Raw genomic sequence first — 57,671 nt, 5'->3', positions numbered from 1 at the left:
TGTCGCTTGCCAAGCTGCAAGGTGAGCTGGCATGGTGTCAATTAAGGTACCATCCATATCAAAGATGAATCCCGCATATGGCCTGAAATCAATCGTACGCATGTCTTTTCTTCTATTCTTGCATCTGTAATGTTAATTTATCATTTCTTTCAATCGTCCCTATCGGCATTCTCTTATCATGCTCAAAATTTCGAACTCCGTCACACTTCAAGAATGGGAAATTCAGTTATCCCCAATAAGAGCTCAAGGAAATGGCGGGCAGAACGTTAATAAAGTCGCGACTGCAATTCACTTGCGCTTCGACATACACCACTCAACGCTACCGGAGTTTTATAAAGAGCGATTGCTCGCGCTCTCGGACAGCCGCATCTCAAAAGATGGTGTGATTATTATCAAAGCACAACAATTTCGCACCCAGGAACAAAACAAAGAAGACGCATTAAACCGACTACAAGAGCTAATTACTTCTGCGGCTATACAGAAGAAGAAGCGAATAAAAACAAAACCGACCCGCGCCTCACAACGTCGTCGCCTTGATAGTAAAAACAAGCAAGGCACTAAAAAGCAACAACGTAAAAAAGTACAACAGTATTAAGCAAAATCAGATACCAAAGTAAAAATTTCATCTTCGTCTTACTGACGGCTCAATACGCCCGAGCAATTATTCAGGAAAAAACAATATGACTATTCGGCAAAAACTCTACTTCCTCGGAGCTATCGCCATTTTAGGCATTGTGACCCTTTTGGGTACCTCATCTCATTTCGCCAGCCAAAGTAATGAACTCAATCACGCCATTAAACATGTGGGTGATTTGGAGATTCGCCTATTAAATTTACGTCGCAATGAGAAAGACTTTTTGCTTCGTAGCGATTATAAGTATTTAGAAAAATTTAACGACAATGTCGACCTATTTCTCCAACTTGAAGAGGAACTTGCTGAAATACTGACTCATTATGACCTCCCATCGAGTCATCAATTAAAAACAGATTTGCTAGCTTATCAAAAAGGATTTCAGACTTTAGTCTCCGCCTTTCAGGAGTACGGTCTTAACAGCGAAAGCGGGCTTTTAGCTCGATATGAACCGCTATTGCTTAATGCAAAGAAAGTTGCCGACCAAAAGCAAATGCTTGCACTTATCCATTTTGATAACGCGATAAAATCAGGGCAATTTGATCGTAACGCACTTAACGGTATCGACGCGCCTGAATTAATGCAGGTGGCCGAGCAAGTCGCCAGGCAAAAACAAATCGTTGGTACAGCCTATAACAAGGGCTTGCTTGGTAAGACTCGCTCGCTGTCTCATGCGGTGGAGGAGCAGTTCGATACGTTTTCTTCCATGATAAATAGCGAGGCAACTCAGCGTGAAGAGAGCATGACAACCATTAAACAAGTCATTACGGCGCTAGTACTGATCGTTCTATGTGTACTAATCTGGCAAATCTCTCGTTCAATCAACGTTCGCGTAAATAGCCTGTTAACGACGATCAAAAACATCAGTGAAAGCAATAATATATCACTACGTTCCGATCTGGCGGGTAACGATGAACTGTTTGATATCAGCCATCACCTGAATGACCTGTTGGAAAAACTTGAGCGTTTAATTCAAAACACGCAAGAGAAGTCGATGCAATTGAGCGCAAGCACCGACAATATGCACCGTGAGCTAGAAGGTGTCATGGAGCAATTTCACTCTCAAACCGATCATACCACCTCTATGGCGACGGCCGTTCAGCAGATGGTAGCGACCATCGGTGAGATATCTGAGAGTACCTCTGTTGCTGTAGAAGGGGTTCATCAAGCCGCCAACAATGCAGAACAGGGACGTACAGTTGTCGAAGCTACTGTGACTAATATTGGCCAACTGAGTGGTATTCTATCTAACAGCCAGCAATCTATCAGCTCTTTGAATCAGCATGTCGATAAAATTGGGGGCGCAGTGAATATCATTCAGGAAATCGCTGACCAAACCAACTTACTCGCACTCAACGCGGCAATTGAAGCGGCGCGCGCTGGCGAGCAAGGTCGCGGTTTCGCCGTGGTTGCAGATGAAGTTCGAGCGCTGGCCAGTCGTACTCATCAATCTACTGAAGAAATTACTCGTGTTGTCACCGATATTCAGGCGCAAATGTCGGCCGTTGTGTCCGATATCGACCAGTGTAACGATCAAGGACAACAAACGCTGAGTGCCTCTGAACAACTGGACGCCAGCCTTCAACAAATTATTACTGACATGCATACGATTCAGGGTAACTCAGAGCGTATTGCCTCTGCGATTGAAGAGCAAGGTATTGTGATGAACCAGGTTAGCGACTCAATCAATGAACTGAATGTGATCTCGGAAAATAATATGCAATCAGCAAAAGAGTGCTTGCTGGAAGTGGATTCCGTTTCAGCTCAGGCACATGATATGGATGATGCGGTGGCTGAGTTTAAAACTCGCCTCGCCTAACCCGTTAAGCCGACTCCAAATAAAAAGCCCGAAGTTGTTGATACTTAGGGCTTTTTCTTTTAAATCGAGATAACTAACACTTGAACATCGCTACTCATCATCGAGAGGGATAGGCTTGGTATTACCACCGTGAACCTTCTCACGCTGTTTCTGTACCAGAGCATAGAAACCCGGGATCAGGAATGTACCCGCAAGAAGCACACATAGCAGACCACCAATCAGGGAAGTGCCCAAAGAGTTCTGACTCACATGCCCGGCGCCTGCTGCGAAAATCAGTGGGAAAATACCCAAGATAAACGACCAGGACGTCATGTTTACTGCCCTGAAACGCAGCGTACCGCCCTTCACTGCCGCGCTGTCAATATCTGCGTCTTTCTCTTCGCGTTCTTGCTTAGCGAACTCCACAATCAAGATGGCGTTCTTCGCGGCTAAGGCGATAAGTAGAACCAGACCAATCTGCGCATACAAGTTCAATGGTGTTCCGGTTAAGTTCAGGGCGAGAAAAGAACCGAGTGTCGCAACTGGCACGACGAGAATAATCGCCAGCGGGATACTCCAGCTCTCATACTGTGCCACCATGAACAGGTAAATGAAGATCAGTGCCAATGCAAACGCGTAAATCGCCTGATTGCCAGCAAGCACTTCTTGATAAGCCATGCCCGTCCACTCATAGGTGTAACCTTGAGGCAGAACCTCTGCCGCCACACGTTCCATGGCCGCAATCGCGTCACCACTTGAATATCCCGGCGCTGGTTGGCCTTGAATAATCGCGCTGCGGTACATGTTGTATCGCCATGCAACATCTGGCTCAAACACTTGCTCGTAACTAACCAGTGTACTCAGAGGAACCATATCTCCACCCGTTGTGCGCACGTGGAAACGTTCTAAATCCTGCATGCTACTGCGATGCTGGCTGTCCGCTTGCATGGTCACTCGGAAGTTCTTACCAAACATGGTGAAGTCATTCACATACAAACTGCCTAAGTTACCTTGCAGTGTCTGGAAGATAGAGGACAATGAAATACCCAGTTGCTGAGCTTTTTCACGGTCAATATCCACATAGTAATGCGGTACGTTGGCACGGAATGTACTGAAGGTATAAGCAATTTCCGGCGCTTGGTTTGCGGCCTGAATCATCTCCCCCATGACCATGGACAAATCGGTACGGCTGCGTCCCAAGGTATCTTCCAGGACGAACTCAAAACCTGAAGCAGCGCCCATGCCAGGAACGGCAGGCGGTCCCATTGCAAATACTACCGCCTGAGGTAACTTCGCTGCGGCAAGGCTATTGATACGGTTCGCAATGCTATTCGCAGAGTGATCCCCTTCTAAGGCGTTTCGCGTCTCCCAGCCGTGCAATTTAATGAACATCGAAGCGCCATTTGAAGCCGCAGCGCCAGTCATGAATGAATACCCGTTTGCGACAGTCACCCCATCAACACCAGGTTCCTGCTCTACCATTTGCATCAGTTCACGCGTTACCTCTTCAGTACGAGACAATGACGCAGAATCTGGTAATTGTACATTCACCAGTAAGATGCCTTTATCTTCCTGAGGCACAAATGCTGTGGATGTCGTCTTGGCAAAGAAAGAGACTGCAGCAACCGCAACAATGAAGAAAGTCACAAGTAACAGTGATTTCTTAACCAAAAAGCCCGCAACTCGACCATAGCCTTTAGTCACGCGCTCCAAGCCACTGTTAAATGCCTGGAACCAGTTCGCGGTATTGCCTCCGCCTTGCTTTAGCACCAATGAACATAACGCCGGAGAGAGCGTTAATGCATTGATTGATGAAATGACTACCGAGATACAAATGGTCAGCGCAAACTGACGATACATGATGCCAGTAATACCAGGAAGCATCGCAACTGGTAAGAACACGGCAAGAAGGACCAAGGTTGAGGTAATAATTGGCCCAGTTACCTCTTGCATCGCCAGCAGCGTGGCTTTGCGTGCTGAAATAGTCGGATCCTTCGCCATGGTTGTATCCACGTTTTCGATAACCAAGATGGCGTCATCCACCACGATACCAATCGCAAGAATCAAACCAAACAGAGTAACAGTATTAATGGTAAAGCCGGTTACTTGCATGATGGCGAACGTACCAATCAGCGAGACAGGAATCGCAACCACAGGTATCAACGTGGCGCGCGCACTGCCTAAGAACAAATACGTAACCGCAATAACCAATAAAATCGCTTCTATCAGTGTTTTGACGATCCCTTTAATTGACTCAGAAACGAACACCGTTGTGTCATAACTGGTTTCGTAAGCCATGCCCTCTGGGAAGTCTTGACTTAAACGCTCAAGAAGTTCCATTACCGCTTGGCCACTTTCCAACGCATTGGCATCTGACTGGAGGGACAAGGCAACAATAGAGGCATCTTGACCACGGAACTGACCATTACCGTCGTAGAACTTTTTACCCAGTTCTACACGTGCGACATCTTTTAAGTAAACGGTTGAACCATCGGAATTGGCACGCAGTACGACATTTTCAAACTCGCTCACGCTCTCCAAGCGACCTTTAGTCACCAGATTAAACTGAACTTCTTGCGGGTTATTGTATGGCGCAGCGCCTACTCGACCCGCTGCGACCTGAACGTTTTGCGCAGCCAACGCAGAATACACGTCCGATGTAGTTAGCTTGAGATTGGCCATTTTTTCAGGGTCCAACCAAACACGCATCGCGTATTCACCGCCACCAATTACATTAACTTCACTGATCCCTTTCGCTCGCGCGAGCTGATCTTTTACATTCAAGTTGATGTAGTTGATCAAGAACTGGTCGTCATACTTGCCATCTGGAGAATAGAAGTTCAGCACCATTAACAAGTCAGGAGAGCGCTTTTTAACTGTCACGCCTACCATACGTACTTCTTGTGGCAACTTGGATTCAATCTGCGACACCCGGTTCTGAACGTTAACTTGTGCCATGTCGGGATCGGTTCCGACATCGAAAGTGACGTTCAAGCTGTAAGAACCATCGTTGGCACTTTTAGAAGACATATAAATCATATCTTCTACCCCGTTCACGGATGTTTCTATCGGGTCGGCAATCGCTTGTTCGACAACTTCAGCACTTGCTCCGGTGTAATACGCCGACACGCTAACCGAAGGTGGACTGATTTGTGGGTATTCTGCAACTGGCAGGATCGCTAATGAGATAGCCCCCGCTAAGGTCAAAATGATCGAAATGACCAGAGCAAATTTAGGTCTTTGTATAAAGAAACGACTTAACATTCTGCCCCCCTACCGCTTATCTTCAGTTGGAGTTTGAATATTGACTTCGATGCCATTGCGTACTCGCTGCAATCCCTGGGTAATAACAGAATCATTCTGCTCTAAACCTTTGCGAATTATGATCCCTTGCTCTACTTGTGCCCCCAACTCGACGTTACGACGTTCCGCAATATTGCCTTCAGTGGTCACCATCACAAAGTTACCCTCCAAATCGGTCTGCACCGCTCGGCGCGGGACAACAATAGCGTCTCTTGCATTCTTATCACGCAAATTCACTTTGATGTGCTGGCCCGGTAGCAGCTTCTGGTCAGGGTTGGTGACGATAGCTCGCATTGCGATGGTGCCCGTCTTGGTATCTATACGGTTACCCAAGAAGTCGAGTTGTCCTAAGTGTTCAAAAAACTCGCCGTTCTCAAGCTCTAGCTGTACTTCGACACTGCGAGATTCCGCGGAACCATCCCCTTTCACTTTGTCCATACCCATCGCCAGACGTTCGCGCTCACTGACGCTGAACGAGGTATGCACGGGGTCTAGGCTAACCAACGTGGTCAAAACCCCTGATGAGGGAGAAACCAAATCACCGGTACTGACTTTAGTATCACTGATGCGACCGCTGAATGGCGCACGAATTTGCGTATAAGAAAGATTAACCTCGGCGAGCTTAAGCTGCGCATTAGCCGCTTCAAGCTCCGCCCTTGCACCTAGGAGTGCAGCGGTAAGCGCGTCAAACTCTGATTGAGAAATACTGCCGCGAGGAAGCAAGTTTGTCCCGCGTTGGTGGTCAAGCTCCGCTTTCTTGAGTGAAGCTTTCGCCTGCGCCAATGCTGCTTTCGCACTGGCTACCTGAGCCTCGAAAGAAGAAGGTTCAATAGAGTAAAGTAGCTGGCCTTTTTCTACCATTTGTCCTTCTTCAAAATGACGCGCTTTCAGGTAGCCTGAGACTTGAGCGGTAATATTGGTATCTTCTACCGCTTCAATTCGGCCGATATACGACTTGCTTGGTTGATAGTCGATAACAATGACATCCTGTGTCACAACGAGAGGAGCCTGATTCCCTCCCTGGCTATTATTCACTTCTCCGCATCCTGCAAGGATAGTTGTGGCCGCTATTAGTGCGACAAGTGTTTTCTTTTGCATGTATTTACCATTTTTATGGAACAGGATATTATTAAAAACACTTCAACCTTACCGTCTGTAGGGTGCGAATTCTCCTACATAAACTATGCAAATCGTTTCTAATTGTAATCAAATGAAACCAAGTAAAATTAACGTGATGCAATGGAAATATTTTTATGATCTTTATTAATCTCGAAGCATAAAAAGACACCAATTATCAGCGCGGTGTATACCTGCTCACCTTGTCCCTGTCGAGACGACCTACTCGCATTTTCGAACCGCTGTTAAGCGAAAAAGCGACAATTCTCCACCACCAGACTACTGAAAGTGAGTATTTAAGCGTTAACCATGGTTTTTTGACTATTTTTTAAAACAAAATGAGTTATCATTTCGGTATTTCAAAGCCTTCGATCAAGAGGATGTACATGATTTCTAAATGGGCGAAACGTTTTTACCAAATGGCGGAGTTGGTGGCATCTTGGAGTAAAGATCCGTCGACGCAAGTTGGTGCAGTAATTACTAAGCAAAACCGTATCGTTTCTGTTGGCTTTAACGGCTACCCACACGGGGTTTCTGACAGTGTAGACACCGATGAGCGAGAGCTGAAATACTTAAAGACGCTGCATGCAGAAGAAAACGCCATTCTGTTTTCTAAACGTGACTTAGATGGCTGTGATATCTGGGTAACCCATTTTCCGTGCCCTAACTGTGCGGCAAAGATTATTCAGACTGGGATCTCACGGGTACATTGCCCAGAGCAATCAGAAGATTTTCTGTCTCGCTGGGGAGATAAAATTCAGGTGAGTCAGGATATGTTCGATCAAGCTGGCGTAGAAGTGGACTGGCTGCCGTTGGAAGACATCGAAATTGAAGGTAAAGACGTTCGTTAATCTTCACTTAAAACAAAACTATAAACTAAACAGCCCAGATATCGTCTGGGCTGTTTCTATTTGTTTTGTTTGCGTTATTCGCGGCAATTTCTATTACTTTTGGTATTTCCTCGCCGTCAGCTCTGCAATTTTGGCGATCACCAACACCGATTTTTCCATCATTTCTACTGACACGAATTCATGAATGCCATGAAAGTTAAATCCGCCAGTAAAGATATTTGGGCAGGGTAGCCCCATAAACGACAAACGAGCCCCATCGGTTCCGCCTCGTATTGGTTTAATCAACGGCTCCACATAGCACGCTTCCATCGCTTGCTTGGCAAGTTCGATAATATGAGGATAGGGCTCTACCATCTCACGCATGTTGCAGTAGCTATCCGTGATCTGGATTTCAACAGCACCATGCTTGAGTCCGGCGTTCATCTCATCCACTAACTTACGCATAAAAGCTTTACGACTTTCTAAACCTTCTCGCTCGAAATCACGAATAATATAGCTCAGCTCACTATGTGCAATGCCAAGGCTGCCTGATTTAAGATGGTAGAAACCTTCATAACCTTCTGTGGTTTCGGGCGTTTGATCTTCTGGCATCTGAACCTGAAATTTAGCCGCCAAGTTCATCGCGTTGACCATTTTGCCTTTTGCTGTTCCCGGGTGAACACTAACACCATGGAAAATCACCTCAGCGCTTGCGGCATTAAAGTTTTCATACTCTAGTTCGCCTTGAGGTCCGCCATCAACAGTATATGCCCACTGCGCACCAAACTTTTCAACCTCGAATTTATCGGCACCTCGGCCGATTTCTTCATCGGGTGTGAATCCAATGCAGATATCGCCGTGCGGAATATCAGGGTTTGCATTCAGCAACGCAACTGCAGATAAGATCTCTGCTATGCCGGCTTTATTATCTGCACCTAACAGGGTCTTACCATTCGTGGTGATCAAGTTGTGACCATGAAGCTGGTGCAGATCAGGGTACTGCACTGGCGACAACACTTCGTCACCAAGCCCCAAGGCAATGTCGCCCCCTTGGTAGTCTTCTACAAATTGAGGCGAAACATTCTTACCGGAAGCGTCCGGAGCCGTATCCATATGCGCGATAAAACCAATAGCGGGTACGTCGTAATTCACATTGGAAGGTAACCTCGCCATCAGGTAGCCATGTTCCGTCAAGACGACATCACTTAAGCCAAGGTCAATCATTTCTTGTCTTAATTGTTGTGCAAAAACGAGCTGGCCCGCGCTGCTAGGACAGGTCGCCACTTTTGGGTTTGACTTGGTATTGAACGTGACGTAGCGAAGAAATCTTTCAACTAAATGCTTCATAATTATTCTCATTACTCTAGGCTTTTTTGCATGTTACGCCCACAGTAGAATAAGAACTTGCTTTGAATCAGTTTCTACTTAAAAACAGCGCGAATAACACCTATCAATTGAGAAGCTCCTGCGCTAAAACACGCCAGTCCGTGACTTTGCCGTGAAAATGATCCCACTGCTTTTGGGTCATTGACTGAGAGAGGGAGAGCGTCAGTTGCTCCGCCAGCGCGATGTTGTGATCCACATTTTGAGATAATTGGTCACTATAAAAACTTTCTGGCTCAAACAGTAATTGCATGAACACTTTCTGATATATAGAACTGTCAGATTGGTTGTCGAACAAGTATTCGAGTTCTTGATATATTGACGCTCGATAATTACGCCATAAAGGACTATTGAGAATAACTTGATCAGAAAATTGCGTTACATACCTTTGTTGGTCATCATTGAGTTCCCCTATCCACTCTGTCACCCACTCTTTCGTATTGTCAAAAACAATCTTTCGGACTTCCTTTTCTGTCTTATCCGTATATTTAGCATTTCTCTTTTTATAGTCCTTTTGAACGTTAGCTAAAAATTCACGTTGCTGTTGTGGCGTTAATAACAAGCTCAAAGAGAATAACTCCGGCGCGACCTTGTTGATAATACGGTTATAATGTGCGCGGAATCTATCCCGGTTTTGCTTTAAGTAATTTAATGTAACATCTTCCTCTGTCACGCTTTCCATTTCCTTTAAATGATCAACATATCGCGGTAACTCTTCTGTCTTATGCCACTCAGCTAACAAAAATAACCGCTCTTCGACCAAGCTTTCTTGCTCTTGGTTGAGCGTGACATAATCGTCTAAATATTCGAGGACGAACCAATCCAAATTGTTATATAAAAACTTCTTAGTACAACCAGCCAAAACAAGAATGGAAACCAATATAAGGCTGTAACCAAGCACTTTAGTAGATACACTATGTAATTTAATCACTTACCGGATTCCCTTTTCTTTCGTTTACCCTCTATAATCAGTGGTATCACTTAATATTGCGGCAAACTTACCTTGATGTGACAAATATTTGTTGTCACCCTAATAGAATATAGAGTTTGAAAATAACTTTTAGATCACTACTATCCGCAAAAAAGTGAATTTGAGCGTCGTATTGGTTGGCTTTAAAACAAACCGAACAACGCTCCCTAAAACGGCATAGAATTTGCTTGAATAATTCTAGGATAGTTTATGGAGGCTAAGTATGGCTGCCGTTGAGCAACTTGATAACTGTGTAGAATATGAAATTCTATATTTTGAACAGGGAAAAATGTTCCGCATGATGGTTGACGCCGAGAGCAAAGACTCGGCTTATGAGTTTTATTTGGGGTGTGGGAAGCATATTAGCGACTTGTACTCTATTCGCCCAGATCGTTGAAAACCCACCTCTATGTTAAATAGAGGTGGCTTGTTAGTACTACTTGTTATCGCCAAAACGTTCTAAGTAAAGGACGGTAGCTGCTGTGCGAGACGGTACTCTCAGTTTTTTTAGCAAACTCTTCATATGCACTTTGACAGTCGACTCTGATATGAAGAGACGATCGGCAATTTGTTTATTTCGAAACCCTTTCGCCACTTCTTTGAGTATTTGGCTTTCACGTTCGGTCAACGCATCAAAGACATCTTCTTGCTCACCACGTTCACTGAGATACTTGGCCACTTCTTGACTGTATGTTTTATCACCACTATGGACCTGTTTTAACAACTCTACTAGCTCATCTGGCTCGGTATCTTTAAGCAAGTACCCATCGGCACCAGTGCGAACAATCGCATCAATATCCGCCGGGCTATCCGATACCGTTAATATAACAATGCGCGCTTCACACCCATCGGCTCGCAAGGCTTTTAGCGTATCCAAACCAGACATTCCCTTCATATTAAGATCGAGAAGCACCAAATCCAGTTCTAACTCATGCGCTTTAGCAACAGCATCCGCGCCGTTACTCGCTTCTGCAACCACTTCAAATTCCGGCTCGAAACTTAAAAGTTGTTGAATACCACGTCGCATTAGTGGATGGTCATCCACCAGCATTACTTTATACGCTGTCAATGTTTACTTCCTTACTATGTTGGAATTCAAGTGTTACGGTACAGCCGTTATTTTTCGATGCTTCGACGTGAAGATCTGCATGCAGCCTTGTGGCTCGCTCTTGCATGATACTCATACCGTAATGATTAAGTTTTTCGTCTTGATGCTCAAAGCCTACTCCGTCATCTTCTATTGTTACCGTGATCTTTCCTTCATAATCAAGGCACTGAATAACAATATTGTTCGCTTGCGCATGCTTCATCGCATTAAGGGTGGCTTCTCTGATCAACTGTAGTAAATGAACCTGTTGATGCGCCTCTAATTCTGTTGAAGAAAGACGGTTATTTAGAGATATCTTAGTCGTTGTTTGTTCATTCAACGTCGCGACCATTTCTTGCAACGCCTGACCGAAACTGCCCTCTTTGATCGTTAAGCGGAATGTCGTCAGTAGTTCTCTGAGCTGTGTATATGCAGCAGATAAGCCAGTATCCAGCTCGGCAATGACCTGATTTGCTTGTAATATTGCTTTTTCATCTGGCAAATTTTTCACGCTTCTCTTTAGCAAAGCGACCTGTATCTTCAGGTAAGAAAGCGCCTGAGCCAACGAGTCGTGCAATTCTCGTGCGATGGTGGCTCGCTCTTCCATTAACAATATTTGCTCAGCTTGGCGCTGGGCTCGATTGTAATACACAGCACGGGAAAGGATCTGGACAAAGTTATCGATTAACGAATCATTTGGACAAGGCAGTCCTGCTTTCCAATACAGATACCCCAAGTGCTCACCGTCGAGTATAAGGGGCTCAGCATGACAGGCTTCATCACAGTCATGACAACACTCTTCTCCTTCAGTAAGGACCCAATTAGGCTCGCCAAGCTGTTCGATTTCCAGTTTGACCGCTTTAATCCCTTCCAGACTAGCCAGGTGCTGTAAAATAGCCTGAAAATTCTCCTGACTAATTCGTGACGCTGTCAGCTCTTTTGACGAATCATACAGCACTTCAAGCGATTGATTAGCTTGCTGTAATTTGCGCGTCTTTTCGTCCACGGCTTTTTCTAAACCACGGTATAGCTTACCCAGATCGGTCGCCATACGATTAAAGGTACGCGTCAATATGCCCATTTCATTGTTGCTTGGTGCTTCAAGCGCAATATTGAAAGAGCGATGTTGTATCTGCTGACTCGCCACAACCAAAGAACGTAGCGGCTTCACTACTTCGCGACGAACAAAGAGAACAACGAAGATACTGATACAGAGAATCCCGCCTAACCCCAGGCCACCGATCCAAGCCAAGTTGATCAACTTCTGCTCTGAATAGCTTTGCAGCTTAAAAACAAACTCATCAATCTGCTGAACAAATCCGGCAACTAGCATTTGATAGTCGCTCGGGTCATCCCTCTTTAATACGATTTTGAGTTCATGCCAGCGAGAAATTAAACCGTAATAGTCTTGAGTAATGTCTTCAGGCACCGACCAACTTTGCAACGCTTTCATGGAGGGCGAATAAATGGAACGCTCGAAAGCGTCTATATGAGCAGCGTAATCAACGGACTTAATCTGAATGTCATTGGCCAAGCGATAACTTTGCATACGCATAGACCCTGAAACGTTAACCGCTTCGGCATCATTGAGGCTGGATGCAAGAGTAAATATTGCAAAACCGGTCGTCGCTACAGATAGCAACAAAATACTCAGCATGGCCGTTGCAATCGTCCCTGTTACCGACTTTTTCACATTTTTAAACAACCTGGGTTCCTCACTTTGTTGTCCAATTGGCTTGTGCAGTGAGCCCATGACGTTTCAGCGTCATCAATATGTGATCACTCGCGACAGAATTTATTGATCTAAAACAATAATACCCCCTGATTAACCCCTTGGAGGTATTTATACGAATATGTCAAAAACTACAATCTCGTGAGCGTTAATGACAGTTTATTAATAAAAATTGTGGTCTAAGCTTATCTAAGTACCAAATTTTAAGCTGAGCATCCGCATCGAGGTGGCTAAGTGGTAGACCTTTCAAGAAGAAGACTCTTTGCAAGAAAAACGCACGCCAATGATGCGGTGCGACTACCTTGGTTAGCGCAACCTGAGCACTTTACTGACGGTTGTACTCGCTGTGGTAAATGCATTGATGTCTGCGAGACCAAAATTATAACCAAAAGTGACGGCGGATTCCCATCGGTCGATTTTACTATCGATGAATGTACATTTTGTTATCAATGCGCAGACGCCTGTCCAGAACCACTATTTTTAGCAGAAACAGAACAGCCTTGGCAGGCAAAAGCGCAAATCAATGACCGCTGTCTAGCGAAGAGTAATGTTGAATGCCGAAGCTGTGGGGACATGTGCGACCCAATGGCTATTCAGTTCAAATTAGAACTGGGCAAAGTAGCACAACCAATTTTGAACCTTGATGAATGTAACGGATGTGGCGCGTGCGTTTCAGTGTGCCCAACTTCATCCATCAATGTGAGCAATATAAATATAACTGCCTAGCCGTATCTAGAAAGGCAACAACTGAGAGACCTATATGTCACTAAATGAAGTGCATATTTCAAGTTTGGTAGTACACGTACTGCCTGAGCATCTGGCTGAGATTAAAGCCCAGATCGAAGCGTATGAAAATGCAGAGATCTACGGCGATAGCCCAGAAGGCAAAATCGTGGTGGTGCTTGAGACCGAAAATCAAGGTTTCATCACCGATACTATCGATGCGATTAACAATTTACCGAATGTCTTAAGTACAGTCCTGGTTTACCACCAAATTGAGACTGAGCTTGAACAAGCTGATGAACAAGACACTGGAACACAACATTCCCAAATTGAGGGTGAAGTATGAAAATGACAAGACGTGCGTTTGTGAAAGCAAACGCGGCTGCATCAGCTGCTGCTGTCGCAGGTATTACACTGCCCGCCTCTGCCGCTAACCTGATAGCAAGCTCTGATCAAAGCAAAATTACATGGGACAAAGCGCCTTGTCGTTTTTGTGGTACAGGCTGTTCTGTTCTTGTTGGCACACAAAACGGCAAAGTTGTCGCGACACAAGGTGATCCAGAAGCACCGGTGAACAAAGGCCTCAACTGTATCAAAGGTTACTTCCTGTCTAAAATCATGTACGGGCAAGACCGTCTGACACAGCCATTATTGCGTATGAAAGATGGCAAATACCACAAAGACGGAGAGTTTACGCCGGTTTCGTGGGATGTCGCATTCGATACCATGGCGGAGAAGTGGAAAGCATCTCTAGAGAAAAAAGGCCCAACCAGTGTCGGTATGTTCGGTTCTGGTCAATGGACCGTAATGGAAGGCTACGCTGCGGCAAAAATGATGAAAGCAGGCTTCCGTTCGAATAACATTGACCCGAACGCACGTCACTGTATGGCATCTGCGGTAGTTGGCTTCATGCGTGCCTTTGGTATTGATGAGCCAATGGGGTGTTACGACGACTTCGAGAACGCAGATTCATTCGTGCTTTGGGGTTCTAACATGGCCGAGATGCACCCTGTTCTCTGGACACGTATCACTGACCGTCGTCTGAGCCACCCTCACGTGAAAGTAAACGTGCTTTCTACTTACTACCACCGTTCATTTGAGTTGGCGGACCACGGTTACATTTTCACTCCTCAGTCTGATCTTGCGATCGCAAACTTTATTGCCAACTACATTATCGAAAATGACGCGGTAAACTGGGACTTCGTCAACAAGCACACCAACTTTACACAAGCTGATACCGATATCGGCTATGGCTTACGTGATGACGATCCGTTACAAAAAGCGGCCAAAAATCCAAACTCAGGCAAACTCACTTCGATCTCTTTTGAAGAGTACAAGAAGTCTGTCGCTCCTTACACCGTTGAGAAAGCGTCGGAAATCTCAGGTGTTGAAAAAGAAAAACTGATCGAACTTGCGAAGCAATACGCGGATCCAAACACAAAAGTGATGTCACTTTGGACCATGGGTATGAACCAGCATACTCGTGGCGTATGGATGAATAACCTGGTTTACAACATCCACTTGCTAACGGGTAAAATTGCGACTCCGGGTAACAGCCCATTCTCGCTGACGGGTCAGCCATCAGCTTGTGGTACGGCACGTGAAGTGGGTACCTTTGCTCACCGTCTGCCAGCAGACATGGTGGTTGCAAACCCTAAACACCGTGAGATTGCAGAGAAAATTTGGAAATTACCTGAAGGCACGATTCCACCAAAACCTGGCTTCCATGCGGTTCTCCAAGATCGCATGCTAAACGATGGCGTATTGAACTGTTACTGGGTTCAATGTAACAACAACATGCAAGCTGGTCCGAACATTAACACTGAGCGTCTTCCTGGTTACCGTAACCCGGACAACTTCATTATTGTATCTGACCCATACCCAACCGCGACAGCGCAAGCGGCAGACTTAGTACTTCCTACCGCAATGTGGATTGAGAAAGAAGGCGCTTACGGTAACGCAGAACGCCGTACTCAAGCCTGGTATCAACAAGTTGGTACTGTGGGTGAGGCGAAATCAGACTTATGGCAAGTCATGGAGTTCGCGAAACGTTTCAAAATGGAAGAAGTATGGCCAGAAGAGTTACTGGCAAAAGCACCAGAGTATCGTGGTAAGACCATGTATGACATGCTGTTTAAAAACGGTCAGGTCGACAAGTTCCCTGTCGATGAAGCACGTGAACTGAACGACGATTCTCATCACTTTGGCTACTATGTTCAGAAAGGCCTGTTTGAGGAGTACGCCACCTTCGGTCGAGGCCATGGTCACGACCTGGCACCATACGATGTTTACCATACGGTGCGTGGATTACGCTGGCCAGTTGTCGATGGCAAAGAAACGCAGTGGCGCTTTAAAGAAGGCTCGGATCCATACGCGAAAGCTGGCTCAGGCTGGGATTTCTACGGTAACGCAGATGGTAAAGCGAAGATCATCTCTGCGCCATACGAAGCGCCACCAGAAATGCCGGACTCAGAGTACGACTTATGGCTATGTACAGGCCGTGTTCTTGAACACTGGCATACTGGTACCATGACTCGCCGTGTTCCAGAGCTTTATAAAGCGGTTCCAGACGCAGTGTGTTACATGCACCCGGATGACGCGAAAGCGCGCAATGTGCGTCGCGGAGAGGAAATTCTCATCGCTAATAAACGTGGTGAAGTACGTGCTCGCGTAGAAACCCGTGGTCGTAACCGTCCGCCAAAAGGCTTGGTATTTGTACCATTCTTTGATGCTCGTATTTTGATTAACAAGTTAATCCTGGATGCGACTGACCCACTGTCAAAACAGACAGACTTTAAAAAGTGTCCAGTCAAAATCACCAAGATCGCTTAACGCTTCAGATATCGAATAATATGGCCGTCCTCGTGGCGGCCTGAAAAAGAATTTAAGCCATAAAGGCGGAGAAGAAATGATGAAAAAATTACTTGTCGCACTTCTATCTGTAGGTGCTTTAATGACAGGCATTGCACAAGCTGAGTTAGACAATCCGGGAGGCACTGGCGGTTTAGAGTCTCTACGTGGCATGTCTCAACTAGAAGATACTCGCGCTGCTGACGAGTTTAAAGACTTCCCAAAAGATCAAATCGTTGAAGACAGCTTTGTTTATCAGCCACCGTTGATTCCACATAGTATCCGTAACTATGAGGTTTCTTTAAACGCGAATAAATGTCTTGCCTGCCATAGCTGGAAAAATGCCAAAGCGTCAGGTGCAACAAAAATCAGCGTAACTCACTATGTTAACCGCCAAGACGCAGTGCTTGCTGATGTCTCTCCTCGTCGCTTCTTCTGTTTGCAATGTCACGTTCCGCAAACGGATGCTAAGCCACTAGTGGAAAATGAGTTCCAGTCCGTAGATTCACTTCAGTAATTGAAACGCGAGTGCTAAGAGGTTACTTATGAAAATACTTAAAGCGTTTTGGAATAGACTGAAGAGCCCGAGCAAAGCGGCCGCTGGTGTGGTTTTGTTCCTAGGTTTTGCTGGCGGTCTGCTGTTTTGGGGTGCATTTAACACGGGGATGGAAGCGACGAATACCGAAGAGTTCTGTTCGGGCTGTCACGCGCCAATCGTTGCTGAAATCAGAGAGACGATCCACTATTCAAACCGCTCAGGGGTACGAGCTATCTGTTCAGATTGTCACGTTCCGCATGAGTGGACAGATAAGATTGTACGTAAGGTTCAGGCTTCCAAAGAGTTGTTTGCTCACTATGTGCTTCGTACCATTGATACACCAGAGAAATTCCAGGAACGCCGCGGACATTTGGCAGAACGAGAGTGGGCTCGTATGAAGAAGAATGACTCGTTAGAGTGTCGTAACTGTCACGAGTTCGACTTTATGGACTATTCACAACAAGGCTCCCGTGCTTCAGCTCAACACTCAACAGCGTTGGCTTCTGGCGATAAAACCTGTGTCGATTGTCATAAAGGTATTGCACACAAATTACCTGATATGCACGGCGTAGAAGGCTGGCAATAAGGAGAACTGACCGTGAGTACACTAGAATCTGTGATTTGGCACATCCTTGGATACAGCGCAATGCCAGTAATTATTCTATCTGGTTTTGTTGGCGTCGCTGCCGTTTCTCTGTGGGTATTGTCACTGGGTAAAGATAAGAACCTGTAATCCATCAACGTAATGCATGGATACGCTAAGGCAACCATGTTCGAAACTTGTTCATGCATCAATCAATAAACAGCGCTGGGTAATCTCAGCGCTGTTTTGTTTTACGCTCGACCAATAAAAAAAAGCGACCACGTGGGCCGCTAAGAGTATCGCCAAATTTTAATGCTAAAGGAAACATAACCGTTCAAGCTTATTTCACAGGCAATACCTGTTTCACATAAATACCCGGCGCTTCATCAATCACGGGATTGTCTTCAGAGCCAGTAGGGAATGGTTCAACCTGCTCTTCTGGATTGAACTGAAGTAACCATTCATTCCAGTGTGTCCACCAAGACCCATCTTTGCGTTCTGCATTGCTGAGCCATTCTTCGGCAGACTCATCTAGCGTATCGTTGAGCCAATAGCCATATTTACCCTTAGACGGCGGATTGACGATACCTGCTATGTGTCCCGATTCACCGAGAACAAACGTCTTATTGCCGCCAGTGTTCAGAGCACCGCGATACGTACCTTGCCAAAGCGCAATATGGTCTTCTTTGGTAGAAACAAAATAGCTCGGGATTTTAATCTTATTCAGATCCATCCAAACGCCACCAATTTTCACGCCTTTATCTTGTATTAGCTTGTTCTCTAGATAGAGCTCTCGAAGCAGGAAGTTATGGGTTGCAGCACAGACATTGGTACTGTCGCTGTTCCAGTACAACAAGTCGAAATCCACCGGACTATTACCTTTTAAGTAGTTGTCCACGTAGTAGTTCCAGTACAAGCTGTTTTCACGCAACAAACTGAACGTCACACTTAAAGAGCGGCCATCCATATAGCCTTTCGCGTTGTTCTGCGCTTCGATTGCGCTGATGATCACGTCATTGATATAAGCGCCCACTTCTCCCGGTTGAGAAAAGTCTAACAGCGTAGTGAAGAACGTCGCTGATTTAATGCGTTTTTTCATTCGCTTCGCAGCATAGTAGGCGATAGTACTAGCAAGAACAGTCCCACCAATGCAGTAGCCAGCCGCATTGATCTGCTCTTGACCCGTAATGTCTTCAATTGCTGCTACCGCTTTCACCACGCCTTCCGTGACGTAATCACCAAACTCAACTTCGGCTTGATCTTTGCCAGGATTTCGCCAGGACATCATAAATACGCTGTGTCCTTGCTCTAGCAGCCAACGAACCATTGAGTTCTTCGCGGTAAGATCTAAGATGTAGTACTTGTTGATAAACGGCGGTACGATCAGTAGAGGTGTCGCATTGACCTTCTCCGTCAACGGGCGGTATTGGATAAGTTCAAACAGTTCGTTTTTGAAAACCACATCACCCGCGGTGGTTGCGACATCTTCGCCAACACGGAACGCATTGTTGTTGGTCATACGGACTTTCAAAATATCCGCGCTAGACTCAACATCTTCTTTAAACTGCTCTAAGCCTGCTAACAAATTTTGACCGTTTTGCTCAATTGTTAGTTTTAGAAGCTCTGGGTTGGTTGCGATGAAGTTAGAGGGGGAGAGGGCATTAATCGCTTGGCGGGAAAAGAAAGTAATGCGTTCTTTCGCCTTTTCATCTAAGCCTTCTATCGACTCGATGGTGTCCAGGTACGTCTTACTAAACAGTAAATAGGATTGCTTGATGAAGCTGTACATCGCCTCATTTTGCCAATCCTCATGAGAAAAACGTTTGTCGCCCCTATCCGCTTCGATTGTTTGCGTCTGATTACCTGCCAAAACGACGTTCTGCCAGATTTGCAACTGCTGCTCCCACCACTCTGCTTGTAGCTTAAGAATCGCAGCAGGTTGATTGGCAGCTTGTTCATACAGTTTGGCAGTGTCCTCAAAGTTCACTTCTTGCATAGCCTTGTTCAAAGGAGAATTCACGACTGCCTTGTTAACTTCGAAATCATGCCACCATTGTTGATTGGTTTCCTGAAGCTTTACAAGATAGTCCGAAAAGAAGTGTTGAAACATAGTCTTACTCCTATATTCGGAAAAAACAACGCCGCCCAAGTCTAGGGGCGGCGAGAATCGGACAAATTACGCTGGAGTAACAGTCTTAAGATTTTCCGAAGTCATTTTCTCAACGTCTTCTTTGAATTCTTTTGCGATAGATTGCAGCTTGTTGCTGTCATCCATCATTTGTTGAGAAAGCTTAGTCAGTACGCTTAACTGCTGGCTATTAAACGCAGTAAGAGAAGTCACGTCTTTGATTTCTGACGCCGCTTTCATCTGCGTAATACCCATTTCACTGTAAGTACGCATTGCGTTTAGTTGAAGCTCAGTTAGTACTTCAACGTTTTTAGTCACAAGCTTGTTAAACTTCAAGTAAGGTTCTAGCGTTTTTTCTGTTTGATCGCTGAATGTTTTGAAAAAATCAGTGTACATGGTGTATCTCCTAGATAAATGAATATATGTCCGTTTAAAAAATTACTTAATTGCTTTTAGAATAACAGCTGTCCCCATACCGCCACCCACACACAGTGAAGCCACACCGTATTGGGCGTCCTGCTTATGAAGCTCGTGAACTAAAGTGACCAGGATTCGGTTACCTGATGCACCAAGTGGGTGACCTAATGCAATCGCTCCACCGTTAAAGTTAGCCTTGTCTTGAATCGCACTTACTGATATTTGGTTGGTTTCCGCCAACTGATGAATCACACCGAGTGCCTGAGCAGCAAACGCTTCATTCAACTCGTATACGTCAATATCCTGAATAGTTAGGTCTGCTTTCTTCAGCGCTTTATTCACCGATTCAACAGGTCCGAGACCCATGATCTTCGGATCGAGACCTGACTGCGCGTAGCTGACAATTTCAGCTAAAGGAGTCAAGCCATGAGCTTGAACTGCGCTTTCAGATGCGACGATAATTGCACTCGCCCCATCGTTGATACCCGATGCATTACCCGCTGTGACTGTACCTTCACGGTCAAATGCTGGGCGAAGCTTGCTCAACCCCTCGAGTGTCGCATTGGCTTTCGGGTATTCGTCAGTATCGAAAAGAACCGTTTCACGGCGCTGTTTCACTTCCACTGGCACGATTTCATCTTTGAATTTACCCGCTTCAATCGCTGCGACTGCTTTTTGCTGGCTGGCTAAGGCAAACGCGTCTTGCTGCTCACGAGTGATACCCACTTCCTTCGCCACATTTTCCGCAGTTACGCCCATATGGTACTGGTTATAAATATCCGTCAACCCGTCAGTGATGAGCAAATCTTTCATTTCCATATTGCCCATTCTGTTACCATCTCGGACGCTACTCGGCACCGTGAATGGGATTTGAGACATCACCTCAACGCCGGCAGCAACCACCACTTGAGCATCACCGCTGCGAATGTGTGAAACCGCATCCATCACGGTTTTCATACCACTACCACACACCATGTTGACGCCATACGCTGGCACAGACTCTGGTATGCCAGCAAAAATTGCCGCCTGACGACCCACACCCATCCCTTGACCTGCGCTTACAACATTACCGACGATTACTTCATCAACCTTATCGCTGCCTAATTTTGCAGCTTCGAGTGCGCCTTTGATAGCGACTGCCGCTAAGTTACCCGCCGAAGTATTTTTTAAACTGCCACCAAATGCGCCTATCGGTGTACGCTTAGCTGCTACGATATAAACTTTTTCCATCATCTCTATCCCTTAGTGCATGTAAAGGCCGCCGTTCACCGACAGTGTTTCGCCGGTAATATATGCGCCTGCATCACTCACTAAGAAGCTAACAGATGCTGCAATCTCTTCTGGTGTCGCTAAACGCTTCATTGGAATTTGACTGGTAATCGACTCCAACACTTCAGGTTTCATTTGTTCCACCATCGGCGTTCCTGTGTAGCCCGGTGCAATCACGTTAACAGTAACGCCTGAGCGTGCACCTTCGAAAGCCAACGCTTTAGAAAAGCCAATCATCCCAGCTTTCGCAGCAGAGTAGTTGGCTTGACCAAACTGACCTTTCAACCCATTAACCGACGAGATATTGATGATACGTCCGCCACCTTTTTCACACATTGCTGCGAAAATTGGTTGAGTAACGTTGAACAAACTGTTGAGGTTGGTATTGATCACATCGTTCCAAGCTTCTGCGGTCATCTTCTTAAAGACGCCATCACGAGTAATACCAGCGTTGTTGACAACAACATCAAGCGTCCCCTCTTCTTGAAGCAAAAGGGCTAGCGTTTCTGCACACTGAGCAGTGTCCGTAACATCTAACTCTAAAAGGCGAACCTGATCTTTGGTAAACCCTTTGCTGTTAAACCACTCCAACGCGCAATCATAGTTGCCAGTGTTGTAAGTGGCGATAACTCGAAAGCCATCGTTCACGAGTTGAGAGGAAATTGCGGAACCAATTCCGCCTTTTGACCCTGTGATCAAAGCGACTTTATTCATTGACGACTCCATTCTTAACGGAAAATAAAACAAATCTATTTTCAAAGCTTCTAATTCAAATCCCGATGTTTTTATTTTTCAATCGGTAGAAATCCTTGAATGCCTTTAATTTTAATCTACTCCAGAAATATTACATTTCAAATAAAACTATAGTCTATTTCTCTATTATTGATTTAGATCTCACAAATAGTGAAAGGTTAATAAATTGTTAATTTAATGCAACGTATTGTTTTTAAAAGATATTTAATCTAATAAAAAGCCACACAACAATTAAAAAAATTCATAAAACACAACATGTTAGGTGATTAAAAGACAATTACACTCTTTAGTGATGCAAGATCATGTTTAATATTTACCGAGACTTTCATTAATAAAAAATAGAGTATTAATTCAAAACCAATTATTATTCTATCAATGTAAACGTTTACTGAGTTTAAAACGATAATATCGATTTATTTGTAATTCTTGAATATAAACCTTAAAAGATAATTATTATTGATTACTGATTTATAATATTAATAATTAAAATAAGTAATTCGCTCTTAGCTGGTGCAAGCGCACTAATATGACGCAAACATTAAGCTATCATGTATTTTAATTTAATATACTTAGTTAAGTTCAATAATATAAATGTAAGGGTGATTAAAAGTTAGTAGTAGCATCCACAACAACTTTGCACTATCTTTGTGAATCGTCCTTTTATTACCTAATCGATAACACCTATGAATATGACATTGCTTAGTATGTTCATCCCTACCTTCTTTTTTGTTTCAATCACGCCAGGGATGTGTATGACTCTCGCACTCACGTTAGGAATGAGTGTCGGATATCGTCGCACACTATGGATGATGATTGGTGAACTCGCTGGGGTAGCGCTTGTTTCGGTATCGGCAGTGCTGGGTATTGCAGCAATCATGCTGAATTACCCGTGGTTATTTGTCGCACTTAAATTTATCGGTGGCGGATACCTGCTTTACCTAGGTATTGAAATGTGGCGTTCACGAGGCAAACTTGCCATCAACATAGAGACAGAATCTACCTTACCTCAAGATAACTGGAATTTAGTTATACAGGGTTTCGTGACCGCAATTGCGAATCCAAAGGGTTGGGCTTTTATGATATCTCTACTCCCACCATTTATTGATCAAAATGCTGCACTTGCGCCTCAATTGGCGGTTTTAATTTCAATCATTCTGATGTTTGAATTCATTTGCATGTCACTTTACGCTACTGGTGGAAAAGGGCTAAAGCGTGTATTAGGCCATTCAAAAAATGTACGTCTAATGAATCGTGTTGCAGGTACTTTGATGATGGGTGTGGGAGTTTGGCTATTAATGAGTTAATGCCAGTCGCTTAACGCCTATATTCGGGTCATTCCAGCGAGCTATAGCGAGACTAGGAATCTAATATCAACAAGCTAAAACAATATAGGAATTATTTTGGCAGCAAAGTGTTCGGATAGAAGATTCTGAATCACGCTACTTCGTCGCTGTTCAGAATGACGGATGATAATACCGTTTGCTGTTAAACGAACGGTATTAACTCTAAATGAGTGGCGCTTTTCCTTACCTGTAACGAGAAATAGGCATTAAGGCGCACTATCAATCTCTACTGGTAAATAATGTTTTGGCTCCAATTTCAATCGCTCTGGTAAAACGGTACCAATTGAAATAGACGACCAAGTGCCCGATAGAACGCCAATAAACATGGCAGTAGAAAATCCAGCCAACGCAGATCCGCCCATGATCCACAATGCCCCGACTGTGATTAATGTGGTTCCGGAAGTCACCATGGTACGAGGAAATGTCGCAATGACAGCTTGATCATTGATCTCTTCTGTTTTCCAGCTCTGCTTCGCGATCAGCAGCTCTCGAATTCGGTCAGCGATGATGATCGAGTCATTGAGAGAGTAACCAAGAATCGCCAAAATTGCGGCAAAAACAGTCAGGTTAAACTCCATCTGAGTAAGCGCGAAGAAACCTAATACAAGCACCACATCGTGTGCTAGGGCGAATAATGATCCGCTGGCTAAACGCCATTCAAAGCGGAAACATAAGTAAGCCAGGATGGTTAATACCGAAACGAGCAGCGCGAGACCACCTTGCTCAAACAGGTTCTGACCGACTTGCGCCCCGACAATACTGTTACTGACCACATCGACTTGATGCGAAATCGGCTTTAATACATCCGCAACACTTGGTAGCTCTTGGCCTTGTTCTGGCGCTGAATAGCGAATCACCCAGCGACCTTCTTCGCCAGAACGTGTCACAGATGTCGATTCACCCAATTCAGGCTGTAACGCACTCAGCAAATCTTGATTGGTTAACTGCTTGTCGATTCTAATTTCTGTCACCATCCCGCCGGTAAAATCAAGGCCTAGGTTTAACCCTCTCATTCCCAACGCGGCTAGCGCAATCACAGTTAAAATTAGTGAAACTACGGTAGTAAAGTAGCGAATTCTACGAATATGCTGCTGTAATATTTTGACCATGATTAAACCCTCACATCACGACGGGCATCACGGCCCCAAATTAAGTTGATCATTGCTCGAGAAGCAAATACGCCGGTAAACATACTGGTTAACAGACCCAAACCTAGCGTTAAAGCAAAGCCTTGGATCGGACCGTTACCAATGGCGTACAAAATCACAGCGGTAATCATGGTGGTAATATTGGCATCAAGGATGGTGGCAAATGCGCTGTCAAAGCCAAGATCGATAGCCTGTGCAAAGCTTCGGCCTTCACGCATTTTGTCCTTAATTCGTTCAAAGATAATCACGTTAGTATCGACAGCCATGCCGACCGTAAGGACTAAACCTGCGATGCCCGGCAGAGTAAGAACTGCGCCCGGTAACAGAGCGATCAACCCCAGTAAACACAGCATGTTGGCACACAGAGCCACATTCGCGATCCAACCTAAACGGCGGTACCAAAGCGCCATAAACGTCAGCGTTAGACCTAGACCTAAAGCCAATGCCGCAAAGCCATTTTGGATATTTTCGGCACCAAGAGAAGCACCAATTGTGCGCTCTTCAACAATGGTGACTGGTGCGGTCAGAGAGCCAGCTCGCAGTAAAAGTGCCAGTTGCTGTGCTTCATCCATGCTTCCTGCACCAGTAATACGGAACTGGCTGCCAAGCTGAGATTGAATCGTCGCAACACTGATGACACGTTCGTTACGCTCAGTGACACCGCGTTCATTCGTTGTGTATTCACGGTAAACCGTCGCCATTGGTTTACCAATATGGGTGGCAGAAAAGTCACTCATTTTCTTACCACCAGCATGGTCGAGCGAGATATTTACCTCTGACATGCCCATCTTGTCCACACCAGCACGAGCGTTCACAATGTGCTCCCCAGTGAGTACCGGACGCTTACTCAGTGTCACGGTGCGACCATCATTGTCTTTTAGCACCAAATCTTGACTGCTTTGCGCTTTGCTTGCGTCTTTCACTTCATAGAAAGCCAGGCTTGCCGTAGCACCAATCACATTTTTCGCTTGTGCCGGATCTTGAACACCTGGTAGCTCAATGCGAATGCTCTCTTTACCCTGACGCTGAACAAGTGCTTCCGTAATACCCAATTCTTCAATTCGGCCACGCATGATCTTCAGGTTCTGCTGTAAAGTCGTGGACTGGAAATCCTGGATATTTTGCTCACTAGGCTCCAGCACGAATCCTCTCACTGAGCTTTTTGCTACCCATCCTGGGTAATTTTGCTGCAAGAACTGGTTTACCTCAGCGAGTGCCTTTTCACTCTCACTGTTTACTGCAATACGATTACCACTTTCAGCGCGAACCTGTACGCCGCGTGTTCGATTGTCACGCAGGTCAGCTTTGATCTCATCGATCAGTGCGTCTCTTTGCTCTTCGAATGCTTTATTTACATCAACATTCAACAGGAACTGCACACCACCACGTAGATCAAGGCCCAGCTTAATCGGGTTAAAGCCCATCTCGCTCAACCATTCTGGTGCAACAGAGACATACGAGAAGGTGATGCTGTCATCTTTACCCAACTGTTTATTGAGCAGAACACGAGCTTTGCTTTGCGCGTCTTCACTGCCAAAAACGATGGTTGTTTTGCCGTCTTTTTCGATGATTCTGTCTGTGGAAATATGGTTCGTTTTAAACAATTGATTGAGCTGTACCAGCGACATTTCACTCTGGTTTTGGTCAGAAAAGGTCACTTGGATCGATGGCTGCTCGCCAAACCAGGTCGGAATGGCGCTCAGCGTCAGGATAATGATTGTCGCGATAAGCACGACATATTTCCAGGCAGAATAGTGGTTTAGTAATTTTCTACTTTTGGCTGGTTTTGGTGTTTTCTTCATATAAACATCATCCCCTCACCCTTAGGTGAAGATTTTACTTTGATAGAGTCAAGACACGACAACCTACGCCCAGAAAATAATCCAGGATAAGAATGCTCAGAACACAGATCTGTTCTGATGAATACCGTCGTCGTGTTGAGATTGCACAGAATGTGCTGAGTGATGGTGTTTAGGCAGAAAACTGACTGTTGAGAGCAACGTACATCGCATTGGATTCTTTCCAACCAGAAAGGCGATAGTCACTTGTGAAATGATGAAAAATGGACTGGTTTTGACGCCAGTTGATATTGATTAGGCTGTAACTATAGCCAACATCAGCATAGTAAGGCGCATTGAGGTCGCCGACAAAATCGACATCTTCGTCACCAATCTCTTCCCGGACATGAGAGAGCCAGCGCTGCGAATTAAATATCGCTGACGAATCTGAATGTGCATGACCTTCAGATACAGGCGCACGCGTGGATTCTTCTGACGCCTCAGAAATGTCATCGTCTGAAATTGGGGATGTGCTTGCTGCAACAAAAGGCTGCAGTTTACTGAAATGCGGTAAGTGAGTTCTCTGATCAGCTTGGGCAGCCGAAACATGCACTGGCAGTAATACCATTGCAAGCAGCAAAAAAAATAGCTTTCTAAGATAAATCAGCGGCATGAAATCTCACTAAAACAAAAAACAAACCGAGTTAAAAACTAAATAAACTCTTAGCTTTAAACAAAATACGCAAACTAGTTCGTCATTCTGAACAGCGAGGAACGAGCGTAATTCAGAATCTACTATTCGAGAGCTTTGTTACTAAAGTGATGACTAAAACATCCCTACAAACTGATACTAGATTCCTAGTCTCGCTATGGCTCGCTGGAATGACACCAACAATTTACATTCAGTTTATAAACTCGACGCGGTCAATATTATGCCTATTGATTAAGCTGAACAACTAAAAAGATCTAAATCTCTGATTCCATCTTTGCCATTAGGTAAACGCTTTGCGTCTAACGATAGAATATTTCGCCACTATCGACGTCCAGATAGATTTTATTCTCTTGCTCCAGGCCACCACAGTAAATGAAGTACACATTGCGCTGCTTATAGGTCACGGAACGAACCCACCCGCCGAGTTCTGTGAAGTCTTCTGGCTCACACGTATTATCGTCCAACAGCAGTTGTGTCTTGTTGCGGAATATTTCTAGATTTTCTTTTAAATCGTCAGATTTTTGTAAATACCCATCGAGTATCTCTAAGCGCTCTTGTTCTTTGATCACTGGTTCAGCATCCGAAAGCCCTTTTGCATCTAACCATTCCGCAGTCTCCTCACCGCCTTCCTCGTAAACGAGATAATCGGAGATACGATACCAACCGTTAGACTTTTCCAAAACGACGACCTTTTCCCCTTTGTAGATCGTATCAACAACTAACGCGTTATGGTCTGGTTTGTTGTACGCGCTAACCTGACGTTCAATCACGTAATATTCCATCGTTTCAGGCGGTACCGCTTCCAAATCCATAACCGGTTTTGGCGCTGCTTCTTTTACTCGATCTTTAGGAGAGGTCGCTTCGGCTGCCTGTTCAGGCTGATCCTTTTGCATAAAGACGAAATAGCAACCAGCCCCAGCGCCTCCAAGCAGCAACAAAACAGCAATCGCGATAAGCGCTTTCTTCATATCTTTTCCCTTCTATTTTGGGCAAATATCCCAAAAGATACTTGATTATACTTCGCCAGCAATAAACTATAGTTAAAAGAGTCGCTTAACTAACGTGAATAATAATGATAAACAAGCTTAAATGGATACTTTTGCTTTTCGTCTTCCCATCGGTATGCTATTCAAACGTGCCATGCACCCCATCCTCATGGAATGATAACCTTAATGAATACAACAGGCTAGAAGCCAAGTACAATAAACATGTTAAAGTCTTCAACGCTCTTCTGATGGAACATAAACAGCGACCACTGTTATCTAAAGAGTTTTCTCCTGACGAACTTGTGCTGCTATGGCGTGTAAAATCTCGTAGAGATATGCTCCAGACCCAACTAGACGCATCTATAAAATATCGCCAAGAGTTAACTCAAAAAGCTAGTGAAATAACGAAACTCAGCACACAATCTAAATGGTCGGCCAACGGTTGGGAGAAATTAGCTCAAAGTTGCAAATTGTCAGAAAAGATGTCAAATCAAATTACCGCGGAGTGGTATCAGACTAATGCGAACCAACTAGCTGAAGACTATACTAAATTATCCTCACTTTATCTTGGTTTAGCCGCCGTCTACGAAAGAGAAGCGAGAGCATTAACATCAGCGAAACATCAGCGAAACATAAATTCAGCCACACCTTAATCTGCCGCACCAATTTGAATCATTTGCATTCAATCTGGATAAATTTAAGAGACACAGGTCACAATAATGCTTTACTTGTGGCTAATAATTGGGTACTTTAGCCATTAATAAAGTTTAACATATAGTCACAACTGGCTGGAGATGATGCTACAAAAATGGTTATCAATCGATTAAGTAACAGGCAAGCCCCTAATACTACTAAAGCCAAGTTTTTGTCAGTAGTTAGGCACGTAAAACAATTCGGTTCAATCAGTGATCTGGACCTTTGTAAAATCTTCGGAGAAACAATTTGGAGCGATGGGAGGGAATACCATTCAGCTGCTTTCTCATTTAAAGTAGATAGACGGACCGGCAATTGTGAAATATCACAATACAAAAATAGCCAATAAATCGTAAAGAATTCTAAAGCGAAGTCAGTAAACGGACTTCGCTTTTTTGATCAAGCATAAACCGGAAGACTCCCATTCCTCTTTACTTCTCGTATTGCTAGATGGGTATGAATGTCTTTAACGTTCTCCAGCCTTTGTAGTTTCCTGGTGAAGTTTTCATAGCCTTCAAGATCCTTACTGACCACTTCTAGCAAGTAATCGTAAGCGCCCGACACCACATGACATGAGATGACCTCGTCCATCTCTACGATCGAATATTCAAATTCATCAATCGAAGAGGCTTGGTGGTTATTCAAACTCACTTCAACGAACACCGTCATCGCGATACCAACCTTGCTGCGGGATAATATCGCTCGATAACCATTAATGGCACCTTCTTGTTCAAGGCGCTTTATTCGCCTTGCACATGGTGAAGGCGACAACCCGACTCGATCTGCGAGATCAGCCGTCGTCAATGTGGCGTCCTTTTGAATCAGGTTAAGCAACTGCCTGTCTATTTTGTCCATTTCTCACTACCTGCCAAATATCATCAATATTTGCACTTTATACGCGTTTTTTCACCAACATTGAAATAAATCACGTCACAAATTGCCACCATTGAGCGTCGTTTTTATTCGACAATGAACACATCGATAGCAAGTTGGTACGTTTGGCATGATTCTGGGATACGCAGCAATATTTGTGACCTTACTTCTCTGGTCCGGTTTTTTCATTTCTCTCAAAGCAGGCGCGATTTCAGAACTTCATCCAGCCGATATCGCTTTAGTTAGATTTTTGATTCCGAGCGTGATCTTGTTACCTTTTGTCCTAAAGAACAAAAAAGCAATAAGCGCTATTCCCAACAAATACTTAACTGGCGTTGTTATGGGTAGCGGGCTGCCTTACTTACTGATCGTGGGTAGTGCCATGCACCTCGCGCCAGTCTCCCATGCCAGTGCATTGATCCCAGGCACATTACCGCTATTTGTCTCTGCCATCGCCGTAATTTTTTATCAACAAGCCTTGAGCCAGCACCGTTTATTTGGCCTTGCAACGGTATTATTGGGTATCTTTGTCTTCTTGTTTTCCAACGCAGGTGCGGATTACAACTGGTCACAATTACAAGGGCATCTACTATTTCTTACTGGCAGTGTAATGTGGGCTGTCTTTACCATTAGTGCGCGCGTCGCCAACCTGAATGCTCATGTGTGTGCGGGTTTTGTGGCGATTGCTTCACTGGCACTACTTACCATCGCCGTGGGTTTCGGTTGGGCAGACAGCTATTTAGCTATTACGCCAATCAAGTACTGGCCTTGGAAAGAGCTATTTGGACATGCCCTACTTCAAGGGGTAGGAGCTGGCTTGATCGCCTCGTATACTTTTATATACGCCATCCGAGTCATTGGTGCGGAAGCCAGTGCAGCTTTTGGTTCTCTAACTCCGGTCGTTGCGACGCTAATAGCGATCCCAATCTTTGATGAGCAACCTGATACTCTAACATGGCTGGCCCTGATGCTAGTGACATGTGGCAGTATTGTCGCCAGCCAGATATTTTTGAAAAGTGACCTGAGCCAACCTTATCGTCCGCCAGCGCATCGTTAAGAAGCCATAGGTTATGCGCCAATTATCATATCCACTAATTTGGTATTAATACAAAGTGGAACTATGCGAGAAGTGGTCACTCTATCATCAAATTTTATGGTAACGTGAATAGAGTAGTGATCGAATAGGTAAAAAAGCTCTAATAAGCCGTTATTTACACAAAGTATATTGCCTGAACAAATGCTGTTCTGATAGCCTCCCTAACAATAAGGGAATAAAACACTTGATGATATGCCAGCAACACACACGAAAGATGAATTGAGTCATTTCTTAAAACCGGGAACTAAGTTATCCATTGAAATGGAGCTAGGTCCGCAAAAGAGCAGCTCATACTCGACCACTTATTTAGGCTGTAAGGAAAACGCCTACCTGATAATAGATATTCCTACGAGACTAGTAGAAGATCATGCGATCAGAAGGCTCAATAATGCCGATGTCGTTATTCGTGGCGTGTCAGATACAGAACTGGGGCATGTTGTTGCGTTCAAGTCCAGCGTGTTAATGCACATTGTCCACCCTTCCCCCCTGTTGTTTGTTCGCTTACCCAAGACGTTTGCCACAAAACCCGTTCGCGAGTTTGAACGCTACAAACTTAAAATGGGTTGTACAATTGACCACAAGGGTAATCTTTACACTGGAAGTTTGATCGACTTTTCATTAGCCGGAATCGGCATTACGACCTTAATTGAGCCAGAGTTCCAAGTGGGTGATAACGTCACGATTGCTTCCGCACTCAGTGTTTATGTTGGTAAAGATAATGATTGCTTGATTGCGAATATCAAGAAGTTAACAAAAGGCTGGATAATTGGCATTAAGTTTGAGAAGCCAATCGCGATGACTGACCAACTGAAAATATCGTTGCTGGAACAGTATTTTCTGTCCAGCAACCAGCGTTTAATGCTAAAAGAGAATTGAACAGCTATTGTTCGCCAAAGCGAGTCGCCTCAAAGCTGTTAAGGAATCGATGTACCAGATAAGTCACCAGCAGCGTCGCAACAATGGCAAACAAGATACTGCTCACCCGATAAAGCGCACTAAAGATCAAGTCACCACCTGGGCTTAAGTATTGACCAAACAAAATGCCTAACGTGGTTAACCCACCAAAGCCGGCACCAGATCCACTCGATTCTTTAACGTGCATGTAGCTAAAGATCATTGCGCCAATCCACAACAGAGGAACGACGAATAGTAAAGTATCCGACCAATCATACAGCACCAGCTGACTAGTAATGCCGAACGCCACTCCCAATAACGTACCCATCGCTCTTTTGCGAGCATAGCCTAGGGCACCGTTCCAATGCATTGGAAACAACAACAGTATCGTCGTCGCCTGAGCAGACAAAGAGTCACTTAAGTCGAAAACTTGGAAAACCAGAAACGACATGGTTACGATACTCGCTCCCATCAATGCTTCATGACGCATGCGATGGCTTTTCTTCGGCTCCGAAGGTCTGACCGGAGGTTGGCGAGGCTCCGCATCTGGGATCAGAAACGTCACTAAGTACGCAACAACTACTGAGAGAACATTCGCTTCCAAATTACTGAAAATCAGATCATTGAGATCCGTACTCACATAACTGGAAAAGTGCAACATGATACTCAGGTTTAATACACTACTTGCACCGAACAAGAATAGACTGCCTTTAGACATACAAGCAAACTTGTACAGAAATAAACCGAAAGCAATCATCGTCATCATAAATGGATGACCGCCAAACAGTCCTGCAAGAATACCGACCTCAAGGCCACAAACTACGGCAGCAAAGATCATCTGACGAGCCGCGTGCAAGCTCATCACAGGCACCATACCAAGCAACAGCATAGGTGTCACAGTGTAGAATACACCGTAGTTCCACCCAAATAGCTTACATACGGTGAAACCTATCGTCGCGCCAGTAGCGATTCTAAGACACTGTCGGAGATCATTCTCTGACATGGGGTGGTCCCATAACTTCATACCACCTCCTGATTAATAGATGTAATGCAAGGCACTCAAGAAATGAATCTGAAGGTTACTAAACCATCCAGAAACCACATTCTCAGGTAACAGTTGAACTGTCGCGCGTGCCCCGGCTGGGAACGAATGGTGTTCTTGATCATCGATCGCTAAATGTAAACGCATACGCTGCGCATCCCTAACCCAACGGTCCGTCTCTGTCGGTGTGGCAAGTCGGCCATCAGCATCGAACTGACCTGAACTTACGCCAGCATCAATACTTGTGATTCGAGCTTCAAAAACTTCGCCCGGCAAGCTATCAAATGCTACGAGTGCACGGCTGTCACGATTAAAGTGACGTAGGCTCTTTTCACGAAAGTCAGCAATGATGTCAACATCATCTGAGACCAATGCAACCAGAGGGCTCGCCGCAGAGGCGTAAGCACCTGCTTCTAGTTGAAGGTTGGCGACCACGCCATCATGTTCAGCAATAACCTTGGTGTAAGACAGATTCAGCTCTGCTTGCTTAAGTTGGTTCTGCGCAACACGAACGCTGACATTATCTTCACCCAATTCACCACGGCTCACTTCTAACTCCTTAAGACGAGCGCGAGCTGCCAAAAGGTTGGCTTTTTCAGCGGTAGCACTGCTCTGCGCATCATCAAGTTGCTGCTGAGAGGTGCCGTTGCGATGAAACAGCTTATTCAAACGCGCTGCTTCTCTCACCTTTTGCTCTGCAACAATCTTGCTTGCTTGCACATCCGCTTTAGCCGCTGCTATTGAAGCGTCCAACTGGTCATTATTTTGAATAACCTGATCAAAATTGAGCTGAGCACGCTCAACCGCCAACTGGTAAGGCTCTGGATCGATCTGAAACAACACGTCACCCTTATGGATTTCTTGGTTGTTTGTTACGTAAATTTCTGTGATTTGCCCACTCACACGTGGCGCTACTTTGGTTACCACACGAGTTGCCATTGCTTGAGGAGTAAGGGGCATTGCCAGGTCAGCAATTAGAAAATAAGCAAAGACAAGGACAAACGCTACGCATGAATATTTAATCCAGCGCGCGAACTTTTGGTCTGGAGTCATAGGATTTAACTTCTCTTTATTAGGTTTTCTGACTTATTCGCTAAGTGTATCAAGTGCATTACGAGCAATTTGTTCTAGGATTAACCCCATGGTTTTCAGCTCGTCATCATTAATGTCCGACAGTAATTTTCTACGAACCTCATAGATTCGGCTCTCTAGTTGAGTAATAAGAGCTTTACCTTCATCAGTCAGACTAACAATACGAGCTCGCTTGTCATACTCACAACAACGTCGTATTACCAGAGACTGCTCTTCGAGTAATTTTAAGGTTCGCATTAATGACGACAGCTCTATCTCTAGTGCTTCCGCGAGATGCTTCTGACTGACGTTGTCCCCCATGCGATGCAACTTCCATAAGGCAGTCCAACGCGGGTACGTCAGGTTCAGAGGCTCAAGTTCTCGATCTGCGACCATTTTCCATAAACGAGAGACACGAGAGAGTTTTTCCGCAACGGAAAGCTCTCTCAAAATATCGACATCTTGAATCATTTGAAACACTCAATTACTTAGCATGCTAAGCAATATAGAATAGTTAGCATGCTAAGTAAATAGATTTGTGACAAAAATCACATTAAGTTCAAGGAAAGAAATTTGGCAGCAGGATGAGCTAAGGAGAATAAAAAAGGCACAACTTGTGTTGTGCCTGATGTTTGGTGATATTTTTATTACGCTCAGTCGTCTAAGAATCGCTGTTTATAATCCAAAAGTGCAGCGTGGAACGCATTCTCTTTAATCGGTTTGAGTAAGATGTAATTCGCTCCCGCTTCCATAAACGCATCACCAGTTTCCTTCGCGGTATCAGCCGTGCAAGCATAAATCGGCGTACCTAATTTCAAATTTCTGCGAATCTCTTTTGTGGCTTCTATACCACCTAAGTGAGGAAGTTGGTTATCCATCAAGATCAAATCATAGCTGTGATCTTTTAACCGCTCGATAGCCTCAAGCCCGTCTTTTGCCCAATCAACCTGCATTTCGTATTTATTACAAAAGGCTTTTAAAATAAACGCATTAGTATGATTGTCTTCAACAAGCAGGACTTTCAAGGTTTCACTAAACAAATCCTCAGGATTAATATGGCGGTTTGGTTTGTTTGCATCCAAGATACGCTCACGGTCTTTCACTGGTAATGTCACAACGAACGTTGTTCCAACCCCTTTTTGACTTTGAACTTGAACATTACCATCTAACATATCGACTAAACTCTTGACGATCGTCAGTCCTAAACCACTACCACCATATTCACGTGTTGTGGTTTCTTCTTCTTGCACAAACGGCTCAAACATCTGGTCGAGTTTACTCGGGTCGATACCAATACCCGTGTCCGAAATCTCGACCACTAGTACGCTGTTCTCAGCCCCTTCAAACTGTTCTAACTCCGCGCTCAGCCGAACACTTCCTGATGGGGTAAATTTGACAGCGTTACTAAGTAGGTTAAACATGATTTGGTTGAAACGAACCTGATCAGTAAACAGCGCCAGCTTCGGATCTAACTGGTTCTCAATGACCAGATCTACACCTTTGCTTTCACAGATCGGACGATAAATATTCTCTAAAGTACGAACGGTATCAGTGAAGGAAAACGAGTGTTTTTGAATATTAAATTTCCCTTGCTCGATTTTAGAAAAATCTAAAATATCATTCAAAACAGCAAGCAAGTGCTCACCACTATGGCGGAGCACATCTATCTGATTACTCTGCTCTTGTGATTGAACCGATCCTTTCAATAACTGGGCGACACCTAAAATCCCATTTATCGGCGTTCGAATTTCGTGACTCATCTTAGCTAGAAAATCCGCGCGAGCTTGAGCGGATTTTTCTGCTTCTTTTCTGGCGACATTACTTTGCTTTTCTGCTTCTATAAGGGTTGTGATGTCTTGCCCTTGAACAATGATGCCACTGAGATCGCCTTCAACAAGAATGGGTGATAAGTTCCAGCGATACACTTTTTCCCCGATCGGTACGTTTACCCCGGTTAAGGTTGCACCTTGTGATGCCATACGCAGATGCGGAAGTAATTTTTCTTTAAAGCTTTTAAACACCGGAGGCATTGTCTTCGAGTCATTTTCGAGCACCAGCTCTTTCCTCGCCGCCGGGTTTATTTGTATCAGTACTCCAACTTCAGACCACACCATTATCGGCGACAAAGCAAAGTTAAACAGGTCGCGAAATGAACGTTTTTGTGCTTCTAGCTCTTCAAACGTGTTTTCTAGCGTCGTTCCTATATCGTCGAATTCTTCGATATCTGACCCACCAAAACGCTCAAATCCTTTTTCTTCACGCGCTGAACGCGTATAAGACATCAAAGAGTCGAGTTGTTCTGATACCTTGTTTTCAATCCACTCTTTAGTCAGTAAGGCAATTAAAACCATCCCGATTACCGAAGCCATCATTGCCAAAAGGTGCTGAACCTGCAGGGTAACGACACTTTGGTTGTCCTGAACTGTCAGCAAAGACAAATCGGTATGCGCTGCGTTCACCTCAATGGGTGTTTTAATAATCAGTAATTGGTCAAGTTTCTCTTGAGACTCTTTGCGTTTCAGAACATCAAATATTTTATAAGATTCATCGCCAGCTAATGAGTTAGCTAAAGGTAGGTTGTTGGAAATGAGTACAACATTATCGACGTTACCTTCGTTCTTCAGCCTTTCCATCAAGCCAAAGTTGTTATCCAGAACGACAACATTGTAGGAGTAACCCATCACTTCACCCGTTTTAGGCTCAAGTACTGGTACTCTTCTAACCAGCAGGTGGCGTGCGCCCATTGGGGTCAGTGACGTAATGTAGTACCAGTTATTGGTGAATGTGACGCTACTGGAAATAGTATCGAGTATTGAGTCATTAATGCCATAAAAATGGGCGTTTCCGTCATCCCAGATGATGCCTTGATGATTTGTGAGGAAGCGAATTTCAGGCGTGTGCGCAGGATCACCCTGATCAATGCTTAGAAAAAAGAAATTCAAGGCCTCTTCGTCACGCTGACTATAAAAATCCAGCACCACATCGCTTTTAGAGTTGCTGTCGTGGTGGATTTGAATCGCAGCGAAATGACTGTCGAAAATATTCAGAATCAGGGCAGATGTCTGTTGCTTTGTCCTGTCAACTTCCTGCCAAATAATCTGTTTGGAGAAGTAATAACTCTGAACGAAGATGCCTAAAATTATCGGAGCAAGAACCAGAATAATAATTTTAGTAATGAGCGTCGACAAAGAGCGACGCTTTCTAGTTGATGTATTTGTCATCAATTATCTGAGTATCTAAATGCGCGCTTTCTTAAGGCTTCTATTCTTTTAGGAGAATCAGATGTGGTGACGACTTCATAGTCACCAGAATATACGGTTGGTACTGACTTCCCTTCCAAATCCCACTTTATGGCTTCTGCCATCGCAATACCTGTATCGTCGTTCATACGCATGACGGTTATATCCAACTCTCCATTTAAAATGGCGTCTAGCTCTGCAGAGCCCCCTCCCCAACCATTAATCATAATATCATCGCGCCCGAGTTCTGCTAGCGCTTCAACGGCACCAAGAGCGACGTCTGTTGAGCAAGCATAAATAAAATCGACATCAGGGTACTTGTCCAGACTGGCTTTTGCCGCCTCATACCCAGACTGCTTTGTCGCCTTGGTGTAATATGCAGATTGTAGCTCAAAGTTGCTGTCACGGTTTACCTGGTTAATAAATGTATTCCCTCTCACATCACTAATGTAGCCTTCTGAAAAATAAAGCACGCTGTAGTGGCTGTGTTTGGGGAAGCGTTGGCTAAACTCTTGCGCCAATTTTCTGCTGCCTTCTGCGTGATCAAAACCAACATAAAGAAACGGCTGGTGATTATTCCAATCTCTTACCGGTGTCGTAATGTTTTGTAAGATCAATTTGGTTTTTTTCGAATCCAATACATGCTCGATAAACTTACGATGTCTGGTAGTATCGAGAGTAAATATGAGATAGTCCGAGTTGCTTTTCAAAGCCTCCATTAGAGAGAGACTCTGCTGTTTAATATCGGCGTTTGGACGAGTAAAAACCTGATTGAGCTGATAGTTAATATTCAGCTTGTCTAACCGTTTTTCAAACGCATCAATATTTCTGATCCAGTAATCTGAAATTTGCTGCCCCGGGTAAACCACAGAAATTTTCAGTTCACGCTTTTTCTCGCTAGTAATCGGTTTCGGGTTTTCTCTGACAGCTTCAGCCAGCGCATTGGTTAGCTGCTTTTGCTCGGGGAATTCATCGAGAAACTCTTGATATTCCCAATACCCATTCAACACTTGCGAAGCATGTGATGCAGGGGAAATACCAATCATTAAAACGAGGGAGAATATTAACTCTTTTTTCATCTGTTGCTCTTTTAGTTTTTTCGAGCTTCATTCACTCTATTTATTATCTAGCCGAGTCATCCGTTACTTGGGCGCGTTGAACTATTGTAATCTACCTTCCACTCAGTACTGGTTTCAATATCATTTTCTTCGTTCTACATTATGCGTCAGATAAATCTTACATAACAAACGAATATTGCACGACATTCCATCATACTGTAAAAATAGATTTTCGCTAAAAAGAAGCCGCCTTAAAAAACCGGCGGCTTATGGTTAGTCAGTGTTGTGCGTTTAGTCGATCATTTGTAAGTATTTGACGGCAGTTCGGTCAAATTCAAGCTGTGGTTTTCATCTAGGCTAAGTGACGCTTTTGACTCAACTAATAACTCTTTTTTCTTTTTCGCGAGTTGCTTTATAAAATACTCAGCTTTCATTGCAACACTCTTGGAGTCAAACCTCATTGTCCATTCCAGAACTAATGGGCCTTTACCTTTCAGTGCCTTGGCGCCTTTACCATCCTGATGCTGTTTAAATCGGCGCTCAAGATCATTAGTTACACCACAATAGAGTGCATTACGGTTATTCCGTATCAAATAAACACTCCAAACCTGCTCCACACTTTCACTCATCAAAGTAGAGATTCTACCTGAGCTTTCAAAGCATCGAGTTCTTCTCTCAGCATTGCCACTTCTTGTTCAAGCTGACTAACACGATCTGAGCTCGGTGACACAGTCGCTGTTGTCTCGATAGCAGAGAAATCCACTTCACCGCAGAATAAATGCATATAACGAGATTCACGCTTACCAGCCTCTCGTGGCAGTTTTACGACTAATGGGCCTTTTTCTTCGCTCGCTAAGTGTTCCAGGACGTTTTCCACCTCTTTAACATCGCGAAACGTGGTCAGGCGGTTAGTTCGGGTGCGAATCTCACCTGGCGTCTGAGCCCCGCGCAACAACATGCAGCATACAATGCCTTTTTCTTGCTCTGTCAGTTTAAGGTCGCCAAACTCTGTGTTGCAAAAACGGTGCTGATATTTGCTCACTCGGCTATTAAAAGCACTTTCGTCACTGACGAGTCGACGTTCAATCAGCGCATCTACCGCATCTAATACATCGGACTCGGACAACGACATGACTGGCTCACGATTGCTTTTTTGATTACATGCGTTGGTAAGTGCATTCAGACTAAGGGGATAAAGATCGGGGGTCGTCACTTCTTTCTCGATCAGGCAACCAATTACTCGTGCTTCTGTTGCCGTTAGCTCAACTTTCATAATGCATTCCTTATTATTTTTTGCATTTGAATTTTATACTCAAGTCACTTCAAGGTGTCAGATTGAAACCTAAACGGTTTTGAAATAACTTGGTTATAAGGTAGTCAGGCTAAAGCATAGACTAAGACCTGACTCCTTTTATGAATCGGGTTTGGTCTTAGTGCTCGGAGAGAATAGGTACTTTTCTCAGGTTACCATCTTCATCAATCATCATTATTTTCGAACGATTGAGTTCAACTTCTGTAATTTCGAGTTGATTACGCGCATTGATGTATGCTGTTTTTAACTTCTCAGCCAAAGAGCTCGTGACTTGTTCACTATCTTGACTGTCGACTTGCTCCGCAGTGTTACGAGAGTCCATATCAAGTGTCATCATTTTGTATTTAGTGATGCTGATAATATAGTGAAGGCTCAATCATGACAACGCATCGATTCATTCTAACCCAGCGTTAAACACATATTTATCCAAACTAAGTCTCACAAAGACCGGTTTTGTTTAGCGATGGCCGACAATTCGAGTACGGAAATAGTAGTGCATGAGTCGTTTTAATTACGAAATTTCCTTGGCTTTGAAGGAACGCCAAATCAGGCTGAGCTGGCACAAACTAGCGATGATTTCTTGCTGTAAGGCTTGTCAACCAATGATTGGTCGAGAAGTGTTCAACTCATCGTCGTGATTGATCTAAAGACTGTTATGCTACGGGATGTTGTGCTTTAATCGAGAAAGATATTCACAAATTAGGAAAGGGAACTATGAGTAGCGTATTTGAAATCGTTAGCCAAGCTCGTCGCAAGAATAAATTGAAACGAGAGCTTCTTGATAACGAGAAAAAAGTTCGTGATAACCGCAAACGTGTAGACCTGCTAGAAAACCTTCTAGACTACATCAAGCCAGAGATGAGTCACGACGATATCTTAGCGATCATCAAAAACATGAAAGCAGATTACGAAGATCGTGTTGATGACCACATCATCAAGAGCGCAGAAATCTCTAAAGCACGTCGTGACATCAGCCGTCGCATTCGTGAACTGACGGAAGAAGACAAGCAAACTAGCGGCAAGAAATAGACACCAATAGTTCTGTTATAATTTGAACCCCGAGTAAGACAACTTGCTCGGGGTTTGTTTTTGTCACGGATCAAAGTGGTGTGTACAATTGCACCAACGTTATCCCAAACCTAATAACTGAATAAGCTTTCTATGTCCTCAACTACGATCAGTCCTCAACCTACATTAGCCAAGCAATTGTTCTCGATGACATGGCCCATGCTCTTTGGTGTTTTATCACTGATGAGTTTTCAGCTTGTGGACAGTGCTTTTATCGGCCAACTTGGCGTCTTACCTTTGGCGGTGCAAGGATTCACACTACCACTGCAAATGGTCGTGATCGGGATTCAGGTAGGCTTAGGTATCGCAACAACTGCGGTTATCTCTAAAGCACTAGGAGCCAATGAAACACGCTATGCTAAACAACTTGGCGGTTTAGTCCTGATGATAGGCTCGGTAGGGGTTGCGATAATCAGTGTGTTAATTTGGTTGCTTCGATACCCGATATTATCCATGCTCAGCGCGCCGGATACGGTTATGCCTATCATCGATAGTTACTGGCCATGGTGGTTACTGAGCTCCTGGACTGGTGCCCTCCTCTACTTTTACTACAGCATCTGTCGAGCCCACGGAAATACCATGTTGCCGGGCACTATGATGATGATCACCAGCGGCGTGAACTTAGTTCTCGATCCGATCTTCATTTTTACCTTCGATCTCGGCATTAATGGCGCAGCGCTTGCGACAATTACCGCGTTCAGTTTCGGTATTTTGGTCGTGGCTCCACGAGTCAAAAAGAACCATTGGGCCACAACACAATGGCAAGACTTAAACGTAGTAAAGAGTGTCCGTTCTATCGGCAATATAATGGGGCCGGCGATGATAAGCCAGCTCTTGCCTCCTTTGTCTTCCATGCTCGCAACTAAGCTACTGGCTGGATTTGGTACGGCAGCCGTCGCGGCATGGGCGCTGGGATCGCGTTTTGAGTTTTTCGCTATTGTCTCCGTGCTCGCATTAACTATGTCTTTACCACCAATGGTAGGGCGATTGCTTGGCGCAAAAAACTATGATGATATTCAATCGCTGGTAAGTATTGCGGTTAAGTTTATTATGATCTTCCAGCTCTTAATTGCCGTTATTACCTTTGCTGTCGCGAACCCTCTGGCGTTATTAATGACCAGTGATATTCAGGTTGAGCAAGTGTTAGAAATGCATTTGATGATCGTTCCGATTAGCTTGGGCTCGCTGGGCGTATGTATGCTGATGGTTTCTGTCTGCAATGCATTAGGTAAGTCATACACGGCGCTTACCGTTTCGGCGTTACGTCTGTTCGTCTTTTTCCTGCCGTGTTTATGGGTTGGCTCTCAGATTGGGGGAATCAGAGGCCTTCTGCTTGGTGCTTGTCTCGGTAATATATGCGCGGGCATCGCTGCTTATCTCACATATCGTCGCACTATCGTAATGTTGTCTGAAATGCGTAAAGCGAATTAAGCTGATAATGCGAGCAACTCACTCATTGCTGGAACAAAGCCCTCCACATGTGATCGTACCGCTCGTTTAACGGCGAACGGTAGATCACAACCAGCCGTCATTCTGGACAGCGACGAAGGAGCGTGATTCAGAATCTTCTATCGGAGCCCTTTGTCGCCAAAATTATTCCTCTATTTTTTCAGCGTGTTGATAATAGATTCCTAGTCTCGCTATGGCTCGCTGGAATGACCCGGTAATGGGCGATTGGCATTATCCACACGCAAGGGCATCATTCTTTACCTCGGACGCCTTCTAATACATCAAGCCGTTTTGTCCGCTGGAAAAACAACGCCAGTTTGTCTTCTGACTTCAGTCAGGACTTTTGCTACCGTCAATGAGCGTTGTTTGGTGCTCTCATCAATCACACCTAACTTAAGTTGCTCGGCAAAAGCTTTCGCTTCGTAAAACATGTGGTTTTCGGTTTGTGGCAGAGTCAGAACTTCTTTCTCTTGACCACGAAGAATGCGCTCGACGCCACGCCCGGTGGAGATCATATCAACTAGCACACTACCCTGTTCACCCTGAAATTCACTCGGGATCAACGAGTCACTCACTTTTGAATGCAGTAGATTAACGTTGAAACCATCGTAGGCGAGCGTCACACTACCACACCCGTCTACACCAGATGGTAAAACAAACGCACTGGCCTGAACCTGGTTAGGCTCGCCAAATAACTCAATCGCAGCGCCTAGGCAGTAATAGCCGATATCCATAATTGAGCCATTGGAAAAATCGGGATTGAATGTATTCGGGTTCTCGCCGTTTAAATACTTTTGATAGCGCGATGAATATTGGCAATAGCTGATTGTCGCATGTCTTAACGGAGAAATGGTGGGCAGGCTTTCTTTCAACACAGTAAAGTTGGGAGTGTAAGGCGACATAAATGCCTCAAAAAGCACGACTTCATTTTCTTCAGCGCACTTAAACATCTCTTGTGCAAGGGCGTAATTTGAGGCTATCGGCTTTTCACAAATGACATGCTTACCAGATTTTAGCATTTGCAGCGCTTGAGGCGCATGAAGTGAATTTGGACTAGCAAGGTAAACCGCATCAATATCGGGATCATTGCCCAAAGCGTCTAAACTGTCATAGAAAGTCTCTGCATGGTATGGCGCACCAAATGAACGCGCCTTGTCAAACTCTCTCGAGTATACGGCTTTGAGGCGAAACTCCCCCGTTTGTATCGCTGCTTCAACAAATTGTTGAGATATCCAGTTCGTCCCAATAATCGCGAGATTAAACATGTCATTTCCTTCTAATTTTGATCGTAAACGCCAAGTGACTACAGCTATGTCGTCGATTTAAACAAGGTTTATTGGATTAGACAACGTCTAGGAACGAAAGAGTTTCATAGCGGTATGACTCAGCCGCCCCAAGAGTGACAACGTAACCAATGAAACTAGAAACTTAGCGTAGTAAATCGTCGTTTTATTGATAAGCCTCAAGTCTCTCAACCCTCAGGGCTGGTAATTTTAGGCCGTTCGAAACTTATCAGATACGAAGTTTAATCCTGATTTTTCTCCTCTCGTGAATAGTAGACATAGTATTTAAATGGTTAATATATAATTTATGAGGTATTAACCTAAGTTCACATTGTGATGTGCTGCAAATTTTTGATATTAAATTTCAAACTCACAAACCTATTTAAGGCCATCCATTCGTCTTAGTTAACAAAAAGCATAATTACGACTTTTATGTTTACCTCTTGAGTTGCGTTATCGATTCACATCACAAATTAATGTAATTAACAGTCTTAATTTCAATCAAAACTATTGATGGAAAACATTATCATCGCAAAATAAGTTTGCACATTTGAAAATGTCAACACCTTAAATACAACGCCTTAGTCACATTAATCATCCATATAATCACCGTATAACAGTGATTTTCACTGGATTTATTTTTCCTAGCAGAATAAGCCCTTCAACCGTAGAATTCGCCCCATAATTATTACAACCCTACATTACCACCAAACTCCTACGCTCTACCGTAGAGGTAAACAGCGGCGAGTATGGTTAGCCCCCAAAACGTGAAAGGTCCAATACAACAATGAGTCCAGAGAAATATCTCCAAGACTGGCAAACTAGCCAAACGATTGCTGAATCTATTTCCCCTCTAATTGGTAAGCTGTATCGTGAAAAAGGAATCGAAGTGGTTCTGTTCGGTAAAACGCTTATCAACGCCACTACTATCGACATTCTCAAAACTCACCGCGTAGCAAGACGATACACTGGAAACCCTCTTTCTCTAGAGCAGACAATGCCTATCATTGAAGCACTATGTGAAATGAGCATTGCTTCTAGCCGCGTGGATATCGGTCATTTGGCATCTAAGTATTGGAATGAGCACGAAGACACTTCTGCACTGAATGATTTCCTACAAACCGCACTTCAAGGTGCTCGTGATGCAGACTCTTCTCTGAAAGCTCGCGATGTCGTTCTTTACGGTTTTGGTCGTATCGGTCGTCTACTAACACGTCTTCTTATTGAAAAGAGCGGCCCTGGTTACCCACTACGACTTCGTGCAATCGTTGTACGTGGCGGCAAGAAAGGCGACTTAGAGAAGCGTGCTAGCCTACTTCGTCGTGACTCGGTACACGGCCAATTCAACGGCAGCATCATCATTGATGAAGAGCGTAAAGCACTGATTGTGAACGGCAACTTCATTCAAATCATCTACGCAAACAACCCAAGCGAGGTTGACTACACCGCTTACGGCATTAACAACGCACTTGTTGTAGACAACACAGGCGTTTGGCGTGATGCAGAAGGCCTAAGTCAGCACCTGGCATGTAACGGCGCACAGAAAGTACTCCTGACTGCACCTGGTAAAGGCGATATCAAGAACGTTGTATTTGGTGTAAACGAATCTGTGATTCAAGAAGAAGACACCATCATCTCAGCAGCAAGCTGTACAACAAACGCGATTACACCAGTACTGAAAGCGTTGAACGATAAGTACGGTGTACTTTCAGGCCACATCGAAACGGTTCACTCTTACACTAACGACCAAAACCTGATCGATAACTTCCACTCAGGCGATCGCCGTGGACGTAGTGCATCTCTGAACATGGTTCTGACTTCAACTGGCGCAGCAAAAGCAGTAGCAAAAGCACTGCCTGAACTGGCTGGAAAACTAACAGGTAACGCGATTCGCGTACCTACGCCAAACGTTTCAATGGCAGTTGCAAACCTAAACCTGGGTGAAGACGTGGATCGCGATTCACTGAACGACTACCTACGTGAAATGGCTCTGAACTCTGAGCTATCAGCACAGATTGATTACACAGACTCAACTGAAATCGTTTCAACGGACTTAGTCGGTTCTCGTCACCCTGGCGTAGTTGATGGTCAAGCGACTATCGCACAAGACAAGCGTTGTGTACTGTACATCTGGTACGACAACGAATTCGGTTACAGCTGCCAAGTTGTGCACTGTATGGAACAAATGATGGGTGTTCGTTACCAAACATTCCCTCGATAGGTGAACATTGCTCCACAACGTTAACCACATGGTGTAGCGAACTATACCTCAACATTTGTTCTTTATAATAAGCGCGAAAGCGCACTACTAATCTTAACTCCCCATTTATACGCCTGAGCTTCCCCTCAGGCGTTTTTTATTCATACGATTTAACTTTCTTCAGACTTTGACATTCCTCAGACATAGTGAGCCCTATTGTTCATGTTTCGTTCATATTCACAGGGGTAATCTGAACACATAGACGAATAGAGAGGTCAAGTTTATGAATCGGATCATCGTTACAGCACTGGCACTGATTACAGGCCTTTTTGCTTTAGTATTTAGCCTCATCATGGCGATCCCATTGACCATCGCGGCACTGATCACCGGAAAACGTATTGAGAAGCGCGTCAAGTACATGCAAAAAGAGATGCAGCAAGAATATGAATTTAATACAGGAAAAGCAGACGCGATAGAAGGCGAATTTGAAGAAGTTCGCCGATAAGAGCATTAAAGTGTTTCTCAACCCCCTCGTCCCCAAAAGCTAACAAAGCTCCTGAGAAACTCCTTGCTTACACCCAGCCTTGAACAAGCTGGGTGCTTTTTTATGTTCTGGAAATCAAATTTATATCGTTACAACCACGCGCAGCGCCAACAACATGAGCACAACGCCAGACAAGCGATCGATCAACACCGCTTTTGAGCGAATACGATCTACCACTCGCGAGCTGGAGAGTACGATAGTAATGAAGGTGTACCACAAACCGTCAACGATAAACGGCGTAGCAACAATGATCATTTGATTGCTCAGATCGTTACCCAGCGCAACGAACTGGCTAAATAACGCGATAAAAAACAGTGCTATTTTGGGGCTGAGAATAGAGATAAAAAAGCCTTCTCTTGCCGACTGAGCAACGGTAGTTTCCTGACCAGATTCAAGCTTAGCCGCTACACCGCCTTTCGAACGCAGAGCATTAAACCCCAAATAGGCCAAGTACGCTGCCCCCGCCAAGCTGATTGCTTTAAACAGTAGCGGGCTTTGCTGTAAAACCACTGCCAAGCCGATCAGAGTAATAAATGCATATATCCCGATACCAAATGCGTGTGCCCACGCTGTCGCCAACCCATTAACACGACCACCAGCCAAAGCGTGTTTAGCGACAATCGCCAAACTAGGCCCTGGAGACATAGCGCCCAATAAACATACGGTAAAAAGTGATAGCCAAACTGTTAGTGTCATAAAATCCTCTCCTCATTTGGTATCAATCTATCAAGTGAAGGGATATAAATAGAAATCAAAGTTTTTCATAAAGGTCATGACTTGAAATCATAACTTAATGAATAGAGTATTCCGATAGCTTCATCACTGTCCGAATTTGTTCTCTAACCCAACGATGGGCAGGATCGGTGTCGTATTTTGGATGCCACATCAACCAATATTCATGTGTCTGGGTTGCAAAAGGCAGTGGTTTATTGACTAAACGCCAATGTTTGGCAAGATTCAGCGCAATATGTTCCGGCACGACCATAAGGTTGTCACTCGTTACCAGTCTGTTTACGGCGGCAGAGAAGAAAGGCACTTTAAATGCGATATGACGCTCCAGACCCATCTCTTTTAACGCCAGATCAGCACTGGAGTCCTTGTCTCCACCTCCCGTTACCTTTATGTGCGAATAGCTGACGAGTTGCTTCGCGCTGATACTTTTACACTTAGCCAGAGGATGTGAATCTTTCATCAGACAAACCGAATTATCCGAGCCGATATTGATGCTCGATACGCCTTCTGGTTTGGAGGGGTACATAGAAGAAGCGATGTGAATGCCGAGCTCATGCAGTTTGTCCAGAAAGTCTGGCTGCCAAAGCCGATAAGCCATATCAAGTTGTGGCGCGAACTCACTGAGGTGCGACGCTATATCCGGTAGAACATATTGGGCAACGTAATCACTCGACGCAATCACGAGTTCTCCCTGCCAGTCTTTGGGCTCAAATGGCTTGTCATCCAAAAGATGGTCAAATTCCGCAAGTAACGCATCCAGTTTTTCTTTTAGCGCTATCGCTCTTGGTGTAGGAATCAGCTGATTACCCTGGCGAATAAGAAGTGGATCACCACACAGCTCGCGGAGTTGAGCCAGCTGACGACTCACCGCAGATTGCGTGATGTTCAGTCGATGCGCAGTGCGGCTTACATGACACTCTTCGAGCAAAACATGTAAGGATCTCAGCAAGTTTAAATTGATGTGGTTTAGCATTGTTTATCCGATTGAATGGTACTTACGTCTGGCTTTGCCGATCACTTAACGAACTTATTCCCAGTGGTATTAAAAAACTCGGTTAACACAGTATGAGTCATGAGATGTCGAAGCTCAGGAAAGCGTTGAATTTGGTCTCTGACCTCATTCAGTCGGTTCATGTTGGGAACCTCGACAAAGACCATCATATCGGTTTCTCCGCTAATGGCATGACACCATTTCACCCCATCAATTTTGTACAGCTCATTTGCGTAAGATTCGCAGTAGTACGTTGAGGTGGAGGTATCGAACTTCAGAGCAAAATAGGCGCAGATTGAATCCCCTTCACTAGAGGCGATTTCTGCATGATAACCCAAGATAACTTTGTCATTTTCGAGCTTACGAATTCGAGCCGTCACCGCCGAGCGAGAGAGGTTCACTTTTTCTGCGATTTCAGTGACTGACAGCCGGGCATTGTGCCGGAGGATATCTATGATCTTGTGATCAAACTTGTCCATAAACTTACCGCTTCTTCCTTATTTTCTTCATTTTATAACGATTTTAAATGCATAAGAAACCAACATTTTGTTGGAATTATTTGAAACAACCGTCATATTGGCGGTGCAGTAACGCATTTTGTATTTGAGAACTCATTTATTCTTAGACTTCCCTTAGTTCGACACCGTCAGAGACCAGCATGGAACAGCTCAAAAAAGACATCTCACTTATATCCGGCATCGCCCAACTTTCCACCACATTGATGGGCACAGGTCTATTTATGATACCGGCGATTGCGGCAGGTATTGCAGGGCATTTTTCACTCTGGGCATGGATATTACTGTTCGCGGCGATTTGCCCGATTGCTCTGACGTTTGCTCAATTAGGTAAGCGATATCCCAACGCTGGCGGCACCGCTTTCTTCGTCCGAAAAGCGTTTAATGCAAAATTAGAAAGTAGCGTTGCCTGGCTGTTTGTCAGTGTGATCCCGGTGGGGATCCCAGCCGCTATCGCACTTGCTGCGGGTTTTCTCAAACAACTTCTGCCCGAGCCACTAAACAATGACTTATTCGCTCAAGTACTCACCATCGCGCTACTGATATTGGTTAACTTGCTAGGAACAAAGTCATCAGGGCGTTTGCAAACAGTGATCGCACTGAGTGTATTTGCGCTGGTTGGTGCATTTCTATGGGAAGGAGAAATCAGCAGTGTTGATCTAACCATGCCTGCCGTCACAACCGACTCGATTTGGTCAATTACTTCAGCGCTTGCTGTGATGTTTTGGTGTTTTGTCGGCATAGAAGCATTTGCACACATGGGCGAAGAGTTTAAGAACCCACAACGCGACTTTCCTATCGCGATTATTGTCGGATGTTTCGTTGCTGGCGCAACCTATTGGGCATGTTCGGTTGTGATATTAAAGTTTGGCGCTTATGGCACCCCTCAGTTTGATAATGCCTCCATACCTTGGCTAAGTGCACAGCTACTGGGAGACAGTGCCAAATGGATCATCAGCGTGATCGGCTTTTCTGCTTGTTTTGCCAGTGTCAATTTATACACTCAAAGCTTGTCCCGAATGGTTTGGAGTCAAGCTCGTGAATATCGTCCAGACAGTAAACTGGCGAAAGTCTCGCATCGGGGCGTTCCTTCCTCTGCAACATTGCTGGTTGGCTTCATCCTGTTTGTGTCCTGTGTGGCAGGCACACTATCTCAACTTGATTTAGAGTTTTTCCTTAAACTCGCGAACAGCATTTTTGTGTTGGTTTATCTGCTTGCCATGCTCGCCGCATACAAACTGCTGCAAGGCGTTGGTAAAGCTCTGGCTGGAATTTCTCTAATTCTTTGCACTGGCGTCTTTGTCTGCTTAGGTTGGTCCATGCTGTATGCGCTAACGATTTTTTTCCTGCTGTCATTGCCATGGAAGCAATGGAGACAAAAGCGACAAGCACGGGTGATAGAGTAACCGCATCAACATCTGTTCTCGAACCGCTGGCACCACCAGCGGTTTTGTTTTCAAATGTATCCAATAGCACTGTTTTCCCGTATAACAAAAGGTTAGAACTGAAAGCGTTATTCTTTAGTGGTTGGGATGTAGCAAACGGGAGGCTCTCAATGTCAGACAAGGAAAAAAACTTACCTACACATCGCATCTCCAGATTCGGTAAATTTGCTTCTCTTGCAACAAGAGTTGCCGGAAATGTGCTTGCTGAAGGTACTAAACAACTCGCCAAGGGCAACAAACCTAAAGCGAAAGACCTCCTGTTGACACCTCAAAACATCACCAGACTGACCGATCAGCTTGCTCATTTACGCGGTGCCGCGATGAAACTCGGACAAATGTTGTCGATGGATGCGGGTGATATCCTCGAACCCGAGTTAGCCGATATTCTCTCAAGGTTGCGCTCGAGTGCCGACCCAATGCCAGCTAAGCAGTTAAACGATGTCATGAAAAACGCGCTTGGTCCGAATTGGAAATCAGAGTTTCTTGCTTTCAACTTCAAGCCGATCGCCAGTGCTTCGATAGGACAAGTGCATCAGGCATACAGTGATGCGGGCGACAAGCTTGCAGTGAAAGTCCAATACCCTGGCATTCGTAAAAGTATCAACAGTGATGTCGACAACGTTGGCACACTGCTTAAAGTCGTGGGTCTGATACCAGAATCAGTAGACTATAAAGGGCTGTTAGAGGAAGCGAAAAAACAGCTTCACGATGAAGCCAATTATTTACGTGAAGCACAGTTCGCCATACGTTATTACGAGGCACTAAAAGCACACCCACACTTTGTTGTGCCAAAAATTCACCCAGAAAGCTCTTCACAATCAGTATTAGCGATGGAATATATCGAAGGGGTCCCAGTGGATACCATCGTAAACACTGACCAAAAGACCCGTGATACTGTCATGCACAACCTGCTCGAACTGCTTTTCCGCGAGCTATTCGACTTCAAAATGGTTCAGACCGATCCCAATTTCGCCAACTATTTGTACCTCGAAGAAACTAAGCAAATCGGCCTGTTAGATTTTGGTGCTACGCGCGAATACAGTGAAAGATTCAGTTCTGGATATCGTCAGGCGTTCTCTGCGGTTATTAACCATGACGAACAAAGCCTGAACGAAGCCCTGGAGAAGATTGGCTTTTTCAGTCAAGACATCGAGCCAGAACAGCGAAAAGCAATTTGGGAACTGGTCAAGATGGCATGCGAACCCATGTTAGTTGATCAAGACTATGACTTTAAAGCCAGTGGCCTTGCCCAGAGGTTACGTGACGCTGGTAAAATTCTTAGCATGGAGCAGGATTACTGGCATACACCACCAGCAGATGCGATTTTTCTACACCGAAAAATCGCGGGCATGTATCTGCTTGCGGCGCGAATTGGTGCCAAAGTGAACATTCGTAAATTAGTGCAGCCTTATCTCACCATCAACTTAAAGTAGCCTATTGTTTTTCTTTTGCTTTCGCGTACTTTAGCTTAAGTATTTTTGGCTTGAACGTTTAGCGCAATTTTTCGCTATTGTTACTAGACCACAATCTCTATTTTTAAACGAACAAACTATCGGGGTGCTCGGTGAGCAAGTTTCAAGATCTCTCCATTCTCATACAACAAATTGGCCAAGCTGAAGAAGCGGATCAAGTCGCAACACTCAATGCGTCAATCGAAGAGGGTTTAGACCCCGGTTCCATCGCCCTGATTCTGGAAGCTTTCACCATCAATGATCGTGTTCGGTTATGGAGAGCGCTACCGCTAGAATTACATATTGATGTACTGACTGAAATGCGTGCTGACGTGCGCTTTTCGATCATTAACGCACTGTCTGAAGTCGAACTAAAACTAACGCTCGCCAAGCTAGACAACCTTTCTCTGATCGAGTGGGCAGACTCTCTGCCAGAAGACATTATTAACGAAGCTCTGGCATTAATCGAGAAAGACGAGTTAGAGCTTTACGATCAAGCCAATGCGTATGAAGACGAAGAGATTGGTCGTTGGGCAGATCGAAAAATCGTTACCTTACCTTTTAACATCACGGTTAGCACCGCTAAGCAACTGATGGATCGTTACAGCTACGACATACCCCAACAGGTCTATTTGATTAACCGTAATAAACAGTTTCGCGGCACGGTTAACTATTTCGAAATTTTGCGTAGTGACTCCGATGTACGCTTGAAAAGCCTTTCGATAGAAGCAGTGACGGTCCTCGACAGTAAAATGTCGCTACCTGAAGCGGTCGAAGCGCTGGAGCATAGTACCCTTTCCGCTTTACCAGTAACCGATGCCGACCAAACATTGATTGGCGAAGTTGACTGGCAATTTGCTTTGAGTACTCAGCGTGAGATCTACGAAGCTCGATTGATGGCGGGTACCGGTATGGATGAAGGCGATGACTTATTTGCTCCGGTCATTAAAAGCTCCCAGAAACGTGGCGTATGGTTAGGGATTAACCTAATGACTGCGATATTAGCCTCCGTCACGATTGGGCTATTTGAAGATGTGATCGCCCAAGTGGTTGCTTTGGCGGTATTAATGCCGATAGTCGCCTCAATGGGTGGTATTGCGGGAAGCCAGACACTCACGCTGATGGTACGGGCGATGGCACTGAATCAGATCACACCCGGAAACCGCTTCAAGTTACTAAAAAACGAGTTGGGTATTGGCTCCCTAAACGGTATCGCGTGGGCAGTGATCATAGGTGGTTTAGCAGGATTATGGTTCCAATCCGCGATTCTTGGCGGAACTATTGCTCTGGCAATCGTCGTCAATATCATCACCGCCGCTCTGTTTGGTGTGTTGATTCCAATAATCTTGGACAAGTTAGAATTAGACCCTGCTCTGGCGGGTTCCGTTATTTTGACTACGGTGACAGACGTTGTTGGTTTTTTCGCCTTCTTAGGAACCGCTAGCCTGGTATTGTTGTAGGAAATTAGTACTAATTTATTAATCAATCATTAGCATAATAAAGAAAAATTGCATATCGCAATTGCAAATTGCGAATATTATCGGAGTTTAGGCAACGTCACTCACAGAAACCACGCTTTTTCGTGGATTTAAAAGTTGGCACGCTAGATGCATTGTTTAAAGTGACCCTTCTTAAGCCGAGGGTCACCTAGCCAACTGACGTTGTTAGTGAACTCAACTTTGTTCATATATATAAGCCAATCGCACTGTTTGCGGTTGGCTCTTTTTTTATCTGTCTTCGCTAAATCCAATTGCCCTCTGGTTTCACCGTTTTATACAGCGACAAAACGGACAAAGTGACATTTTCGTTATTTGGTCATAAGTCTCATTAAATTCATCGCGTTTGGAAATTCGTTATTGGGTTGGGCATACTTTCCTCACCCCCAAGTATGAAGTATTACCCATGACGTCATTAAGCCAAGTAGAACCCTTATTTCTAGAATTCATGCAGCAAGAGATGCAAATCGATGCCGCTCACGATCTCAGCCACGTAAAGCGTGTCGCCAAAACGGCTAAAAAGCTCGCTGAGCAAGAGGGAGCTCAATTGGAAGTCGTATTGCCCGCTGCCTATTTGCATGACTGCTTTACTTACCCAAAAGATCACCCTAACCGTAAGCAAAGCTCCGCGATTGCGGCTAAAAAGGCCATCGCATTTTTGGAAAGTATCGACTACCCGCGCCATTTCCACGACGATATCGCCCACGCGATAGAAGCACACAGTTTCAGCGCTAACATCCGTCCCAACACATTAGAAGCCAAGATCGTGCAGGATGCGGATCGTCTGGATGCGCTCGGTGCAATTGGCGTAACACGCTGTATTCAAGTGAGTACTCAGTTCGATGCCAAACTGTATGATAATCAAGACATGTTTGCTGAAGAACGAACCTTGGATGACAAACAATTTACCCTTGATCATTTTCAAACCAAGCTATTTAGAATCGTCGATACCATGAACACCAACTCTGCTAAACAGGAGGCACAAAGACGCAAAGCATTTATGCAAAGCTATCTAGGTCAATTGCGCGAAGAGGTTGCGGAGTAAATGTCAGACAGTTTTGCCCTGATTAAGGAGCTAAACGTCAATTGAAGCTCTCTGGTTTGTATATAGTCGTTACTGCTAATTTAGAGTAAGATACCTAGAGACGTCATTGGAGTTAACATGAAAATCATCATTCTACATGGTCTTTATATGCATGGGCTGGTGATGCAGCCTCTAAGCCAAAAGCTACGTAAATTGGGTTACGAGACACAAGTGCTCAGTTACAACACGGTATCGATTAATGAAGATGCACTGTTTGATTCTATAGACCATTCACTCAATCCACTGACCACCAATGTGCTAGTTGGGCATAGCTTGGGGGGCTTGATGATTAAACGTTATTTGGCAAGTAGAAAACCAACCACTAGTCTGGTTTCTCACGTTATCGCCATTGGCTCACCTCTAAAAGGAGCGTCTATCGTTTCCCGCATCCAAGACCTTGGCTTAGGCGCGATTTTGGGCAACTCTCCTCATCACGGTTTAAACAAACACGACGACGTTTGGAACTTCCCTCAGAAACTTGGAAGTATCGCAGGTACACTCCCTGTTGGGGCTCGTCCTTTGCTTATTCGCGATGATAACACCATGTCTGATGGCACCGTGACCGTGGAAGAAACTCGCTTAGAAGGGATGCAGGATCATATTGAGGCCAAACAGACGCACACCAGCCTGATCTACAATACCTTCGTCCCTGAGCAAATAGATCACTTTATTCGCACCGACTTTTTTCGTCGGTAGCACATTTTTATGTAATAAAAGCGTAATCTGCTTCCCAAAATATTGGTTAATCAGTAATATCCCGTTGTCAGTCTCAGTAAAAACAAGTGACTTGGCATAATTTTAATTGTTCTCAGGGCGGGGCGAAATTCCCCACCGGCGGTATACTTTTTTGAGTGAGCCCGCGAGCGCTCGATTCGTCGAGGTCAGCAGATCTGGTGAGATGCCAGAGCCGACGGTTATAGTCCGGATGAAAGAGAATAAGAATACATCAGTACGCTTACTCAATGTGTTGGGAAGAACTGGTGCACTTCTTTGTAATCGCATAATACCGCGAGCTCTCATAGCGCCCTGATTCTGGTCATATTTAGGAGTTAACCATGAATCAGTCATCTCTACTTGCCGAATTCGGCGACCCACTTACTCGCGTTGAAAACGCACTTACCGCACTGCAGGAAGGCCGTGGTGTGCTTCTGCTTGATGATGAAGACCGTGAAAATGAAGGCGACATCATCTATTCAGTAGAACACCTGACTAACGAACAAATGGCACTGATGATCCGCGAGTGCAGTGGTATTGTGTGTCTGTGTCTGACGGATGCTCAAGCAGACAAGCTAGAACTGCCACCAATGGTTGTGAACAACAACAGCGCAAACCAAACCGCATTTACCGTTTCTATTGAAGCGAAAGTTGGCGTAACGACAGGTGTATCTGCGGCAGACCGTGTTACCACTATCAAGACAGCGGCAAATCCACACGCAAAACCAGACGATCTTGCCCGTCCTGGCCACGTCTTTCCTTTGCGCGCCCGTCCAGGTGGCGTGATGACTCGCCGCGGACATACCGAAGGCACAATTGACCTGATGCAAATGGCAGGACTACAGCCTGCGGGCGTATTATGCGAAGTGACCAACCCAGATGGCACGATGGCGAAAACACCAGAGCTGGTTGCCTTTGGCCGTCTTCACAACATGCCGGTTCTTACCATTGAAGATATGGTCGCATACCGTAATCAGTTCGATTTGAAACTGGCATAACGCGCCTACCCTGCTTTGTTTTAGAGCCGCCAGTAGCGCGGCTTTTTTGATCGTTCTCTACCCTGCCTGGTAAACCAATCACAGTAAGTAACTATACTGAATGAAAAAGGAGAGCGAATCATGACAACCACACGTTCTACCATGTTGCGGCTTGGCTATTTAGGTCTTATCCCATTCTTATTTAGTATGCTGCTCATTGTCACTGACACCATTCTATTTAACTTAAGTGGTCATCAATTCTTTATTGCCTACAGCGCGGTTATCTTAAGCTTTTTATCTGGCGTGTTATGGGGCAACGGAATCGATCATTACTACCACCGCTTAAGTCGCAATATTTTGGTATTGAGTAACCTGTTTGTTTTGCTCGCGTGGGGCGCCTTGCTGCAGGGACATACTCATTACGCCACCGCCACTCTTCTTCTCGCCGCAGGTTACATTGCCGTCTGGTACTCTGAAAAACTGATTCGGAAGGTAGAACAGGAGATTGACCCAAAAGGTTATCAGGGAATGCGTGGAAAGCTCACCTGCGGGGTCTTGTTGATGCATGGTATCGTGCTGTTTGCTTGATGGTGACACAAAATAAATGGCGACTTGATTGTCGCCATTTTTCATACGTTCTTGTGCTTACAAAGTCAGTAGATAGTTAACTAACTGATTATATTCATCGTAAGAACGAATCTCATTGGGAATGACAATGTACTTGTTGTTCACAATCACACCCGGTACCCCTGTCAGCGTACTTGCTTTGAATTCTTGATCGAAACGCTTTTGCATCGAGTTCACAGCAAAGCTGTTGTACGCTGCGTCAAACTTTTTATCGTCTACCCCATAATCAGTGAAGAGTTGTTTTAGTTCAGCTTCATCTTTCGGTGCCGCACGCTTTTGGTGAATCTGAGCAAACATCACCGGAATCATTTTATCTTCGACCCCGAGAGATACCATCGTTGCGTAAGACTTCGCCATAGGAACCGCCATGTTGCCGCCCATAAATGACACATGGACTTTTTCAAATCGCGCCTCTTCAGGTAGCGCCGGCTTCAGGTTTTCAACCAAGCTTTCAAACTTATAACAGTGTGGGCAGTAAAAAGAGAAAAACTCTGTCACTGTTGGCTTTTCCGCTTTATCCGTTTCCAGCACCTTGTAGTGCTTCCCCTCTTCAAACTGGGCAGCATGGGCTGTAATCGCAAGTAAAAGGGTGCTGCATAGCGCAAATAATTTCTTCATTGTTTATTTTCCTTTAGACAGCAGTGCGCCGTCTTGTTAAATCAATTCGTCGTTGTATTTAGATTAGAAGAAAATCAAACAATGGGAGGGCGGTACGGTTGGTACACCACCGATATCGCTTTTACCGACGGTGCTTTACCAATAAGCGCAAGCCTGTATGGAAAGCGCATCAAGCTATTTTTCGGCAAGGTGACCGGCACCTTCACAATACATGAAGCGCTGCAACTGGTGTGTTGATCTTGACCTGACGTGAGCATCCGTTCATCGTCTGAGGATTCAATACAGTCAGTATTCACTCCTAGCTGAGCTTGAAGGGCTTCTATTGCAACCTGACTATTATGCGAATCACTTGGTATGGTTGATGCCTGTACATTAGGTGCTAGGCTCGTCAGCAGCATTGCTATCAAGCAAGTCAACGTCATCATCAATGTACGGTTAAAAGTGAGCATACCAACATCTTCACAATCAGGATGTTTTTCATCATACAGAAACGCTCTATTCATACAAGCTTCAAGGCCAACTCGTCATTTATCCAGCTGATTATTTCGCCTTTTTTACCGTCTTGTTGCTGATATAACTTGAATTCATTATGAAAGCTTAGTAATAGTTAGAGTAGTTTTTGTACAAACAAGGAAAAAATTAATGCTTAAAAAAAGATTTTTTAAAACCAAAGATGAAGTTGAAGTCACGTTTGAGCTTGATAAAGAGCAGCGCGAATCGGTAAAAATTGCCGGAGACTTTAACAACTGGCAACCAGAACCAATGAAGCTGGTTAAAACAAGCGGCCAGTTTAAGTTTAAAACCCGATTACCGAAGGAGCAGAACATTCAATTTCGTTACCTATTGAATGAAGCTGAATGGGAAAACGATCCTCAGGCCGACGCTTATGTCCCAAATGGCTTTGGTAGTGATAACAGCGTCGTTTGCACCAGCGAGCAAACCGCTTAAAGTTAACACCAGTCTACCCATTTAATTATCCAGATTGGTATCAATCATCATTTTTCAGGCGTACTCGTTGCGCCTTTTTTATTTGAAACTCAATTGTCACTGGATCTCTCCACGATAGATCGTACTCGCTCTTCTCAATCCTGTTCTTGCTATTCACAAATGTTTCACGCCTG

Annotated in this window: 57 protein-coding genes and 1 riboswitch (1 of these 58 cut by a window edge); of the genes, 27 read left to right on the top strand and 30 right to left on the bottom strand. The window is 44.7% G+C overall.

The genetic code is table 11. The features are described 5' to 3' along the window. Nucleotides 1–102, bottom strand: partial view of a beta-phosphoglucomutase family hydrolase gene (locus OO774_RS19830; RefSeq protein WP_264908620.1) — the 5' end (the start) only. It extends 501 nt beyond the left edge of the window; 102 of the gene's 603 nt are visible here — the first part of the coding sequence; its start codon is at nt 100–102; its stop codon lies beyond the left edge, outside the window. Between the two features lie 76 nt (nt 103–178). On the opposite strand from OO774_RS19830, the gene arfB reads away from it, so the two are divergent. Next, nucleotides 179–595 (top strand): alternative ribosome rescue aminoacyl-tRNA hydrolase ArfB, encoded by a 417-nt coding sequence (arfB, locus tag OO774_RS19825; protein ID WP_264908618.1) that lies wholly within the window; start codon nt 179–181, stop codon nt 593–595. A gap of 85 nt (nt 596–680) precedes the next feature. After that, nucleotides 681–2,450, top strand: coding sequence for a methyl-accepting chemotaxis protein (locus tag OO774_RS19820; protein ID WP_264908616.1), 1,770 nt, complete (start codon nt 681–683; stop codon nt 2,448–2,450). A 90-nt stretch (nt 2,451–2,540) separates the two neighbouring features. On the opposite strand, the gene vmeZ is transcribed toward OO774_RS19820, so the two are convergent. Both vmeZ and vmeY read right to left on the bottom strand, forming a co-directional pair. Next, entirely contained in the window at nt 2,541–5,693 is a 3,153-nt protein-coding gene (vmeZ, locus tag OO774_RS19815; protein WP_264908614.1) for a multidrug efflux RND transporter permease subunit VmeZ, read from the bottom strand. Nucleotides 5,694–5,702: 9 nt separating this feature from the next. Continuing rightward, nucleotides 5,703–6,830 carry a multidrug efflux RND transporter periplasmic adaptor subunit VmeY gene (gene vmeY / locus OO774_RS19810; RefSeq protein WP_264908612.1) on the bottom strand — a complete coding sequence of 376 codons (1,128 nt, stop codon included), beginning with the start codon at nt 6,828–6,830 and terminating at the stop codon, nt 5,703–5,705. 404 nt (nt 6,831–7,234) lie between these two features. Between vmeY and OO774_RS19805 the strand changes: the two genes are divergently transcribed. Next, nucleotides 7,235–7,699, top strand: coding sequence for a cytidine/deoxycytidylate deaminase family protein (locus OO774_RS19805; RefSeq protein ID WP_264908610.1), 465 nt, complete (start codon nt 7,235–7,237; stop codon nt 7,697–7,699). 93 nt (nt 7,700–7,792) lie between these two features. On the opposite strand, the gene pepT is transcribed toward OO774_RS19805, so the two are convergent. Further along, a complete protein-coding gene (gene pepT, locus OO774_RS19800; RefSeq protein WP_264908608.1) occupies nt 7,793–9,025 on the bottom strand; it encodes a peptidase T in 1,233 nt (410 codons plus the stop codon). 103 nt (nt 9,026–9,128) lie between these two features. Then, nucleotides 9,129–9,992 (bottom strand): DUF6279 family lipoprotein, encoded by an 864-nt coding sequence (locus OO774_RS19795; RefSeq protein ID WP_264908606.1) that lies wholly within the window; start codon nt 9,990–9,992, stop codon nt 9,129–9,131. A 262-nt stretch (nt 9,993–10,254) separates the two neighbouring features. Here OO774_RS19795 and OO774_RS19790 point away from each other — a divergent pair, with 262 nt between their 5' ends. Continuing rightward, nucleotides 10,255–10,428 carry an RNA helicase gene (locus tag OO774_RS19790; RefSeq protein WP_264908604.1) on the top strand — a complete coding sequence of 58 codons (174 nt, stop codon included), beginning with the start codon at nt 10,255–10,257 and terminating at the stop codon, nt 10,426–10,428. A gap of 39 nt (nt 10,429–10,467) precedes the next feature. Here the strand turns inward: OO774_RS19790 and OO774_RS19785 are convergent, their stop codons facing one another. Then, nucleotides 10,468–11,082 carry a response regulator gene (locus tag OO774_RS19785; RefSeq protein ID WP_264908666.1) on the bottom strand — a complete coding sequence of 205 codons (615 nt, stop codon included), beginning with the start codon at nt 11,080–11,082 and terminating at the stop codon, nt 10,468–10,470. A gap of 4 nt (nt 11,083–11,086) precedes the next feature. Then, nucleotides 11,087–12,823: a nitrate/nitrite two-component system sensor histidine kinase NarQ gene (gene narQ / locus OO774_RS19780; RefSeq protein ID WP_264908602.1), complete on the bottom strand. Its 1,737-nt coding sequence runs from the start codon at nt 12,821–12,823 to the stop codon at nt 11,087–11,089. A gap of 261 nt (nt 12,824–13,084) precedes the next feature. Here narQ and napF point away from each other — a divergent pair, with 261 nt between their 5' ends. The 6 genes from napF to OO774_RS19750 all read left to right on the top strand — a co-directional run bounded on the left by napF (nt 13,085) and on the right by OO774_RS19750 (nt 17,694). Continuing rightward, a complete protein-coding gene (napF, locus tag OO774_RS19775; protein ID WP_264908600.1) occupies nt 13,085–13,576 on the top strand; it encodes a ferredoxin-type protein NapF in 492 nt (163 codons plus the stop codon). Between the two features lie 34 nt (nt 13,577–13,610). Next, on the top strand, nt 13,611–13,919 hold the full coding sequence (locus OO774_RS19770) for a chaperone NapD (RefSeq protein ID WP_264908598.1): 309 nt from the start codon (nt 13,611–13,613) through the stop codon (nt 13,917–13,919). Next, complete coding sequence (napA, locus tag OO774_RS19765; RefSeq protein WP_264908596.1) at nt 13,916–16,405, top strand: periplasmic nitrate reductase subunit alpha; 2,490 nt, start codon at nt 13,916–13,918, stop codon at nt 16,403–16,405. The genes OO774_RS19770 and napA overlap by 4 nt, the downstream gene beginning before the upstream one ends. Before the next feature lie 79 nt (nt 16,406–16,484). Next, nucleotides 16,485–16,940, top strand: coding sequence for a nitrate reductase cytochrome c-type subunit (locus tag OO774_RS19760; RefSeq protein WP_264908664.1), 456 nt, complete (start codon nt 16,485–16,487; stop codon nt 16,938–16,940). A gap of 28 nt (nt 16,941–16,968) precedes the next feature. Beyond that, nucleotides 16,969–17,547, top strand: coding sequence for a NapC/NirT family cytochrome c (locus tag OO774_RS19755; protein ID WP_237314769.1), 579 nt, complete (start codon nt 16,969–16,971; stop codon nt 17,545–17,547). 12 nt (nt 17,548–17,559) lie between these two features. Beyond that, the gene (locus OO774_RS19750; RefSeq protein ID WP_014233789.1) at nt 17,560–17,694 is read left to right on the top strand and encodes a TIGR02808 family protein; all 135 of its coding nucleotides are present in this window, start codon (nt 17,560–17,562) and stop codon (nt 17,692–17,694) included. 190 nt (nt 17,695–17,884) lie between these two features. Here the strand turns inward: OO774_RS19750 and phaC are convergent, their stop codons facing one another. The 4 genes from phaC to OO774_RS19730 form a co-directional block, all read right to left on the bottom strand. After that, nucleotides 17,885–19,654 (bottom strand): class I poly(R)-hydroxyalkanoic acid synthase, encoded by a 1,770-nt coding sequence (gene phaC, locus OO774_RS19745; protein WP_264908593.1) that lies wholly within the window; start codon nt 19,652–19,654, stop codon nt 17,885–17,887. Nucleotides 19,655–19,720: 66 nt separating this feature from the next. Then, nucleotides 19,721–20,068: a phasin family protein gene (locus tag OO774_RS19740; protein ID WP_264908592.1), complete on the bottom strand. Its 348-nt coding sequence runs from the start codon at nt 20,066–20,068 to the stop codon at nt 19,721–19,723. A gap of 42 nt (nt 20,069–20,110) precedes the next feature. Further along, nucleotides 20,111–21,319, bottom strand: coding sequence for an acetyl-CoA C-acetyltransferase (locus tag OO774_RS19735; protein ID WP_264908662.1), 1,209 nt, complete (start codon nt 21,317–21,319; stop codon nt 20,111–20,113). Nucleotides 21,320–21,331: 12 nt separating this feature from the next. Further along, the gene (locus tag OO774_RS19730; RefSeq protein WP_264908590.1) at nt 21,332–22,072 is read right to left on the bottom strand and encodes an SDR family oxidoreductase; all 741 of its coding nucleotides are present in this window, start codon (nt 22,070–22,072) and stop codon (nt 21,332–21,334) included. A 722-nt stretch (nt 22,073–22,794) separates the two neighbouring features. On the opposite strand from OO774_RS19730, the gene OO774_RS19725 reads away from it, so the two are divergent. Next, nucleotides 22,795–23,415, top strand: a complete 621-nt coding sequence (locus OO774_RS19725) for a LysE family translocator (RefSeq protein WP_264908589.1) — start codon at nt 22,795–22,797, stop codon at nt 23,413–23,415. Between the two features lie 245 nt (nt 23,416–23,660). Here the strand turns inward: OO774_RS19725 and secF are convergent, their stop codons facing one another. The 4 genes from secF to OO774_RS19705 form a co-directional block, all read right to left on the bottom strand. Next, complete coding sequence (gene secF, locus OO774_RS19720) at nt 23,661–24,563, bottom strand: protein translocase subunit SecF (protein ID WP_264908587.1); 903 nt, start codon at nt 24,561–24,563, stop codon at nt 23,661–23,663. Between the two features lie 2 nt (nt 24,564–24,565). Then, complete coding sequence (secD, locus tag OO774_RS19715; protein WP_264908585.1) at nt 24,566–26,404, bottom strand: protein translocase subunit SecD; 1,839 nt, start codon at nt 26,402–26,404, stop codon at nt 24,566–24,568. Between the two features lie 169 nt (nt 26,405–26,573). Then, entirely contained in the window at nt 26,574–27,053 is a 480-nt protein-coding gene (locus OO774_RS19710; RefSeq protein WP_264908584.1) for a hypothetical protein, read from the bottom strand. A gap of 338 nt (nt 27,054–27,391) precedes the next feature. Next, nucleotides 27,392–28,060 carry an SH3 domain-containing protein gene (locus tag OO774_RS19705; RefSeq protein ID WP_264908583.1) on the bottom strand — a complete coding sequence of 223 codons (669 nt, stop codon included), beginning with the start codon at nt 28,058–28,060 and terminating at the stop codon, nt 27,392–27,394. Nucleotides 28,061–28,164: 104 nt separating this feature from the next. Here OO774_RS19705 and OO774_RS19700 point away from each other — a divergent pair, with 104 nt between their 5' ends. Together OO774_RS19700 and OO774_RS24030 are read left to right on the top strand one after the other, a co-directional pair. Continuing rightward, a complete protein-coding gene (locus OO774_RS19700; RefSeq protein ID WP_264908581.1) occupies nt 28,165–28,731 on the top strand; it encodes an ATPase in 567 nt (188 codons plus the stop codon). A gap of 155 nt (nt 28,732–28,886) precedes the next feature. Next, complete coding sequence (locus OO774_RS24030) at nt 28,887–29,120, top strand: hypothetical protein (protein WP_319552102.1); 234 nt, start codon at nt 28,887–28,889, stop codon at nt 29,118–29,120. 50 nt (nt 29,121–29,170) lie between these two features. On the opposite strand, the gene OO774_RS19695 is transcribed toward OO774_RS24030, so the two are convergent. Next, a complete protein-coding gene (locus OO774_RS19695) occupies nt 29,171–29,626 on the bottom strand; it encodes an Lrp/AsnC family transcriptional regulator (protein WP_264908580.1) in 456 nt (151 codons plus the stop codon). Nucleotides 29,627–29,774: 148 nt separating this feature from the next. On the opposite strand from OO774_RS19695, the gene OO774_RS19690 reads away from it, so the two are divergent. Together OO774_RS19690 and OO774_RS19685 are read left to right on the top strand one after the other, a co-directional pair. Next, nucleotides 29,775–30,701 carry a DMT family transporter gene (locus tag OO774_RS19690; RefSeq protein ID WP_264908579.1) on the top strand — a complete coding sequence of 309 codons (927 nt, stop codon included), beginning with the start codon at nt 29,775–29,777 and terminating at the stop codon, nt 30,699–30,701. A 231-nt stretch (nt 30,702–30,932) separates the two neighbouring features. Next, a complete protein-coding gene (locus OO774_RS19685; protein WP_264908578.1) occupies nt 30,933–31,616 on the top strand; it encodes a flagellar brake protein in 684 nt (227 codons plus the stop codon). Between the two features lie 4 nt (nt 31,617–31,620). On the opposite strand, the gene OO774_RS19680 is transcribed toward OO774_RS19685, so the two are convergent. From OO774_RS19680 to OO774_RS19645, 8 genes are all read right to left on the bottom strand, one after another. After that, complete coding sequence (locus tag OO774_RS19680; protein WP_264908576.1) at nt 31,621–32,658, bottom strand: DUF2955 domain-containing protein; 1,038 nt, start codon at nt 32,656–32,658, stop codon at nt 31,621–31,623. Between the two features lie 12 nt (nt 32,659–32,670). Beyond that, nucleotides 32,671–33,729, bottom strand: coding sequence for an HlyD family secretion protein (locus OO774_RS19675; RefSeq protein WP_264908574.1), 1,059 nt, complete (start codon nt 33,727–33,729; stop codon nt 32,671–32,673). Between the two features lie 33 nt (nt 33,730–33,762). Further along, complete coding sequence (locus OO774_RS19670) at nt 33,763–34,218, bottom strand: MarR family transcriptional regulator (RefSeq protein ID WP_264908660.1); 456 nt, start codon at nt 34,216–34,218, stop codon at nt 33,763–33,765. Between the two features lie 182 nt (nt 34,219–34,400). Further along, nucleotides 34,401–36,968, bottom strand: coding sequence for a quorum-sensing autoinducer 2 sensor kinase/phosphatase LuxQ (luxQ, locus tag OO774_RS19665; protein WP_264908573.1), 2,568 nt, complete (start codon nt 36,966–36,968; stop codon nt 34,401–34,403). Continuing rightward, the gene (locus OO774_RS19660) at nt 36,968–38,065 is read right to left on the bottom strand and encodes an autoinducer 2-binding periplasmic protein LuxP (protein ID WP_264908571.1); all 1,098 of its coding nucleotides are present in this window, start codon (nt 38,063–38,065) and stop codon (nt 36,968–36,970) included. Before OO774_RS19660 ends, luxQ begins: the two co-directional genes overlap by 1 nt. 278 nt (nt 38,066–38,343) lie before the next feature. Further along, entirely contained in the window at nt 38,344–38,673 is a 330-nt protein-coding gene (locus OO774_RS19655; protein WP_264908568.1) for a GIY-YIG nuclease family protein, read from the bottom strand. Next, nucleotides 38,673–39,317, bottom strand: coding sequence for a YceH family protein (locus OO774_RS19650; RefSeq protein WP_264908566.1), 645 nt, complete (start codon nt 39,315–39,317; stop codon nt 38,673–38,675). The genes OO774_RS19655 and OO774_RS19650 overlap by 1 nt, the downstream gene beginning before the upstream one ends. A 157-nt stretch (nt 39,318–39,474) precedes the next feature. Next, nucleotides 39,475–39,690 (bottom strand): hypothetical protein, encoded by a 216-nt coding sequence (locus OO774_RS19645; RefSeq protein ID WP_264908659.1) that lies wholly within the window; start codon nt 39,688–39,690, stop codon nt 39,475–39,477. A 380-nt stretch (nt 39,691–40,070) separates the two neighbouring features. On the opposite strand from OO774_RS19645, the gene OO774_RS19640 reads away from it, so the two are divergent. Next, nucleotides 40,071–40,385, top strand: a complete 315-nt coding sequence (locus OO774_RS19640) for a DUF496 family protein (RefSeq protein ID WP_264908565.1) — start codon at nt 40,071–40,073, stop codon at nt 40,383–40,385. A gap of 132 nt (nt 40,386–40,517) precedes the next feature. Further along, nucleotides 40,518–41,855 (top strand): MATE family efflux transporter, encoded by a 1,338-nt coding sequence (locus OO774_RS19635; protein WP_264908563.1) that lies wholly within the window; start codon nt 40,518–40,520, stop codon nt 41,853–41,855. A 299-nt stretch (nt 41,856–42,154) separates the two neighbouring features. Here OO774_RS19635 and OO774_RS19630 read toward each other — a convergent pair whose 3' ends face one another. After that, the gene (locus tag OO774_RS19630) at nt 42,155–43,138 is read right to left on the bottom strand and encodes a Gfo/Idh/MocA family oxidoreductase (protein WP_264908562.1); all 984 of its coding nucleotides are present in this window, start codon (nt 43,136–43,138) and stop codon (nt 42,155–42,157) included. An 805-nt stretch (nt 43,139–43,943) separates the two neighbouring features. Here OO774_RS19630 and OO774_RS19625 point away from each other — a divergent pair. Both OO774_RS19625 and OO774_RS19620 read left to right on the top strand, forming a co-directional pair. Next, nucleotides 43,944–45,377, top strand: a complete 1,434-nt coding sequence (locus tag OO774_RS19625; protein WP_264908561.1) for a glyceraldehyde-3-phosphate dehydrogenase — start codon at nt 43,944–43,946, stop codon at nt 45,375–45,377. 262 nt (nt 45,378–45,639) lie between these two features. Next, nucleotides 45,640–45,861, top strand: coding sequence for a hypothetical protein (locus tag OO774_RS19620; protein WP_014233763.1), 222 nt, complete (start codon nt 45,640–45,642; stop codon nt 45,859–45,861). Nucleotides 45,862–45,981: 120 nt separating this feature from the next. Here the strand turns inward: OO774_RS19620 and OO774_RS19615 are convergent, their stop codons facing one another. From OO774_RS19615 to OO774_RS19605, 3 genes are all read right to left on the bottom strand, one after another. Continuing rightward, complete coding sequence (locus OO774_RS19615; RefSeq protein ID WP_264908560.1) at nt 45,982–46,596, bottom strand: LysE family translocator; 615 nt, start codon at nt 46,594–46,596, stop codon at nt 45,982–45,984. Between the two features lie 94 nt (nt 46,597–46,690). Then, nucleotides 46,691–47,605, bottom strand: coding sequence for a LysR family transcriptional regulator (locus tag OO774_RS19610; RefSeq protein WP_264908558.1), 915 nt, complete (start codon nt 47,603–47,605; stop codon nt 46,691–46,693). 41 nt (nt 47,606–47,646) lie between these two features. Further along, nucleotides 47,647–48,102 (bottom strand): Lrp/AsnC family transcriptional regulator, encoded by a 456-nt coding sequence (locus tag OO774_RS19605; protein WP_065297797.1) that lies wholly within the window; start codon nt 48,100–48,102, stop codon nt 47,647–47,649. A gap of 179 nt (nt 48,103–48,281) precedes the next feature. On the opposite strand from OO774_RS19605, the gene yjeH reads away from it, so the two are divergent. The 7 genes from yjeH (at nt 48,282) to OO774_RS19570 (ending at nt 55,893) form a co-directional block, all read left to right on the top strand. Further along, nucleotides 48,282–49,544, top strand: a complete 1,263-nt coding sequence (gene yjeH, locus OO774_RS19600; protein ID WP_264908556.1) for an L-methionine/branched-chain amino acid transporter — start codon at nt 48,282–48,284, stop codon at nt 49,542–49,544. A 149-nt stretch (nt 49,545–49,693) separates the two neighbouring features. Then, on the top strand, nt 49,694–51,016 hold the full coding sequence (locus OO774_RS19595; protein ID WP_264908555.1) for an AarF/ABC1/UbiB kinase family protein: 1,323 nt from the start codon (nt 49,694–49,696) through the stop codon (nt 51,014–51,016). A 131-nt stretch (nt 51,017–51,147) separates the two neighbouring features. After that, nucleotides 51,148–52,494, top strand: coding sequence for a magnesium transporter (locus OO774_RS19590; protein WP_264908554.1), 1,347 nt, complete (start codon nt 51,148–51,150; stop codon nt 52,492–52,494). 442 nt (nt 52,495–52,936) lie between these two features. Continuing rightward, nucleotides 52,937–53,575 (top strand): HD domain-containing protein, encoded by a 639-nt coding sequence (locus OO774_RS19585; protein ID WP_264908553.1) that lies wholly within the window; start codon nt 52,937–52,939, stop codon nt 53,573–53,575. A gap of 117 nt (nt 53,576–53,692) precedes the next feature. Further along, nucleotides 53,693–54,310 carry a triacylglycerol lipase gene (locus tag OO774_RS19580; RefSeq protein ID WP_264908552.1) on the top strand — a complete coding sequence of 206 codons (618 nt, stop codon included), beginning with the start codon at nt 53,693–53,695 and terminating at the stop codon, nt 54,308–54,310. A gap of 104 nt (nt 54,311–54,414) precedes the next feature. After that, nucleotides 54,415–54,555, top strand: a riboswitch (FMN riboswitch). Nucleotides 54,556–54,669: 114 nt separating this feature from the next. Beyond that, a complete protein-coding gene (gene ribB / locus OO774_RS19575; protein WP_264908550.1) occupies nt 54,670–55,326 on the top strand; it encodes a 3,4-dihydroxy-2-butanone-4-phosphate synthase in 657 nt (218 codons plus the stop codon). A gap of 120 nt (nt 55,327–55,446) precedes the next feature. Continuing rightward, the gene (locus OO774_RS19570) at nt 55,447–55,893 is read left to right on the top strand and encodes a DUF3429 domain-containing protein (RefSeq protein WP_264908548.1); all 447 of its coding nucleotides are present in this window, start codon (nt 55,447–55,449) and stop codon (nt 55,891–55,893) included. Between the two features lie 57 nt (nt 55,894–55,950). On the opposite strand, the gene OO774_RS19565 is transcribed toward OO774_RS19570, so the two are convergent. Both OO774_RS19565 and OO774_RS19560 read right to left on the bottom strand, forming a co-directional pair. Then, nucleotides 55,951–56,550, bottom strand: coding sequence for a thiol:disulfide interchange protein DsbA/DsbL (locus OO774_RS19565; RefSeq protein WP_264908547.1), 600 nt, complete (start codon nt 56,548–56,550; stop codon nt 55,951–55,953). A 74-nt stretch (nt 56,551–56,624) separates the two neighbouring features. Then, entirely contained in the window at nt 56,625–57,053 is a 429-nt protein-coding gene (locus tag OO774_RS19560) for a hypothetical protein (protein WP_264908546.1), read from the bottom strand. Between the two features lie 139 nt (nt 57,054–57,192). Here OO774_RS19560 and OO774_RS19555 point away from each other — a divergent pair, with 139 nt between their 5' ends. After that, complete coding sequence (locus tag OO774_RS19555; RefSeq protein ID WP_014233745.1) at nt 57,193–57,498, top strand: isoamylase early set domain-containing protein; 306 nt, start codon at nt 57,193–57,195, stop codon at nt 57,496–57,498. Nucleotides 57,499–57,671: the final 173 nt, after the last annotated feature.

The sequence above is a fragment of the Vibrio sp. STUT-A11 genome, assembly GCF_026000435.1.
In the GTDB taxonomy this organism is placed as follows: domain Bacteria; phylum Pseudomonadota; class Gammaproteobacteria; order Enterobacterales; family Vibrionaceae; genus Vibrio.
The sequence above is the reverse complement of the archived record's forward strand: the minus strand, read 5'-3'. Positions and strand labels throughout refer to the sequence as shown.

Excerpts from the sequence above, each read along its gene's own strand:
- napA (WP_264908596.1), top strand. The coding sequence starts at position 13,916 with ATGAAAATGACAAGACGTGCGTTTGTGAAAGCAAACGCGGCTGCATCA.
- OO774_RS19625 (WP_264908561.1), top strand. The coding sequence starts at position 43,944 with ATGAGTCCAGAGAAATATCTCCAAGACTGGCAAACTAGCCAAACGATT.
- OO774_RS19685 (WP_264908578.1), top strand. The coding sequence starts at position 30,933 with ATGCCAGCAACACACACGAAAGATGAATTGAGTCATTTCTTAAAACCG.
- vmeY (WP_264908612.1), bottom strand. The coding sequence starts at position 6,830 with ATGCAAAAGAAAACACTTGTCGCACTAATAGCGGCCACAACTATCCTT.
- arfB (WP_264908618.1), top strand. The coding sequence starts at position 179 with ATGCTCAAAATTTCGAACTCCGTCACACTTCAAGAATGGGAAATTCAG.
- OO774_RS19650 (WP_264908566.1), bottom strand. The coding sequence starts at position 39,317 with ATGAAAGTTGAGCTAACGGCAACAGAAGCACGAGTAATTGGTTGCCTG.
- OO774_RS19585 (WP_264908553.1), top strand. The coding sequence starts at position 52,937 with ATGACGTCATTAAGCCAAGTAGAACCCTTATTTCTAGAATTCATGCAG.
- OO774_RS19670 (WP_264908660.1), bottom strand. The coding sequence starts at position 34,218 with ATGATTCAAGATGTCGATATTTTGAGAGAGCTTTCCGTTGCGGAAAAA.
- ribB (WP_264908550.1), top strand. The coding sequence starts at position 54,670 with ATGAATCAGTCATCTCTACTTGCCGAATTCGGCGACCCACTTACTCGC.
- OO774_RS19595 (WP_264908555.1), top strand. The coding sequence starts at position 49,694 with ATGTCAGACAAGGAAAAAAACTTACCTACACATCGCATCTCCAGATTC.
- OO774_RS19570 (WP_264908548.1), top strand. The coding sequence starts at position 55,447 with ATGACAACCACACGTTCTACCATGTTGCGGCTTGGCTATTTAGGTCTT.
- secD (WP_264908585.1), bottom strand. The coding sequence starts at position 26,404 with ATGAAGAAAACACCAAAACCAGCCAAAAGTAGAAAATTACTAAACCAC.
- luxQ (WP_264908573.1), bottom strand. The coding sequence starts at position 36,968 with ATGACAAATACATCAACTAGAAAGCGTCGCTCTTTGTCGACGCTCATT.
- OO774_RS19820 (WP_264908616.1), top strand. The coding sequence starts at position 681 with ATGACTATTCGGCAAAAACTCTACTTCCTCGGAGCTATCGCCATTTTA.
- OO774_RS19610 (WP_264908558.1), bottom strand. The coding sequence starts at position 47,605 with ATGCTAAACCACATCAATTTAAACTTGCTGAGATCCTTACATGTTTTG.
- secF (WP_264908587.1), bottom strand. The coding sequence starts at position 24,563 with ATGGTCAAAATATTACAGCAGCATATTCGTAGAATTCGCTACTTTACT.
- OO774_RS19615 (WP_264908560.1), bottom strand. The coding sequence starts at position 46,596 with ATGACACTAACAGTTTGGCTATCACTTTTTACCGTATGTTTATTGGGC.
- OO774_RS19620 (WP_014233763.1), top strand. The coding sequence starts at position 45,640 with ATGAATCGGATCATCGTTACAGCACTGGCACTGATTACAGGCCTTTTT.
- OO774_RS19705 (WP_264908583.1), bottom strand. The coding sequence starts at position 28,060 with ATGAAGAAAGCGCTTATCGCGATTGCTGTTTTGTTGCTGCTTGGAGGC.
- OO774_RS19805 (WP_264908610.1), top strand. The coding sequence starts at position 7,235 with ATGATTTCTAAATGGGCGAAACGTTTTTACCAAATGGCGGAGTTGGTG.
- OO774_RS19725 (WP_264908589.1), top strand. The coding sequence starts at position 22,795 with ATGAATATGACATTGCTTAGTATGTTCATCCCTACCTTCTTTTTTGTT.
- OO774_RS19710 (WP_264908584.1), bottom strand. The coding sequence starts at position 27,053 with ATGCCGCTGATTTATCTTAGAAAGCTATTTTTTTTGCTGCTTGCAATG.
- OO774_RS19565 (WP_264908547.1), bottom strand. The coding sequence starts at position 56,550 with ATGAAGAAATTATTTGCGCTATGCAGCACCCTTTTACTTGCGATTACA.
- OO774_RS19660 (WP_264908571.1), bottom strand. The coding sequence starts at position 38,065 with ATGAAAAAAGAGTTAATATTCTCCCTCGTTTTAATGATTGGTATTTCC.
- OO774_RS19675 (WP_264908574.1), bottom strand. The coding sequence starts at position 33,729 with ATGACTCCAGACCAAAAGTTCGCGCGCTGGATTAAATATTCATGCGTA.
- pepT (WP_264908608.1), bottom strand. The coding sequence starts at position 9,025 with ATGAAGCATTTAGTTGAAAGATTTCTTCGCTACGTCACGTTCAATACC.
- yjeH (WP_264908556.1), top strand. The coding sequence starts at position 48,282 with ATGGAACAGCTCAAAAAAGACATCTCACTTATATCCGGCATCGCCCAA.
- OO774_RS19655 (WP_264908568.1), bottom strand. The coding sequence starts at position 38,673 with ATGAGTGAAAGTGTGGAGCAGGTTTGGAGTGTTTATTTGATACGGAAT.
- OO774_RS19640 (WP_264908565.1), top strand. The coding sequence starts at position 40,071 with ATGAGTAGCGTATTTGAAATCGTTAGCCAAGCTCGTCGCAAGAATAAA.
- OO774_RS19755 (WP_237314769.1), top strand. The coding sequence starts at position 16,969 with ATGAAAATACTTAAAGCGTTTTGGAATAGACTGAAGAGCCCGAGCAAA.
- OO774_RS19580 (WP_264908552.1), top strand. The coding sequence starts at position 53,693 with ATGAAAATCATCATTCTACATGGTCTTTATATGCATGGGCTGGTGATG.
- OO774_RS19790 (WP_264908604.1), top strand. The coding sequence starts at position 10,255 with ATGGCTGCCGTTGAGCAACTTGATAACTGTGTAGAATATGAAATTCTA.
- OO774_RS19635 (WP_264908563.1), top strand. The coding sequence starts at position 40,518 with ATGTCCTCAACTACGATCAGTCCTCAACCTACATTAGCCAAGCAATTG.
- OO774_RS19630 (WP_264908562.1), bottom strand. The coding sequence starts at position 43,138 with ATGTTTAATCTCGCGATTATTGGGACGAACTGGATATCTCAACAATTT.
- vmeZ (WP_264908614.1), bottom strand. The coding sequence starts at position 5,693 with ATGTTAAGTCGTTTCTTTATACAAAGACCTAAATTTGCTCTGGTCATT.
- OO774_RS19690 (WP_264908579.1), top strand. The coding sequence starts at position 29,775 with ATGATTCTGGGATACGCAGCAATATTTGTGACCTTACTTCTCTGGTCC.
- OO774_RS24030 (WP_319552102.1), top strand. The coding sequence starts at position 28,887 with ATGGTTATCAATCGATTAAGTAACAGGCAAGCCCCTAATACTACTAAA.
- OO774_RS19735 (WP_264908662.1), bottom strand. The coding sequence starts at position 21,319 with ATGGAAAAAGTTTATATCGTAGCAGCTAAGCGTACACCGATAGGCGCA.
- OO774_RS19555 (WP_014233745.1), top strand. The coding sequence starts at position 57,193 with ATGCTTAAAAAAAGATTTTTTAAAACCAAAGATGAAGTTGAAGTCACG.
- OO774_RS19760 (WP_264908664.1), top strand. The coding sequence starts at position 16,485 with ATGAAAAAATTACTTGTCGCACTTCTATCTGTAGGTGCTTTAATGACA.
- OO774_RS19680 (WP_264908576.1), bottom strand. The coding sequence starts at position 32,658 with ATGAAGTTATGGGACCACCCCATGTCAGAGAATGATCTCCGACAGTGT.
- OO774_RS19770 (WP_264908598.1), top strand. The coding sequence starts at position 13,611 with ATGTCACTAAATGAAGTGCATATTTCAAGTTTGGTAGTACACGTACTG.
- OO774_RS19740 (WP_264908592.1), bottom strand. The coding sequence starts at position 20,068 with ATGTACACTGATTTTTTCAAAACATTCAGCGATCAAACAGAAAAAACG.
- OO774_RS19785 (WP_264908666.1), bottom strand. The coding sequence starts at position 11,082 with ATGCTGGTGGATGACCATCCACTAATGCGACGTGGTATTCAACAACTT.
- OO774_RS19645 (WP_264908659.1), bottom strand. The coding sequence starts at position 39,690 with ATGACACTTGATATGGACTCTCGTAACACTGCGGAGCAAGTCGACAGT.
- OO774_RS19605 (WP_065297797.1), bottom strand. The coding sequence starts at position 48,102 with ATGGACAAGTTTGATCACAAGATCATAGATATCCTCCGGCACAATGCC.
- phaC (WP_264908593.1), bottom strand. The coding sequence starts at position 19,654 with ATGTTTCAACACTTCTTTTCGGACTATCTTGTAAAGCTTCAGGAAACC.
- OO774_RS19695 (WP_264908580.1), bottom strand. The coding sequence starts at position 29,626 with ATGGACAAAATAGACAGGCAGTTGCTTAACCTGATTCAAAAGGACGCC.
- OO774_RS19700 (WP_264908581.1), top strand. The coding sequence starts at position 28,165 with ATGATAAACAAGCTTAAATGGATACTTTTGCTTTTCGTCTTCCCATCG.
- OO774_RS19560 (WP_264908546.1), bottom strand. The coding sequence starts at position 57,053 with ATGAATAGAGCGTTTCTGTATGATGAAAAACATCCTGATTGTGAAGAT.
- OO774_RS19730 (WP_264908590.1), bottom strand. The coding sequence starts at position 22,072 with ATGAATAAAGTCGCTTTGATCACAGGGTCAAAAGGCGGAATTGGTTCC.